The organism is Alteromonas sp. 4NS20-0143 (assembly GCF_057542855.1).
The window spans coordinates 749,728-807,398 of sequence record NZ_BAAJLR010000002.1; the positions used below are offsets into that span (position 1 = coordinate 749,728).

51 protein-coding genes and 1 riboswitch (1 of these 52 running past the window's edge) are annotated in these 57,671 nt (G+C 45.4%); of the genes, 20 read left to right on the forward strand and 31 right to left on the reverse strand.

What is annotated here, in order from left to right; all coding sequences use genetic code 11:
- A protein-coding gene (gene rpoD / locus AC27HD_RS06985; protein ID WP_163107472.1) for an RNA polymerase sigma factor RpoD crosses the window boundary here: on the forward strand, positions 1 to 182 show its 3' portion. It extends 1,651 nt beyond the left edge of the window; the window shows 182 of its 1,833 coding nt (coding positions 1,652-1,833); its start codon lies beyond the left edge, outside the window; the stop codon is at positions 180 to 182.
- A gap of 272 nt (positions 183 to 454) precedes the next feature.
- Here rpoD and AC27HD_RS06990 read toward each other — a convergent pair whose 3' ends face one another.
- From AC27HD_RS06990 to AC27HD_RS07010, 5 genes are all read right to left on the reverse strand, one after another.
- A complete protein-coding gene (locus AC27HD_RS06990; protein ID WP_032095717.1) occupies positions 455 to 2,074 on the reverse strand; it encodes a methyl-accepting chemotaxis protein in 1,620 nt (539 codons plus the stop codon).
- Positions 2,075 to 2,238: 164 nt separating this feature from the next.
- Positions 2,239 to 3,420: a hypothetical protein gene (locus AC27HD_RS06995; RefSeq protein WP_032095716.1), complete on the reverse strand. Its 1,182-nt coding sequence runs from the start codon at positions 3,418 to 3,420 to the stop codon at positions 2,239 to 2,241.
- A 34-nt stretch (positions 3,421 to 3,454) separates the two neighbouring features.
- A complete protein-coding gene (locus AC27HD_RS07000; RefSeq protein ID WP_032095715.1) occupies positions 3,455 to 3,859 on the reverse strand; it encodes a type 2 periplasmic-binding domain-containing protein in 405 nt (134 codons plus the stop codon).
- 503 nt (positions 3,860 to 4,362) lie between these two features.
- Positions 4,363 to 7,470: an efflux RND transporter permease subunit gene (locus AC27HD_RS07005; RefSeq protein ID WP_487104620.1), complete on the reverse strand. Its 3,108-nt coding sequence runs from the start codon at positions 7,468 to 7,470 to the stop codon at positions 4,363 to 4,365.
- Between the two features lie 14 nt (positions 7,471 to 7,484).
- Positions 7,485 to 8,534 carry an efflux RND transporter periplasmic adaptor subunit gene (locus AC27HD_RS07010; RefSeq protein ID WP_032095713.1) on the reverse strand — a complete coding sequence of 350 codons (1,050 nt, stop codon included), beginning with the start codon at positions 8,532 to 8,534 and terminating at the stop codon, positions 7,485 to 7,487.
- A 174-nt stretch (positions 8,535 to 8,708) separates the two neighbouring features.
- Between AC27HD_RS07010 and AC27HD_RS07015 the strand changes: the two genes are divergently transcribed.
- The 3 genes from AC27HD_RS07015 to AC27HD_RS07025 all read left to right on the forward strand — a co-directional run bounded on the left by AC27HD_RS07015 (position 8,709) and on the right by AC27HD_RS07025 (position 11,445).
- Positions 8,709 to 9,245 carry an NUDIX hydrolase gene (locus AC27HD_RS07015; protein ID WP_032095712.1) on the forward strand — a complete coding sequence of 179 codons (537 nt, stop codon included), beginning with the start codon at positions 8,709 to 8,711 and terminating at the stop codon, positions 9,243 to 9,245.
- A 157-nt stretch (positions 9,246 to 9,402) separates the two neighbouring features.
- Entirely contained in the window at positions 9,403 to 10,170 is a 768-nt protein-coding gene (locus tag AC27HD_RS07020) for a class II aldolase/adducin family protein (RefSeq protein ID WP_487104622.1), read from the forward strand.
- A 90-nt stretch (positions 10,171 to 10,260) separates the two neighbouring features.
- Positions 10,261 to 11,445, forward strand: coding sequence for a mandelate racemase/muconate lactonizing enzyme family protein (locus AC27HD_RS07025; RefSeq protein ID WP_032095710.1), 1,185 nt, complete (start codon positions 10,261 to 10,263; stop codon positions 11,443 to 11,445).
- A 109-nt stretch (positions 11,446 to 11,554) separates the two neighbouring features.
- Here the strand turns inward: AC27HD_RS07025 and AC27HD_RS07030 are convergent, their stop codons facing one another.
- Positions 11,555 to 12,607, reverse strand: a complete 1,053-nt coding sequence (locus AC27HD_RS07030) for an amidohydrolase family protein (protein WP_487104624.1) — start codon at positions 12,605 to 12,607, stop codon at positions 11,555 to 11,557.
- An 18-nt stretch (positions 12,608 to 12,625) separates the two neighbouring features.
- Entirely contained in the window at positions 12,626 to 13,435 is an 810-nt protein-coding gene (locus AC27HD_RS07035; RefSeq protein ID WP_487104626.1) for an SDR family NAD(P)-dependent oxidoreductase, read from the reverse strand.
- Positions 13,436 to 13,697: 262 nt separating this feature from the next.
- Here AC27HD_RS07035 and AC27HD_RS07040 point away from each other — a divergent pair, with 262 nt between their 5' ends.
- Positions 13,698 to 15,458, forward strand: coding sequence for an acyl-CoA dehydrogenase family protein (locus AC27HD_RS07040; RefSeq protein ID WP_487104628.1), 1,761 nt, complete (start codon positions 13,698 to 13,700; stop codon positions 15,456 to 15,458).
- Between the two features lie 262 nt (positions 15,459 to 15,720).
- On the opposite strand, the gene AC27HD_RS07045 is transcribed toward AC27HD_RS07040, so the two are convergent.
- Together AC27HD_RS07045 and AC27HD_RS07050 are read right to left on the reverse strand one after the other, a co-directional pair.
- Positions 15,721 to 16,269 (reverse strand): DUF3016 domain-containing protein, encoded by a 549-nt coding sequence (locus tag AC27HD_RS07045; RefSeq protein ID WP_032095708.1) that lies wholly within the window; start codon positions 16,267 to 16,269, stop codon positions 15,721 to 15,723.
- Positions 16,270 to 16,322: 53 nt separating this feature from the next.
- Complete coding sequence (locus AC27HD_RS07050; RefSeq protein WP_032095707.1) at positions 16,323 to 16,688, reverse strand: hypothetical protein; 366 nt, start codon at positions 16,686 to 16,688, stop codon at positions 16,323 to 16,325.
- Positions 16,689 to 17,119: 431 nt separating this feature from the next.
- Between AC27HD_RS07050 and ccoG the strand changes: the two genes are divergently transcribed.
- The 5 genes from ccoG to AC27HD_RS07075 all read left to right on the forward strand — a co-directional run bounded on the left by ccoG (position 17,120) and on the right by AC27HD_RS07075 (position 23,987).
- Complete coding sequence (gene ccoG, locus AC27HD_RS07055) at positions 17,120 to 18,550, forward strand: cytochrome c oxidase accessory protein CcoG (RefSeq protein WP_032095706.1); 1,431 nt, start codon at positions 17,120 to 17,122, stop codon at positions 18,548 to 18,550.
- A complete protein-coding gene (locus tag AC27HD_RS07060; RefSeq protein ID WP_032095705.1) occupies positions 18,547 to 19,533 on the forward strand; it encodes a serine/threonine protein kinase in 987 nt (328 codons plus the stop codon). Before ccoG ends, AC27HD_RS07060 begins: the two co-directional genes overlap by 4 nt.
- Positions 19,534 to 19,694: 161 nt before the next feature.
- Positions 19,695 to 19,972: riboswitch (cobalamin riboswitch) on the forward strand.
- 75 nt (positions 19,973 to 20,047) lie between these two features.
- Positions 20,048 to 21,997 carry a TonB-dependent receptor plug domain-containing protein gene (locus tag AC27HD_RS07065; RefSeq protein WP_487104631.1) on the forward strand — a complete coding sequence of 650 codons (1,950 nt, stop codon included), beginning with the start codon at positions 20,048 to 20,050 and terminating at the stop codon, positions 21,995 to 21,997.
- A gap of 596 nt (positions 21,998 to 22,593) precedes the next feature.
- On the forward strand, positions 22,594 to 23,226 hold the full coding sequence (locus tag AC27HD_RS07070) for a thiol:disulfide interchange protein DsbA/DsbL (RefSeq protein ID WP_032095703.1): 633 nt from the start codon (positions 22,594 to 22,596) through the stop codon (positions 23,224 to 23,226).
- Between the two features lie 170 nt (positions 23,227 to 23,396).
- The gene (locus AC27HD_RS07075) at positions 23,397 to 23,987 is read left to right on the forward strand and encodes an HD domain-containing protein (RefSeq protein ID WP_032095702.1); all 591 of its coding nucleotides are present in this window, start codon (positions 23,397 to 23,399) and stop codon (positions 23,985 to 23,987) included.
- Positions 23,988 to 23,993: 6 nt separating this feature from the next.
- On the opposite strand, the gene AC27HD_RS07080 is transcribed toward AC27HD_RS07075, so the two are convergent.
- Positions 23,994 to 24,986, reverse strand: a complete 993-nt coding sequence (locus tag AC27HD_RS07080; RefSeq protein WP_032095701.1) for a glycosyl transferase family protein — start codon at positions 24,984 to 24,986, stop codon at positions 23,994 to 23,996.
- A 357-nt stretch (positions 24,987 to 25,343) separates the two neighbouring features.
- Between AC27HD_RS07080 and AC27HD_RS07085 the strand changes: the two genes are divergently transcribed.
- Positions 25,344 to 25,766, forward strand: a complete 423-nt coding sequence (locus AC27HD_RS07085) for a VOC family protein (RefSeq protein WP_032095700.1) — start codon at positions 25,344 to 25,346, stop codon at positions 25,764 to 25,766.
- Between the two features lie 92 nt (positions 25,767 to 25,858).
- On the opposite strand, the gene AC27HD_RS07090 is transcribed toward AC27HD_RS07085, so the two are convergent.
- Both AC27HD_RS07090 and AC27HD_RS07095 read right to left on the reverse strand, forming a co-directional pair.
- On the reverse strand, positions 25,859 to 26,230 hold the full coding sequence (locus AC27HD_RS07090) for a VOC family protein (RefSeq protein ID WP_487104634.1): 372 nt from the start codon (positions 26,228 to 26,230) through the stop codon (positions 25,859 to 25,861).
- A 236-nt stretch (positions 26,231 to 26,466) separates the two neighbouring features.
- Complete coding sequence (locus AC27HD_RS07095) at positions 26,467 to 28,032, reverse strand: SulP family inorganic anion transporter (RefSeq protein WP_032095698.1); 1,566 nt, start codon at positions 28,030 to 28,032, stop codon at positions 26,467 to 26,469.
- Between the two features lie 454 nt (positions 28,033 to 28,486).
- Here AC27HD_RS07095 and AC27HD_RS07100 point away from each other — a divergent pair, with 454 nt between their 5' ends.
- Entirely contained in the window at positions 28,487 to 28,774 is a 288-nt protein-coding gene (locus tag AC27HD_RS07100) for a hypothetical protein (protein WP_032095697.1), read from the forward strand.
- A gap of 9 nt (positions 28,775 to 28,783) precedes the next feature.
- Here AC27HD_RS07100 and AC27HD_RS07105 read toward each other — a convergent pair whose 3' ends face one another.
- The 4 genes from AC27HD_RS07105 to AC27HD_RS07120 all read right to left on the reverse strand — a co-directional run bounded on the left by AC27HD_RS07105 (position 28,784) and on the right by AC27HD_RS07120 (position 31,306).
- The gene (locus tag AC27HD_RS07105; protein ID WP_487104636.1) at positions 28,784 to 29,470 is read right to left on the reverse strand and encodes a nucleotidyltransferase family protein; all 687 of its coding nucleotides are present in this window, start codon (positions 29,468 to 29,470) and stop codon (positions 28,784 to 28,786) included.
- Positions 29,471 to 29,475: 5 nt separating this feature from the next.
- Complete coding sequence (locus AC27HD_RS07110) at positions 29,476 to 30,174, reverse strand: phosphatase PAP2 family protein (RefSeq protein ID WP_487104638.1); 699 nt, start codon at positions 30,172 to 30,174, stop codon at positions 29,476 to 29,478.
- Between the two features lie 65 nt (positions 30,175 to 30,239).
- On the reverse strand, positions 30,240 to 30,557 hold the full coding sequence (locus tag AC27HD_RS07115) for a BolA family protein (RefSeq protein WP_487104716.1): 318 nt from the start codon (positions 30,555 to 30,557) through the stop codon (positions 30,240 to 30,242).
- Positions 30,558 to 30,640: 83 nt separating this feature from the next.
- The gene (locus AC27HD_RS07120; RefSeq protein WP_487104640.1) at positions 30,641 to 31,306 is read right to left on the reverse strand and encodes an alpha-ketoglutarate-dependent dioxygenase AlkB family protein; all 666 of its coding nucleotides are present in this window, start codon (positions 31,304 to 31,306) and stop codon (positions 30,641 to 30,643) included.
- Positions 31,307 to 31,514: 208 nt separating this feature from the next.
- Here AC27HD_RS07120 and AC27HD_RS07125 point away from each other — a divergent pair, with 208 nt between their 5' ends.
- Complete coding sequence (locus tag AC27HD_RS07125) at positions 31,515 to 32,726, forward strand: methyltransferase (RefSeq protein WP_487104642.1); 1,212 nt, start codon at positions 31,515 to 31,517, stop codon at positions 32,724 to 32,726.
- Positions 32,727 to 32,785: 59 nt separating this feature from the next.
- A complete protein-coding gene (locus AC27HD_RS07130; RefSeq protein ID WP_487104718.1) occupies positions 32,786 to 33,367 on the forward strand; it encodes a peptidylprolyl isomerase in 582 nt (193 codons plus the stop codon).
- Positions 33,368 to 33,532: 165 nt separating this feature from the next.
- Here AC27HD_RS07130 and AC27HD_RS07135 read toward each other — a convergent pair whose 3' ends face one another.
- On the reverse strand, positions 33,533 to 33,670 hold the full coding sequence (locus tag AC27HD_RS07135) for a hypothetical protein (RefSeq protein ID WP_487104644.1): 138 nt from the start codon (positions 33,668 to 33,670) through the stop codon (positions 33,533 to 33,535).
- A 207-nt stretch (positions 33,671 to 33,877) separates the two neighbouring features.
- On the opposite strand from AC27HD_RS07135, the gene AC27HD_RS07140 reads away from it, so the two are divergent.
- Together AC27HD_RS07140 and AC27HD_RS07145 are read left to right on the forward strand one after the other, a co-directional pair.
- On the forward strand, positions 33,878 to 34,585 hold the full coding sequence (locus tag AC27HD_RS07140; protein ID WP_487104646.1) for a rhomboid family intramembrane serine protease: 708 nt from the start codon (positions 33,878 to 33,880) through the stop codon (positions 34,583 to 34,585).
- Complete coding sequence (locus AC27HD_RS07145; protein ID WP_487104648.1) at positions 34,572 to 35,030, forward strand: acyl-CoA thioesterase; 459 nt, start codon at positions 34,572 to 34,574, stop codon at positions 35,028 to 35,030. The genes AC27HD_RS07140 and AC27HD_RS07145 overlap by 14 nt, the downstream gene beginning before the upstream one ends.
- A 36-nt stretch (positions 35,031 to 35,066) precedes the next feature.
- Here AC27HD_RS07145 and AC27HD_RS07150 read toward each other — a convergent pair whose 3' ends face one another.
- From AC27HD_RS07150 to efp, 5 genes are all read right to left on the reverse strand, one after another.
- Positions 35,067 to 35,570, reverse strand: coding sequence for a GNAT family N-acetyltransferase (locus AC27HD_RS07150; protein ID WP_487104650.1), 504 nt, complete (start codon positions 35,568 to 35,570; stop codon positions 35,067 to 35,069).
- Between the two features lie 37 nt (positions 35,571 to 35,607).
- On the reverse strand, positions 35,608 to 36,267 hold the full coding sequence (locus tag AC27HD_RS07155; protein WP_487104652.1) for a gamma-glutamylcyclotransferase: 660 nt from the start codon (positions 36,265 to 36,267) through the stop codon (positions 35,608 to 35,610).
- A gap of 246 nt (positions 36,268 to 36,513) precedes the next feature.
- Positions 36,514 to 39,045 (reverse strand): TonB-dependent receptor, encoded by a 2,532-nt coding sequence (locus AC27HD_RS07160; RefSeq protein WP_487104654.1) that lies wholly within the window; start codon positions 39,043 to 39,045, stop codon positions 36,514 to 36,516.
- Between the two features lie 357 nt (positions 39,046 to 39,402).
- A complete protein-coding gene (epmA, locus tag AC27HD_RS07165) occupies positions 39,403 to 40,383 on the reverse strand; it encodes an elongation factor P--(R)-beta-lysine ligase (RefSeq protein ID WP_487104656.1) in 981 nt (326 codons plus the stop codon).
- A gap of 157 nt (positions 40,384 to 40,540) precedes the next feature.
- On the reverse strand, positions 40,541 to 41,110 hold the full coding sequence (gene efp / locus AC27HD_RS07170; RefSeq protein WP_032095685.1) for an elongation factor P: 570 nt from the start codon (positions 41,108 to 41,110) through the stop codon (positions 40,541 to 40,543).
- Between the two features lie 36 nt (positions 41,111 to 41,146).
- Between efp and epmB the strand changes: the two genes are divergently transcribed.
- Positions 41,147 to 42,172, forward strand: a complete 1,026-nt coding sequence (epmB, locus tag AC27HD_RS07175; RefSeq protein ID WP_487104658.1) for an EF-P beta-lysylation protein EpmB — start codon at positions 41,147 to 41,149, stop codon at positions 42,170 to 42,172.
- A 1-nt stretch (position 42,173) separates the two neighbouring features.
- Here epmB and AC27HD_RS07180 read toward each other — a convergent pair whose 3' ends face one another.
- Positions 42,174 to 42,365, reverse strand: a complete 192-nt coding sequence (locus AC27HD_RS07180; RefSeq protein ID WP_032095683.1) for a hypothetical protein — start codon at positions 42,363 to 42,365, stop codon at positions 42,174 to 42,176.
- A 156-nt stretch (positions 42,366 to 42,521) separates the two neighbouring features.
- Here AC27HD_RS07180 and AC27HD_RS07185 point away from each other — a divergent pair, with 156 nt between their 5' ends.
- The gene (locus AC27HD_RS07185) at positions 42,522 to 42,845 is read left to right on the forward strand and encodes a hypothetical protein (protein WP_032095751.1); all 324 of its coding nucleotides are present in this window, start codon (positions 42,522 to 42,524) and stop codon (positions 42,843 to 42,845) included.
- A gap of 96 nt (positions 42,846 to 42,941) precedes the next feature.
- Here AC27HD_RS07185 and AC27HD_RS07190 read toward each other — a convergent pair whose 3' ends face one another.
- From AC27HD_RS07190 to nudF, 7 genes are all read right to left on the reverse strand, one after another.
- Complete coding sequence (locus tag AC27HD_RS07190; protein ID WP_032095682.1) at positions 42,942 to 44,237, reverse strand: YfiM family lipoprotein; 1,296 nt, start codon at positions 44,235 to 44,237, stop codon at positions 42,942 to 42,944.
- Between the two features lie 544 nt (positions 44,238 to 44,781).
- On the reverse strand, positions 44,782 to 46,848 hold the full coding sequence (locus tag AC27HD_RS07195) for a YncE family protein (RefSeq protein ID WP_487104661.1): 2,067 nt from the start codon (positions 46,846 to 46,848) through the stop codon (positions 44,782 to 44,784).
- 229 nt (positions 46,849 to 47,077) lie between these two features.
- On the reverse strand, positions 47,078 to 48,973 hold the full coding sequence (gene parE, locus AC27HD_RS07200; protein WP_032095680.1) for a DNA topoisomerase IV subunit B: 1,896 nt from the start codon (positions 48,971 to 48,973) through the stop codon (positions 47,078 to 47,080).
- A 144-nt stretch (positions 48,974 to 49,117) separates the two neighbouring features.
- A complete protein-coding gene (locus tag AC27HD_RS07205; protein ID WP_487104663.1) occupies positions 49,118 to 49,699 on the reverse strand; it encodes a YqiA/YcfP family alpha/beta fold hydrolase in 582 nt (193 codons plus the stop codon).
- 106 nt (positions 49,700 to 49,805) lie between these two features.
- Positions 49,806 to 50,588 (reverse strand): metallophosphoesterase, encoded by a 783-nt coding sequence (locus AC27HD_RS07210; protein WP_487104665.1) that lies wholly within the window; start codon positions 50,586 to 50,588, stop codon positions 49,806 to 49,808.
- Positions 50,585 to 50,980 (reverse strand): DUF1249 domain-containing protein, encoded by a 396-nt coding sequence (locus AC27HD_RS07215; RefSeq protein WP_152561526.1) that lies wholly within the window; start codon positions 50,978 to 50,980, stop codon positions 50,585 to 50,587. Before AC27HD_RS07215 ends, AC27HD_RS07210 begins: the two co-directional genes overlap by 4 nt.
- Before the next feature lie 41 nt (positions 50,981 to 51,021).
- On the reverse strand, positions 51,022 to 51,648 hold the full coding sequence (nudF, locus tag AC27HD_RS07220) for an ADP-ribose diphosphatase (RefSeq protein WP_032095676.1): 627 nt from the start codon (positions 51,646 to 51,648) through the stop codon (positions 51,022 to 51,024).
- Between the two features lie 309 nt (positions 51,649 to 51,957).
- Here nudF and tolC point away from each other — a divergent pair, with 309 nt between their 5' ends.
- A complete protein-coding gene (tolC, locus tag AC27HD_RS07225; protein WP_032095675.1) occupies positions 51,958 to 53,331 on the forward strand; it encodes an outer membrane channel protein TolC in 1,374 nt (457 codons plus the stop codon).
- Between the two features lie 398 nt (positions 53,332 to 53,729).
- On the forward strand, positions 53,730 to 54,563 hold the full coding sequence (locus tag AC27HD_RS07230) for an ion transporter (RefSeq protein WP_487104668.1): 834 nt from the start codon (positions 53,730 to 53,732) through the stop codon (positions 54,561 to 54,563).
- Between the two features lie 130 nt (positions 54,564 to 54,693).
- Here the strand turns inward: AC27HD_RS07230 and prsT are convergent, their stop codons facing one another.
- Positions 54,694 to 57,480 carry an XrtA/PEP-CTERM system TPR-repeat protein PrsT gene (gene prsT, locus AC27HD_RS07235; protein ID WP_487104670.1) on the reverse strand — a complete coding sequence of 929 codons (2,787 nt, stop codon included), beginning with the start codon at positions 57,478 to 57,480 and terminating at the stop codon, positions 54,694 to 54,696.
- Positions 57,481 to 57,671: the final 191 nt, after the last annotated feature.

Sequence of the window (57,671 nt, forward strand, 5' to 3'; positions counted from 1 at the left end):
GCGAAGCTAAAGTTCTACGTATGCGTTTTGGTATTGATATGAATACTGACCATACACTAGAAGAAGTGGGCAAACAGTTTGACGTAACTCGTGAGCGTATTCGTCAGATTGAGGCTAAAGCGTTGCGTAAGCTTCGCCACCCTAGCCGCTCTGAGCAGCTTCGCAGCTTTTTAGACGAATAGCATCCTAGCGGTAGCTTCACAGGCGAAGCTACCGCTAGGCATTAGTTTGAGGTGAGTTTGAAATTAAAGACTACATCAATCTAATAAGTGCAAAACAAGCTAAATAAAAAACAAAATCCCTGGCGAGAGCCGGGGATTTTTTTCGCTATGATTTTTTGCTATGAACAGCTGGCCACTTTATCTAAATGGTTCTGGCTTATATAACTGAGCATTAAGAGTAAAAAAAGCCTCCGCAAGGAGGCTTTTTAGTATGGATGAATTTAACCGTGTCGCTATACGCGGAACTGTTTAGCTATAGACTCTAAGTGCTGCGCTAAGTTAGCCAGTTCATTACACATGCTTCCCAGCTCTCCAGAGCGTGTTGCCGTTTGTTCCGTGCGCTGATGAATTTCATCTACGTGGCGGACAATATCAATAGCAACAGTACGCTGATCTTCAGTGTTGTGGGCGATTTGCTCGTTCATGTTGTTTATACGGCCGATGGTGCTCGTAATTGTTTCGAGACTACTACCGGCTTTGTTTGCCGTTTCTACACTATTAGAAGCTTGTTCAGTGCCCTTAGCCATAACCTGTACCGCTGATTGAGCCGCACTTTGAAGCTGTTCAATGGTGTTTTGAATCTCTTCTGTTGATTGCTGAGTGCGCGACGCCAACGTTCTCACTTCATCGGCAACCACCGCAAAACCACGACCTTGCTCACCCGCACGGGCGGCCTCAATCGCTGCGTTAAGTGCCAGCAAGTTTGTTTGCTCCGCTATTCCTTTAATTACGTCTAATACAGAGCCCACTTTATTTGAATCAGACTCTAGACGACCTATGACATCAGCAGTTTCACGAACATTGTCCGCAAGTTGTTGAATACTCGTCACGGTTTGCTGAACAATTTGACGGCCTTCGCTTGCAGCGCTGGTGGCTTCGTTAGCATCACTTGCTGCTTGTGCAGCACTTTGCGCTACACCGTCAACCGAGCCGCTCATTGTATCAACTGCTTGTTTTGCATTAGTTGCTGAACGCTGTTGTACATCGATAGTGCGCTGCGTTTCTTCCGTTACGCCGCGCAAGTTTTGGGCTAAGTTTGACAGTGGGAGGCTTGCCTCAACAACGTCTTTCACCACGCCCTGAAGTTTGTCCATAAATTGATTGAACCAGTGAACAAGCTCACCAATTTCGTCTTCGCTGTTCGTTTCAATGCGAACCGTTAAATCGCCATTTTCCTGTGCAATATCTTTTAATGAGCGAACTACATCGTCGATACTTTGCTTTATACCGCGAACAATAGGGATAGCGGTTGCAAATAATAATATGGAAACCACTATCGCTAACACAACGCCGGTACTGATAAGTGACGTATTGGCCGAGTCAGTATTTTCAAACGCTTTTTCAAAGGCATCTTGCTGGTCGTCTCGAAAACGAGTCATTGCCACAATTACACCGTCATAAGACGAATTCATTTTGCTAGATAGCTCGCCTAATCGACTAAAGTCAGCTGTGCCGTCAACCATTGACTGAGACACATTAAAAGCGACTTTAAAATAGTCGTCAAAACCGGAGGAAATTTTAGCCATGTCAGAGCGAAAGTCAGGGCTAATACCCGCAATTTGATTCATTCCGCCTTTAGCTTCTTTTGCCAATTCTTGCGCAGCAACGAGGGTATCTTGATCGCCTGTAGTCACGGCGCTAGACAAGGTATCTCGTACCTTTTGCATTTCCACGAGTGTAGAGGCTGATAGTTGCAGTGCTGGAAACTGCACTGTTTGGACTTTTTCTAAAATAGCGCCATTGTTTAACGCAGTATAGACAGTGATTAGGAGGTAAATAACGAAACTTAAAACAGCAATTCCTGGGATCAGGAAGATTTTAGTCGCTATTGGCATTTTTTTAAGAAAACTCATCTGCTATCTCACTATTTTTATTATCGTCCAACTACTGCTCAGGAATACCTGACAAGACACTACTACTGTAATATATCTACAAGATTAACGAAAACTTTAATAAATAGTTGACGCTCGGCGCTCTAGGTACTTATCCAGTATTCGCGCCGAGCTTCATTAGCGTTTTAGAACGTGTAGTTCACGCCGACTTTTAGCAACGTTGCGTCGTTTAAGTCGTTAAGGTCATCGCTATACCAAGTGACATCAGCCTTTAGCGCCAAGCCAGGCTCAACATCATAACGAAGGCCAGCAGTTACCGCAGACACGTCAAGGTTCTGCTGTGCAGCAATACCGCTAGCTGCTTGATAAATGCCAGACCAAGTTGCATCTGTTACCGCATCGCCAGTCGCGATTGTTGGAGGAAGTGCTGCAACTAAACCAAGCTGCGCGCCATTGTCTGCCTCTTCAACTTCATAAGTAATATGCGGGGTAAATTTCCCAAAACGTAAACCGGCAGTCACATACCATGCTTTGTTGTCAGCAATAACAGAACCATCTACTTCTGTTTGAGTGTATTCTGCACCCACAAACCAATCGTACTTATCTACACCAACGGCTACTTCAAAGAAGGTTCCGGTGTCTTCTTCTACGCGCAAACCAGACGCTAATGCCGATGCACCAGGAACCACTGCACCAAACTGACCAGCGCCGTCTACAAACGCATCAAACTCTGGGTTTTCTGCACTCGTTTTACCGCGTGCTAGCAACGTACGTGCACTAAACCAATCTCTTGTTACTTCAAACGATACCGCTAAAACATTATCTAAGGTAAGTGCCGCAGGTGTTCCAGAAATGGTAGTGTCAGCTTGAGCACGGCCTGTAGTGAACTGTGCGCCATATTCCCAATCACCAGAGTAGTTAGAGTAATCAACTCTTACACCATCAATGTTGTTAAAGTCGATGCCGTATACCGAGTCAGGTGGCGTTAACCAGTGATAAGAATAACCAACATCTAACGATGCAGAGTATTTGAATAACGGCATCCGAATGCGGCCCGCACTAATGCTTGTAGTATTAGACACGTTATATGTCATATACGCCCATTCGAAGTCGGCGTCGTAATCGTCTCTACCACGACCTACAACCTGCGCGGTAGCAGACAACTTGTCACTGATTTCACCGCGAACTTGTAAACCAAATACACTGGCTGGGTCGAAGCTAAAATCGCTGTCGTAGTCGTAAACAGATTCGTTGTCGTCAAGTGTCATTCCGCCAATAAGGTTGGCGAAACCATTAATTTGAACTTCGGCGATAGCGGGTGCAGCCACAAGGCTAGCCATTGATAAGATAGCAAGTTTCTTTTTCATGCTTGTTCCTTTAATTCAGTCTAATACGGTAAAATTAAAACGTTGCTACTACGCGGACGCTATCGTTCACAGCACCTGCGTCTACAAAGCCTATGGCGCCGGGGTTTGATGCAACTTCAGCAATCACTTCTGCGTCAGAGCCTAATGATTTTGGCGGCTGACCTTTACCCGTAAAGACAAGCTTCGACCAGAAGGCCGTTAATTGAGACGCTGTTTTGTTAAGAACTTTACCGTTAAATTCGTCGGTTACAGCCTGACCTTCTTCAAGTGCTACAGGTTCGGCCTGAGTACCGCTAGGAAACGCCTTAGCTTTATTGAGAAACAGACGCGTGATGGTTGCTTTATCAAGCGAATCACTATTACTTGGGTGCACAACAACCGCTACATCAGCAAATGCCATGTTGCAACATAATGCTGCTGCAAGAATCCATTTTTTCATAAGATATCCTCTTAACTAATTCACGGTGTCGTTCACCGTATTTGTCGAAATCAGCCTGTGTTTAGTTTGTCACTCACCTCAAACGTAGTGTGGAAAACTGGTTCATCCAGTCACAATTCGACAACCGCTTAAGTATTGGTCACAAATGCCATTAACGCCAATTAAGTCGTTAAGTTTTAATAACTAAAAATTAGTAACTTAGGCACAACAAGCTGTGATGGCGCGCAGTGTATAGGGAAGGGATTATTTGACAACTAGACTAAGGACTAAGAAGCGACGATGGTGGTACGATCAGTATTAACAAATTGAACACATACTAAGAAAGTTTAAAAAATTAAAAATAAAAACAATAACTTAACGAATTACGGACAAAAGCTAAGCGCATCAAAACCAATATCAACGTATTAAATAACATACTTAACAAAGTGAACCTAGAAGTCTTGATTCGGTGGGCATAGGGCGAGCAGCCCTAGTTGGACCAACTCGCACTAACATTAACTCAGTTAAACGTCGCCTTTTTTATAAGGAATATCGCTATCGAGCTTTTCAATTTCCTGCGTTCGTTTAAGGGGTGAGTCTGTATTTCTTGCTAACCAGCTGTACGCCGTCGGCACGACATACAGCGTCATAAAGGCCGATACCAACACGCCTGAGAATATCACCATGCCAATCACCATACGACTTTCGGCGCCAGGACCTGTCGCTAGCACCAAGGGCAATGCACTGAATACGGTTGTAAAACCAGTCATCACAATGGGGCGTAATCTTTGTGTGGCTGCACGCTTTAACGCCTCTTCAAACTCCATACCACTGTCTCGAAGCTGATTGGCGAACTCCACAATGAGAATACCGTTTTTCGCCGCGAGACCTATTAGCATGACCAGTCCAATTTGGCTGTAGATGTTTATCGTCATCCCTGAGAAAAATAGACCAATATAGGCACCAACAAGTGCTAAAGGTACCGTTAGCATGATAACGAGCGGATGTACCCAGCTTTCAAACTGTGCCGCTAGAATAAGATAGGTAATTGCCAGCGCAAGCATAAACACATAGATAAACGAGCTGCCAGCCTCTTGGTACAGCTGTGACTCACCTTTGTAGTCTATAGATACGTTGTCAGGCAGCTCAGTACGAACAATCTCTTCGAGATATGTCAGCGCTTGGCCAAGGGTATAGCCCTCGGCTAGGTTTGCTGAAATTGTCACTGCCCGCATTCTATTGTAGCGATTTAGTCGTGAAGACGTAGCTTGCTCTTCAAAGGTAAGCAGATTATCCATGGGAATGAGCTCACCGGTTCTCGCTGAGCGAACATACAGGTTTTCAATATTATTTGGGCTTCTAAAGTCATCTTCGATACCCTCTAAAATAACATCGTACTCCTCTCCCCTATCAAGGAAAGTCGATACTCTGCGCTGTCCAAGCATTACCTCTAGCGTTCCACCAATATCACTTATGGACACACCTAAATCGGCCGCCCTGTCGCGGTTAATATTCACTAAAAGCTGAGGTGAGGTTTCTTTATAATCTGAATCTAATCGGATAAGCCCCGAGTTTTCAGCGGCTTTTTCAAGCACGGTATCCCGCCAGGCAACCAGGTTTTCATAGGTGTCGCCTTTTAACACAAACTGTACAGGACGCCCAAACCCGCCACCAGACACACCGCTTCGCATAATGGAAAACGCTCTTACATCAGGCACTGCGGTGAGCTTTTCGCTTAGCTCATCCATAAGCTCAAAAGTACTGAAATCTCTTACATCCCAATCAGCCGAACCCACAATCGCAATTCCTGCGTTGCCACCAAACCCAGGCGTTCTCACCAATAGCCGATTGATCTTCCCATTCTCGCGGTAGGGCATAAGAATGTCTTCAATCTGTTTGAGGTTGTCTGCGTTACTTTCAAAGCTCGCGCCTTCCTGCGCATTCATCAGAATAAAGAAATTACCCCTGTCTTCTTTGGGCACAAACTCGCTGGGCACTTTTTCTGAAAATTGAATAATAGCGATAACGGCAAATACCAGCAGCAACACCATGAGAATGGGCTGATGCAGGGTTTTGCCTAAACTCGAAAAATAACGATTTTCAAGCGCGGAAAAGCGCGAGTCCATCCAGCTTCCAAAGCCAGAGGCGCGCTCTCGCTTTTTCAGGATTTTAGAGGCCATCATTGGCGTTAGCGTAAGAGCGGTAAAGCTAGAGAACGCTACGGCAGCGGCGATAGCCAATGCAAACTCAGTAAACAAGCGGCCAATATTCCCTTCTAAGAATACCAGCGGAACAAATACTGAAATAAGCACGAGTGTGGTCGCAATGACTGCAAACCCAACTTCTTTTGCGCCTCGATAAGAGGCCAAAATGGGCGGTTCACCCATTTCAATTCTGCGATAAATATTCTCAAGTACAACAATGGCATCATCAACCACTAAACCTATCGCTAACACCATTGCTAACAAGGTAAGTAGGTTGATTGAAAACCCGAGTGCGTACATCACCACAAAAGCGGCTATAAGCGAGACTGGTACGGTAACCGCGGGAATTAAGGTTGCGCGAATATTACCAAGGAAAAGATAAATCACGATAACAACCATAAGCATAGCAATGCCAAGGGTTTCGTACACTTCATCAATAGAGGCTTCAATGAACACGGAAGAATCGTAGCTAGGCACGATAAAAATGTTATCTGGCAGTGAGGCCTCTATTTTCGCTATTTGTGCTTTTGCGGCTCTCGCCACTTCTAGCGTGTTAGACTTGGACTGCTTGATAATACCAAGCCCAATCATATTAACCCCGTCGCCACGAAACTCAGTTTCATCGTCTTCTGCGGTTAATTCTACGTTGGCAATTTCGCCTAACCGCACTAAATACCCGTTTTCGCCCACTGCTACGGTTAATGCCGCAAAGTCTTCGGGTGTCAGGAATGTGCGCGCGACTCGTACTTCGAAGTCTCTATCTACAGATTCTACTTCACCCGCCGGTAACTCAACATTTTCTGCTCGAATGACTTGTTCTACATCGGCTACGGTAATGCCTCTTGCAGACATTGCCGTTCTGTCTAAGAATACCTTCATGGCGTAGCGACGTCCGCCGCCTATCTGAACTCTTGCAACACCATCGACAATAGAAAGTCGGTCGACGAGGAAGCGCTCTGCATAGTCGGTGAGCTCCATCGTATTAAGGTTAGTGCTTCGTAAGTTGTACCACACCACTGCACTTTCATCGGAGTTGGCTTTCGATACTTCAGGAGGATCGGCTTGATCTGGCAAATTATTTAATGCTCGACTGACCCGCTCTCGCACATCGTTGGCAGCGGCATCAATGTCCCGAGTGAGTTTAAACTCAATAGTAATGTCAGACCTGCCGTTTCGAGACGTTGACGTCACGTTCTTAATGCCTTCGATGCCGGAAATTCTGTCTTCTAACAGTTGGGTTATACGGGTTTCAACAATGTTGGCCGAGGCACCAGCATAAGTGGTATTCACCGATACAATAGGCGGGTCGATATCAGGGTATTCACGTAGCGACAGCATGGAAATAGCAACCACACCGAAAATAACCAGTAGCAGGTTGATAACGGTAGCAAATACCGGGCGTTTAACAGAAACGTCAGACAATAACATAGCGCTGCGCTCCCTTATCGATTCAGAACATTAACGGGAGATTCATCACGCACCCGCAATGTACCTTCAGTAATCACTTCGTCGCCCTCACTAATACCTTCTATGATTTGCACTACACCAGGTCTTCTCTCCCCAATGCTTACTTCGGTTTGGTGTGCTACATCATCTCTTACTACGTAAACGAATTGCTTGTCTTGTACTGGCACAAGGGCTTTTTCAGGAAGGACAAGTGTATTGAGTACACGCTTTTCAACCGTAACGGTAAGCAGCATGCCGGGACGCAAGCGATTGTCTTTGTTTTTTATGGTTGCGCGAACGTTGATAGCGCGAATAACAGGGTCAAGGCGAGTATCCACATTGCTAATCACTCCCTCAAACTCTACCCCAGGGTAGGCAATGGAAGAGGCGGTAAGTCGCTGTCCTGTAGCAACGCTGGCAAGGTGAGTCTCCGCCACACTAAAATCGACTTTCACCACGCTAATATCATCAAGTGTGGTAATAGTATTTCCAGGCTGAACAAGCGAACCTTTACTGATCATTCTATTGCCCAACAAACCAGTAAACGGCGCGCGAACCTGTAGGTCGTTAAGCTGCGCTTTGGCAATATCTAACTGCGCTTCTAACGCTTTCACCCGAGCGTTTTGCTCGTCGAGTAATTGCTCTGATGTGGCGTTTGTTTGGCGCAAGTCTGAAATACGGGTGAATTGACGTTTAGCTTCGTCAATATTTGCTTTTAATTCTTCAACGCGAGCACGCTCTTCAGAGTTATTTAACTGAACTAACAGCTCACCTTCTTTTACCTTATCGCCGTCTTCAAAATTGATGCTCGCAATGGTTTCTGTCACTTGCGCCGTAATATTTACCGATTCATTGGCCACCGCGGTTCCAAGGGACTCTATTGTGATAGGCAGCGCTTCAATACTGGCAAAGGCGGTTTTGACGGGAGTAGCACGCTGACCACCTTGCTGCTCGACATTATCCTCTGGCAAATTCAAATACACGACAATACCTGCCAACAATGCAACGCCAATTAACAATGGTGATAAAGAAAAACGTGAAGACATAACCTTTCCTATAGGTAAAATAACAACCCGTGATAGAGTAGTCATCAGGCAACTATTTATAAAAGCGGTGCACAAAGAGCAAAGACATCTACGGGTATTCCGTTTACTACGTTTATTGTGTACAGCACTATTATTTATTGATTTTATTTTGTTAAGAGTATTCTACCTTTTTCAATGACTTTCTTTTTTCGCTTATCACCTATTTTGGCAGTTTTAACGCTTTTGGGCTGTTCTCAACACTCACCAAGTGACCCCCTGTGCCGACAATCTGCGTTACTTGAATCGCAAGCTGTCGATCAACGCCAAAACAATAACGACACCCAAGCTGCTGCGTGCCTTATCAAAACCCAAGATAAAGCGGTGCTTATTCGCCATCGATTAAGCGGAAAACTCGATTTTCCCGGCGGAGGCGTGAATGAGGGTGAATCACTATCTTGCGCTGCACATCGAGAAACATGGGAAGAAACCGGCTTTAATGTACTGGTTCGAAAGCAATTAGGTAAAACATCCAATGGACTAGCCCTATTTGCCTGCGACTTAGACGCAGGTATCGACTTACTGCCTGAACATTTTAGTCCGCCTTCATGGGCAGCGCTTGAAGTGATTGCAATTGAAAAGGTGGACCCGTTTTTACTTAATCATAAGTCGCTGCGCTATGCCGATGACCTTATTTCGCTTCGCGATGGGTTTATAGCGTTTGACACTAACTAATAGCCATACCAGAGTGAGATTTAAATCTCACTTTTGATACATTGTAATAAGCGGTCAAAGTGGCGAGCCGTGTCTCATCGCGCTATATAAAACAATAGAATAGAAAGAACAAAAGAGACAGACCGCCCCGATTTTTTTTAATATTAAGGAGTAAAGCGTGTTTTCATTGCCGACACAGAGCCTTAAAGGCACCGTATCAGAACAAGAATGGCAAGCCCGTGTCGACTTGGCAGCGTGCTACCGCCTTGTCGCGGATATGCGCTGGGGCGACTTAATTTACACGCATATATCAGCCAAGGTACCGGGAACGGAGCATTACCTTGTTAATGCCTTCGGGTTAACGTTTGACGAAGTGACCGCGTCGAATTTAGTGAAAGTAGACCTAAACGGCAATATTCTTGATGATACGCCCTACGGCATAAACCCAGCTGGCTTTACTATTCACAGTGCAATTCACGAAGTACGTCATGATGCAGAATGCGTCATTCACCTTCACACGCTGGCCACTATCTCAGTGGCATCGGTAAAAGGCGGTTTAAAACCATGGAGCCAGTACTCAATGTTTTCACTGCCCTCTTTGTCATACCACAAGTATGAAGGACTTGCCGTTGACGACGCTGAGCGAAAACGACTCCAGGACGATTTGGGTGATACTAATCACATGCTGTTGCCCAACCATGGCGGCCTTACATTAGGCCCTACGGTGGGTGATGCGTTTATGCGCTTTTACGACCTTCAGCGAGCATGTGAGATACAACTTGCATTAATGCAGTCTAATGAAGAGGTCATTGAGATCCCCCAACCTATCATTGACGGTATCTATGAGCAGGCCAAGGTTGTGCATAGCGGTGCAACCGGCGGGCAAAAAGCATGGCCTGCTATGTTGCGCAAGGCGTACAAATTAGACCCAGGATTTTGTGAATAACATGACTACGTACTTGTGATCACAGCCACCTGCTGATGTTTACAATGAAACGGTAAAGATTGAAATAAATAACGGAACTGAACCTATATTATGAAAGTGACCAAAGTAGAAATATTCGACATCGAATGCCCGAAGCGCCCTCAGTGGAACCCTGTGTTTGTCAGAGTGTATACCGATGAAGGTATTACCGGCGTGGGCGAGGCGGGTCTTGCCTACGACTGGGGCCATAGCGCCGCCGCTAATATGGTAAAAGAGATTGCCGAAGCCTTACTGATTGGCTTTAACCCCTTTAATACCGAACTTTTATGGTCTCGCATGCTGCGCGAAGGCTTCTGGGGACTAGGTGGAGGCCCGGTTTTCTATTCTGCAATGAGTGCTATCGACACCGCGCTTTGGGATATTAAAGGCAAAGCCCTCGGCTTGCCGGTTTACGAACTTCTTGGTGGTAAAACTAACGGTAAACTTCGCAGTTACGCCAGCCAGCTTCAGTTTGACTGGGATACGGAAATCACCAAACTCAACGACCCTGCCGACTACGCTCGCGCTACTGAAAAAGCGTTAAAAGATGGCTACGACGCGGTTAAAGTTGACCCAATCGTTTACGACAAAGACGGCAACACCCATTTTGACAGAACCAAATTGTTTACTAAGCCGGAGCTCAAACTGTTTCGCGCACGTTTACAAGCAATGCGTGACGTTATGGGTGAAGACGGTGATATCATTTTCGAATGCCACAGCTTGCTAGGTGCCTCTACCGCTATTCAGTTAGGCAGCATTGTAGAAGACATTGGTTGTTTATATTACGAAGAACCAGTGAACTACTTGAACTCTAAGCTACATGACAAAGTAGCGAAAAACGTGAAGGTGCCTATTGCAGGTGGCGAACGTTTATACCATCGCTGGGACGTACGGCCTTATCTTGAAGATCAATCCATCGACGTACTACAGCCTGATGTGGGTCTTTGCGGTGGCTTTACCGAAGCGAAAAAGGTGTGCGATTACGCGGATATTTACGATGTGCGTATTCAGGCACATGTATGTGGTGGCCCTGTGGCAACGGCAGCAAGCCTGCACCTTGAAACAGCCATACCAAACTTCCTGATCCACGAGCATCATACCTATGCCACTAAAGCGTGGAATAGAGAATTGTGTATTCAAGACCCTCAGCCAGTGAATGGCTTTATTGAGGCACCGGACACGCCGGGAATTGGTATCGACTTAAATGACGACATTGTGTATCGCTCTCCCCACATGACGGTAACTGAACTGAAATAGCGAGTGATATAAGACTAGGGCACCGCAAACAAGTAAACGATTCTACTTTTTTGCGGTGCTTTTTTATTAGGGTTTTCCCCATCAGCTTGTACTCCAATAACTTGTACCTCTAAAACTGATACCACTTGTATGCATTTTTATAACGCAGCTTCTCTGCATCATCCTTGCTGAGACAAAAAGCCGTAGAGGCTGTTTGAGACTGCATACGATTGAGCATGTCGTCATACCCTTTTAGTAGTTGAGCGTAAGGCATTCGCCAGGTACACAAGGGAAAATTGCTCGCCAGCATAATGTTATCTATAGGAAGTATATCAAGAGCGGTATTAAGCAATCGCTCAACAGAGGGCCACGTCCATTGTCTGTCCTGCATCTCCATACCTGAAAATTTAAATGCCATATTGCCGCATTGCGCCAGTGCACGTAAATTACGCTGCCATTTTGTGTAAGCAAGGCTGGAATAAAAGTGCCTGCTTGAATTAATGTGATTGCTAGAGCCTTCAGCGGGTAAGGAGCCTTCAGCGGGTAAGGAGCCTTCAGCGGGTAAATAGCCTTTAGCGCATAAGGAGCCTTCAGCGGATAAGGAGCCCTCAGCAGTCAGAGTCTCTGCTGGTAAAACATCAGCTAAAAAAGGCGCAGCGGCGACATGATTAACTATTACCACCAGTTCTGGAATACGCTCAACCACATTTAATAACGCCCTGACGCTTGCCGTATCGGTAATATCGAATTGCGCATCAAAAGATAGGTTATTGACCGCCATGTGTTTCAGACTATGCAGCACCTTAGGGCTTCGCAAAAGGGTTGCTGCATTATCATCGAGAATATGACGAAGCCCAACTACAGAGCGAAACCGTTTTAATCTATCAATGTCTGATAAGGAGGTAGACGACTGCAAGTCGATATTAGCAACACTGCGAAACGGTTTTGTGCAGTGCTGCTCTAAAAACGCTACCTCTCGCCACGGTTGCCCGTTATCAAAACCTGCCTCAATATGCACAAACCCGCTCAACGCTGCGTGATTTCCTTTAAACAAATCCCTTTCATCTACGCTGTGTGCGATGACAGACTTGTCCCGCCAATAGGGCGGATTATTAGGCTTTAGCCAGTCGTAATGACCGTGCTGAAGGGCAAAAAAGTGTATATGAGGGTCAATCCAGTTCATGTTTTTTGGTCCACATCGTTATTGCGCCGTGTACCCACCATCCACAGCATGAAGACTTCCAGTGATAAAAGACGCTTTATCGCTACAAAGGAAATAGGTGAGTTCGGCGACGTCTTGAGGTTGACCTAGCCTGCCAATGGGCTGGGCTGCCGCTTCTTCTGCTATAACGTCATTTTTATTTGCCCCAGAACGCGCGACATAGTTGTCAATGGCATTGTGAAACAATGGGGTTTCAATAGTGCCAGGGCACACTGCATTCGCCCTTATATTAAAAGAGGCATAATCAAGGGCGGTACTTTTAGCTATGGAGGCCAATGCAGATTTTGTTAGTCCATAGGCGAATGAGTTTTGTTTACCCACATAGGATTGATCAGAGCCCATCACCACTATCGCACCTGATTGTTGTGCTTTCATAATGGGTAACGTATTTTTTATTGCGGCGTAAGCCCCTTTAATATTTAGGCTTATCATACTGTCGAGTAACGCTTCGTCAGTATCTTCGATAGTGGCTGATACGTGTTTGCCCGCATTGCACACCAACGCATCAATACGCTTATAGTCTTGTGCCACAGACACCAGTGCTTTTTCCACCTCGCTCACGTTGCTGACATCACATTTTATCCACTCACAATGTAGGGGAGCGACGTCAAAGTGCCTAATGTCCAGATTCACCACGCGATAGCCGTTTTCAGCGAAGGTTTTGCATACGGCAAGGCCAATTCCTAAACTGCCACCCGTTACCACGCATACTGGTCTATCATTAAGCTTAACGTCAGTATTAACACTTACGTCAGTATCAATTTCGGTATTCGTTGTGGTATTGGTCATCGCTCACGTTACCCCTAGTCTATTTCTGTTTTCTCTGTGCTTTCTTTATGATTGCGCTAGCTTCTGTGGCGTAAGCATGCCAGCGAGCAGGATAAATGCAAGGAAAAGCCAAAAGGCCATAAGTAATATTTAACCCGAGTCTTGTTTAAGAAACGGGATACAGGTAATTAATTATTAACTTTGAGTTAACGGACTACTCTGACCACTTGTTTTATGGCTATAATAGAGAAATTAAAACACTTGTTTGAAAAAGGAGTCATCCATGCCTCTACACCATGCCCCTACCGCTGATTTTCAGTTTCTTTTAAAAGAATGGCTTGGACTTGATGCCCATTATGAAAAGCTCGGTATCAGTGATTTTGACAGCGACCTAGCGAATGAAATTATTTCGCAAGGTGCTAAATTTGCACTAGATGTTGTTGCTCCATTAAACCGAGAGGGCGACGAAGAAGGCTGTAAGCTTGAAAATGGTCAGGTTACTACACCAAAAGGTTTTGCCGACGCCTATCAAGAATATGTGGCCAACGGCTGGAATGCCATGCTTGGCTCTGCTGAGTACGACGGTCAAGATTTGCCTTACACCATGGCGGTACCGGTTCACGAAATGTTGAATGCCGCTAATTTAAGCTGGCGCTTAACGACTATGCTCACCGAAAGTGCGACGCTTGCGGTCACTAAGCATGCAAGTAAAGCGCTTAAAGATACGTATCTTGCAAAGCTTATCAGCGGCGAGTGGACAGGTACGATGAACCTTACCGAGCCTCACGCTGGAACAGACTTAAGCTTACTAAGCACTAAAGCGCAGCCTCAAGACGACGGCAGCTTTAAAGTAACAGGTAACAAGATATTTATTACTGGCGGCGATCACGACTGGAGTTCTAACGTTATCCATCTAGTGCTGGCTCGCCTACCTGATGCGCCCAAAGGCGTTAAAGGTATTAGCTTGTTCTTAGTACCCAAATTTCTACCTGACGCGAGCAATGAACCGGGCGAAGCAAACAGCCTGTCAGTAGGCAGTATTGAACACAAGATGGGTATCAAAGCCAGCCCTACCTGTGTAATGAACTTCGACGGTGCCACCGGCTGGTTAGTGGGTGAGGAAAACCAAGGGTTAGCTTGCATGTTCACCATGATGAACGATGCTCGCTTCCAAGTAGGTTTGCAGGGCTTAGGTGCTGCTGAAGCGTCTTATCAAGGTGCCCTTACTTATGCACGCGACCGAGTTCAATCTCGCGCACCCCAGGGCATTCAAAACCCTGAAGGTAAAGCCGACCCAATCGTATTTCAGCCCGACGTAGCAAGAATGCTGCTAACGCAAAAATCGTTAATCGAAGGTTGTCGCGCTCTTTCGCTTTTCTACGCCAAATTTATGGATATCGAAAAGCACACAGAAGGCGAAGCAAAACAAAACGCAGAGAATGTGCTTCAGTACTTAACACCTATCTGCAAAGCCTTTATGACTGACATGGGTCTTGAAACCACTAACATTGGTGTACAGGTATACGGTGGTCACGGCTTCATCCGCGAATGGGGAATGGAGCAGCTGGTGCGCGATGTGCGAATTGCCATGCTGTATGAAGGAACCAACGGTATTCAAGCCCTCGACTTAATTGGCCGCAAGCTCACCCGAGATGGCGGAAAAATGATGGAGTCGACCTATACTGCATTTAGTGAACTGGTTAACGACATTGAAGATGGTGAGAACAAAGCACTAGCACAAGGTCTATTAGATGACTGGCGCGCTTCTTCTGCCGACTGTTTAGGCATGGACCCAACCACAGCTGCATCAGCGGCATGCGACTTCCTAAATTACAGCGCATACTCGCTAATTGGCGTATTGTGGTACAGCATGGCTGATAAGGCGCAGCGCTCAGATAATGCGGTATTAGCAGCTTCTAAAGTGAAAACCCGAGACTTTTACATGCAGCGTATTTTACCTCGCCGCGACGCACACAAAGTAGCGTATAAAGCAGGGCCAGATAGTACACTAGCGATTAGCGGCGACGAGTTCGACTACTTGTAATGCTACTGGCTATTGCCTGTTAAGTGGTAGGTGAAAGGTGGTAGGTGAAATGTACCTACCACAGGCCATTGGCTTCGAAAAAGCTGTGACAAGGTGCTCGCTAAAAATATACGCGAAAAGGACTTGTTAAAAGGTACTTTCTAAAAGTACTTGTTCAAAGGTACTGGCAACAAAAACAAAAAGGTCGGCTAGAATTGCATAGTTAACGCTATGCACTCAAGCCGACCTTTTTTTGCAGTTTTCCATGTACTTTTAAATCTTATTAGCCTTCGTTCTTTAGGCTTTCAGTGTCTGAGAACGTATCGTCAAACCAATCATCTAACATGGCCTTTTCATAAAAGAGGTTTTCATTTCTCATGTTTCGGATATTGGTATCCATAAAGCCCATGTCTTTAAGCTTGAAGTCATCTTCACTTTTCAGTACTTCGCCACTGCTATCGGTTAACGAATAACTGAACGTCATTCTTGGTATATCAACACGCTGTATTACACGCACGTCTGCGCCCATGTTGTTGCCAAAACCAATAAATTGACTGGGCCACACTTGGCCGGCTAAATCGATATTGGTAACAACCATCGATAGCGTGTGAGATTTCGGCAAAGATGCGGCTAACTCAACTAAATGGGCTTCTAACGCCTTAAGGGTGCGTTCACGAAAACGAGCTCGAGACTCATTTGAAGGGCGCACATCGGTAAAAGACTTTGGCTCTTTCCACGTTACTTTTAGTTCGCCAGCATGAGATGGCAATACGACGGCAGTGCTTAACAACACCGTACATAAAGAGGCTGCTATGGTAGACAACTTTTTCACGTTTACTCTCCTCGGTTCGGTCTTCTCGCAAACGTTTTCGGCGTTTCTAGATATTAATCTGGCTTTCGCATTAGAGAAGACTGCGTAATAGTATGGCAAAGTTGAGCGCGTTTGGTTCCCGAAAAGTTGGGGTTTATATCGTCCTTTTCACAATAATTCGCATAAAACCGCTTAACACTATCTGTAGATACGGTGATTTTTTCAACATAGTTTTGTTGGTAGGGCTTTAATGGTTTTAGCTGTGTCGTGATATCACTACGTAAACTTTCTAGCGCGCGCTGCTCTGGCAGCGTAGAAAGTGAGATGAACCAATCGGATACAGAGTTTTGAATGCCTTCAAACAAGTATTGAACAAAGGGAGAGCGCAAGATTAACACAAGCACAATAATTTCAGCAGTAATGATAAAAAACCGTAGCATAACGTATTACATAACCTATCTTAATGGCGGCTTTTAATAGCTTTGATTAACGCTGACATGTGAATGACACCTCTTGTAAATGCGTTCAAACTAACGCTACTTTGCGCGCTATGGTGTTTAACGTGTTACTAAAATCAATTCTAGATACTTGAGTCGTAGTAAAGCATATACGCTGATATTACACTATTGTGATTACTTTCTAGTACACAATTAATAATACGTCAGTATGCGAATGCGCTTTTTATTATTGGATATGGTTTACACTTTGTAGATTATTCACCTATATGAAAACTTACTTTCTGAACTTTCAGTATTGACTGAAAGTTTAAAAAGTACGATCATAATGAACATTCTTGATCTACATTAATCATGACAATCCTGTTGCTGGTATACTCCACGCGCCATTTAAGGATGTTAGCTAAGGTTTATTTATGAACGAACAAATACCGGTCAAAAATGTCACACCGGTAAAAGTGCACAAACCAAAGGGAGACGGTCAAGGTAAACGCCACGACTCCCGCAGTCGCATTTATGTACGAGCCGTAAAAGGGCCGCTGGAATCGTTCCGCCGATTTTTTGGGCTTATTTTTCTTGGCTTGTTCGCCATCATTCCTTGGCTTCAATTTAACGGCCAGCAGGCCGTCTTACTCGATATTGGTGAGCAGCGCTTTACGATATTTTCGCTAACACTTTGGCCTCAAGACCTTACGCTATTAGCCTACATATTTATTGTGTCGGCTTTCGCCCTCTTCTTTGTTACCACTTTTGCAGGTCGAGTGTGGTGCGGTTTTATGTGCCCACAAACCACCTGGGTATATATTTACACGTGGTTTGAAGAGAAATGTGAAGGGCCCCGCAATAAGCGAATTAAGTTAGACGAGCGTCCAATGGATGCCGATAAATTTATGCGTAAAACGGCTAAACACACCGCATGGGTGGGTGTTGCTCTGTTAACGGCGCTTACTTTTGTTGGGTATTTCACGCCCATTGGCGCGTTATTTGTCGACTTTTTTACTTTCAACGTAAGCTTCTGGGCTGGCTTTTTTGTTATTTTCTTTGCCGTGTGTACCTACGGCAACGCAGGTTACATGAGAGAAATTATGTGTACTCACATATGCCCTTACGCTCGCTTTCAATCTGCAATGTTCGATAAAGATACCTTTACCGTATCTTATGACGCCAACCGCGGCGAAAAACGAGGCCCGCGCCCACGCAAGCTTAGTCACGAAGAGGTGAAAGAAAAAGGGTTAGGCGATTGTATCGACTGTAACTTGTGTGTACAGGTCTGTCCTACCGGCATCGATATTCGAAATGGATTGCAGTACGAATGCATCAACTGTGGTGCGTGCGTTGACGCGTGTAACGGTGTCATGGACAAAATGAATTACCCCAAAGGACTCATTAGCTTTACTTCTGAAGAAGAGTTGGCTGGCGGTAAAACCCATATTATACGACCTAAGCTCATCGGCTACTTTGTGGTACTTGTGATCATGATTGGCCTGTTGTTCGCCAATATCTACACTCGCAGCCCTACAGAAGTCGATATTATTCGCGATAGGAACTCTCTGTATCGCGAGACTAACGAAGGACTGATTGAAAATGTGTATACCATCAAGGTATTGAACAAGACACAGAAGCGTCAATCCTACACCATAGAAATAAAAGGCCTTCCTGATTATGAATATATTGGAAAGCAGGAATTTTTCGTTGAAGGTGGCGCGGTGTATTCAACGCCGATATCGGTTGCAACCGACGCCTATAATCTGGAAGATACGGTCACTGACATATTCATTAGTGTTACCACCACCGTAGACGGTGATATTGTAACCATTGATGAGCCAACTAAGTTTCTTTATCGATGACAGATTTTTCTTTCTCGGGCTTAAGCCCAGATACGATACTAGATGCCCTGGAAACCCAGGGCATTTTTCTTCAAAGCGGTCTATTAGCGCTTAATAGCTACGAAAACAGGGTTTATCAATTTATTGCCGAAGACGGCAAACGTTATGTAGTTAAATTCTATCGACCCGGCCGTTGGTCTGACGAACAAATCCAAGAAGAGCACAACTTTGCTAAGGAATTAGCCGACAACGAAATTCCCATCGTCGCTCCCATGGCCGTTAATACAAAGACGCTGCACCATCATAGCGTTGGAAGTACGGACTACCGTTTTGCACTGTTCCCCTCGGTGGGAGGTCGTCAATTTGAAAACGACAATTTAGACCAGTTAGAATGGATGGGACGGTTTATCGGGCGCATTCATCTTACGGCTCAAGCCTCTGCATTTTCTTCTCGCCCTGCAATTGATGTTGAAAGCTACTTATTAGAACCTCAACGGGTTTTAGAGCAAAGTGAGCTATTGCCTGAAGGCCTTAAAACGGCATTTTTCGCTATTCTCAACCCAGTGATTGAAGCTACACAAAAAGCGTACAAAAACGTGTCTTCCCCTATTCGGCTGCATGGCGACTGCCACCCTGGCAATATCTTATGGCGCGATGGGCCTACCTTTGTTGACTTAGACGATTGCAGAATGGGGCCCGCCATTCAAGACTTGTGGATGATGTTAAGCGGAGACAGGCAGCAGCAATTACTTCAGCTAGACACATTAGTAGAAGCCTACGAGGAGTTTCAGCCATTTAATAAAGCGGAGCTTTCGTTAATAGAACCCTTAAGAGCCATGCGAATGGTACATTATATGGCGTGGCTTTCTCGTCGTTGGTCAGACCCTGCGTTCCCTCGTGCATTTCCTTGGTTTGCAGAGGATAAATACTGGGAAGGACAAATTTTAGCGCTCAAAGAACAAATGTCTGCATTGCAAGAGCCGGCGCTAAAATTAGGCATGTAGTTTCGCCACATTATTCCACTAGCTACATGCATCAATACTACTGCGGCTGTCGTAAGTCGCCGTTAAAGCCTATATACTCGCCCCCGCGTAGGTGCACATGAATCGGCCTTGCTAGCTCATAATAGCCCACTTTAGCCAATAAAAAGGCGAGACCAAGCTAAAAAATAGAGGGCAATAAAGGGCAATGCCGATAATTGTGTTAAACGGGAAATCAGTTAAATGCTGATGCTGCCCCCGCAACGGTAATCTCAGTACTACATAAGTGCTATATCAGTGCTACATCAGTACTTCTTTTTTACACGCCACTGTCGCTAAGCCAATGTGATCGTTGACTTTTTCGATGGGAAGGCAAAAGAGTGTCAGTCTCATAGCTATACGCTTAAAAACAATGAGCAGATGACGAGAAAGCCCGGATACCGGCCTGTGCTTCACGGCCCGTGCACTATCAATGAGTGTACGGTGCTTTCGCTTAATCATGTGCTCGGGCGGAGCGCATAAGAGACTATTATTGATTATGGAATTATCTTTACTACAGGCTGCTTTTACTAAGACTGCAACGGCCGCTGCAATCCTAACGTATATCACTTCAACTTCTGTTTTTTCTCAAGAACGTTCTACAGACACCAACGACGTAGAAACCCTCACCGTAACAGGCACTCGCCTACCGATAACGCTTACAAAGCTACCGGGTGCGGTATCGGTATTAACCGAGAGCGACATAAAAGCCTCAGGCGCGTTGCAACTTACCGAACTTATACGCGGGCTTCCTGGCGTCAGCTTATCTCAATCAGGAAGCCCAGGTGGTCTCACCGAGGTAAGAGTGCGAGGCAGTGAAACTAATCATCTTTTGGTACTTATTGATGGCGTTATTGCTAATGATATCGGCCAGGGTAGCTTGATTGATTTAGCCCATTTAACCGCTGCAAATATAACACGCATCGAGTTATTGAAAGGCCCACAAAGCGCACGTTGGGGCAGCGGCGCTATTGGTGGTGTATTAAGTATTACCACTAAAGCCGGTGCTGAGGGTAACGTCACGCCTCAGCTAAGCATGTCGGCAGGAGTGGGTACGCAAAACACCTACAGAGGAAGCGTAAACACATCATCACAACACGACAACCTCGGCGTGTCGGCGTACGCAAGCTACATGCAAACCGATGGCGATAATATTGCAAGAACGGGGAGTGAAGACGATGGTTATGACAACCTTACCGCTGGACTGAACCTTCGATTTGACGCCAATGATGAGCATACGTTTTCTGCCTACCTGCGTACCGTAGACTACGAAAATGAGTATGACGCTACAGACTTTGCTACCACGGGATTGCCCGCAGATGCAGACAACGTTACAAAAGGGGTTCAAGTTAGCTCGAAACTGAAGTGGGATTACCAAGCTAAAAACAGTGACTATCGCTCAGCGCTTACTGCACAATACAGAAAAGATGAAAATGACAACACGACGTCCGGCGCTGACGCAGGCGGCACTACCGGTGAACGTATTGAGCTAAATTGGACCAATTTCTACAGTGTAAATGATTGGCAGTTAGCCGCAGGAACTGAATACCTTCAACGTTTGTTTTCACAGCGTGGGCCTGTGGTTTTCGGCGATCCTAACCAAGACCAACGGGATGATACCTACAGCGTTTTTACCGAGGCTACTGGAGAGTTAAGTGATAAGGTTTTCACCTCGCTTAGCGCACGCTTCGATAATAACAGTGAATTCGACAATGCATCTAGCTATCGCGCCGGACTTACCTGGCAGCTTGACCGTCATATCGCTTTATTCACCAGCTACGGAAAGGCAGTTAAAACCCCCACCTTCACCGAACGCTTCGGATATACCCCAGCCAGCTTTATCGGCAATCCTGATCTTATTCCAGAAAAAAGTGAAGAGGTTGAGGTAGGCGTTAAAGGTCGTTGGCAAACCGTGACGGCACAAGTCAGTGTTTACAATACTCAGCTACAAGATGAAATAAATGGCTTTGTATTCGATGCGCAAAGCGGCGCATTTACCGCGGGCAATGTAGACGGTGAAAGCCAGCGAGACGGTGTAGACGCAGAATTTAGCTGGCGTGGCGACTTTGCTGATATTACTGGCTCTTACAGCTATCTTGATGCCCAGCAAACCAGTAATGCACAAAGCGCCATTGAGCTTAGACGTGCTCGGCATCAAGGTGCTATTACGGTAACGTCAGATTTTGGTCTTGAGAAATTCAGCTTTTACACAAAGCTTGCCTATACCGGCACACGCTTTGATACGTTTTTCCCTCCATTTCCTGCGCCTTCAGAAACCCTTGCGCTATCTGCTTACACACTGACAAGCGTTAATGTGAGCTACCAGCTTAGCAATCAATGGCAATTGTCACTAAAAGTGAATAACCTGTTTGATAAAGAGTACGAAGATATCATTGGGTATGTGGGGCAAGAGCAACGCGCCCTGCTTTCAATCAGTTACACGCGCTAGATCACAGGCATGGTATTACACAACAAGACACACGTTTAACTGAATGTGTGTCTGGACAAGCTCATTGAATAGCGCAAATAAGAAGTAGTGCCTATCTGCACCAGCATGGTTAACCATGTTGGTGCTACTTTGTTTACCTTGCGTGTTATTCAACTTACTTGGTGTGCAATTTCTGTGATGCGCAATTTCTGTGATGTTCAGCGGGGATTAAGCTTTCTACTGTATCATTTCGTTGTGTTTTTTAGCTTGCTGGTCGTTGAAGTTAGGGCGTGTTGAGCTTTGCTGTGCATTTTTGCAGCGGTCTGTGAGCTATTTGAACAAGGCGAATGGTTGAAGGTCTAGCGGGCTAAATCGAAACCATTCAACGCAGAGTAAATAGCTCACAGGCGCTGCCCGAAGGGGGCGTTATGGAAGCATTTTACTCTTTGGCACAGCCCTTTGACTTAGCCCACTAGGCCTACAGGACTGTTTCGCGATTAAAATGCTTCCATTTAGCCCAAAACTTGCACAGCAAAGCTCAACACGCCCTAGTTAACGCTCAAAGCCTGTGATAATCTTTTGCCGATAAAAATCTTAAATATAAAGGAACTTATTCCATGAAAAAGTTTGCAGTAATGTTTGTCATGGCAATGCTTTTGCCATTAGCCGCTTGTGCTCAAGAGTCAGGCGCAAAATGGAAAGAAGGTACGCATTATAAAGTGGTTAATGAAGAAGCTACTGATAAGCCAGTAATTACTGAATACTTCTCGTTCTGGTGCCCACACTGCTTTCAGTTTGAGCCAATTGTTGAACAAATAAAACAGAAGAAAAGTGACGGTACTGCGTTTAACAAAGTACACGTAAACTTTATGCGCTTTACCGGCCCAGACGTGCAGGATGCAGCGACAAAAGCGATGCTTATTGGCCGTGCAATGAAACAAGAAAATGCGATGAATGGCGCAATCTTCAATTACATTCATAAGCAAAAAGCTTCTATTACTAATTTGAAAGACTTGCGTAACATCTTCGTCGTAAACGGCGCTGACGGTGAAGAATTCGACAAGCTTGCCAAAAGCTTCGGTGTTAACAGCATGCTGCGTAAAAACCAGCAGCAAATCGACGCTAACCGCGAGTTATTAACCGGCGTACCAAGCTTCATTATTAATGGAAAGTATCAGCCTACTTTCACATCTGACATGTCTTATGATGATATTGCAGATTTAATTGTATGGCTGTCTGAACAAAAATAGGTCTGAGCAAAATAAGCTTGTAATGGGCCTGCCCAGTCGCTATTGCTGAGCAAGGCACGAGGCAAAATACGACCAACGAAAATGGGCGCTTTCAAAGCGCCCATTTTTATTAAGCCCGGCTTTTTATTGAACCAGCTTTCTAGGGCAAGACCTAGTGAACAAGGAACCTTATGACACCAGTAGATTCGTTTGCAGACTTTATATGTGAACTTGATAAGCTAAAGGCTGTTAAGCGAAAAATTACGCTTCCGGCCGATAATGATCGGGAAGAAAACTCTGCCGAGCATAGCTGGCATGTAGCGCTTATGGCCTCAATGCTAAGCCAATATGCTGCAAAACCTATCGACATCCAGCGCGTGATACACATGATCCTCATTCACGATGTGGTAGAAATTGACGCGGGCGATATGTTTGCCTTTAATACGCAGCAAGACCACGCGGCTCAGGCTGAAAAAGAAATAACAGCGGCCAAACGAATTTTTGGCCTTCTTCCGTCACCGCTTAATAAAACGATGCTGAAGCTGTGGCTTGAATTTGAGGACGCAGCAACACCTGATGCCGAATTTGCTAAGGCGATGGATAGGGTACTTCCCGTATTTCAAAACATGAAAAATCAGGGCGGAAGCTGGGCGACCCATAAAATTACTCGCCAGCAGATAGAAAAGCGCAATGCACACCTTAAAACCTGTGCGCCGGCCCTCTGGGATTACGTGAGTAGACAGCTAGACATTGCCGTGGCCAATGAATGGTTGATAGGCTAACCCAAGCTACCTACCAAACGGAAGGCTAGCTTTTTCACGCTGCTGCCAAAGTAGTTTGGCTTCTTCTATGGCGTCGTTTACCTCAATACTGCGTAGCAAAACGAGGTAACTTGCCAACGAGCTAATAATAGCTTGCTCACCGTAATCGCTTTCTGCTTTGCCATGCCACACCTCTAGCATATCGCCCACGGCCATGGCCTTATCTTTTAGCGCCCAGCGCTTGGCAATAACAGGGAGAACATATTCATCGGTCTTGCCACCACGGGTAACAAATAACTCTGTTTCCCGCTCGCCATTTACTTCAGGATCGCCGCCGTCACCGCGAAAACACAGTGCATCTATATTGTCGTAGTTTTCGTTCACTCGGCAATGTTTATGATCAAGGTGCATGTGATACACCCCTTGCACACAATACTTGGCGCCAGTGGGGTTTAGCAACCGAGCCAGCGTATTGGCACAAGAGCGCAATCCAAACACCTCTCGCAGTTTAATAATATGGTCTAGCGCAGGCAGCAGACACGAAAGGTCGAGGTAAGTCACCAAATGTTCATCCATCTGGGATTTAGCTTGTGTCACTGTATTCATTGCTGGCAAACCTAGCGTTGGCAACACCGTGCTTGCATATAATCGCCCCGAACCAGGCTCATGGGCGCCGTGCAACATAACTCGCGTACCTTTTTTTACCAGCACCGCCACGGCGAGTAAGTACCACGGAAGTTGTCGTCGCTTTCCTGCATAGCAACCAATATCTAGCACAGGGGCTAGTGTTTGCACCTCGGGCTCAATAAGCTCTCGACAAGCATCCACAAAGCCGATTACTTCTTCGGGCGTTTCTTCTCGGGTACGTAGCAACATTAAAAAGGCACCACGTTGATCGCCGGTAACCTTATTGGCAAGCACCATTTTCATGGCGTGGTACGCCTCTTCGCGCGTTAGGCTTCGACCGCCCCGCTGGCCTTTTCCAATAATTTTTATGTAGTCACTAAATGGAAGCTGCATGGTGTGTTAGGAACGCTTTTTATTAAGTCATTAATGCTATTCACTCTATCATTTTTAAGAAAATAAGGGGAAATAAACCTGCGTTCAGTAACTCATTAATTTCGCCCTCTCGCTTAGTAAGTAAAAGCCTCCTAAGCGCACCTTAGAGTTTAATCTCGCTCATGTTCGCGCTTATGTAGACGTTGAAATTCATACTTATATTCACACCTGCAAAAGTGCGTTTGCATAGATACGTTTACATTGCTAACTATAAGAAGCTTGCCACGCTCTTGCCTTTTACCCCCATTGTTGGATGATTCAGCGGTATAGAATTTTCCTAATCATTACTGGTATAAAAACAAAAATAAGGAATTTGCGATGTCTAATTGCTTACATCTTGCTATCCCTGCAGGCGACTTAGAAAAAGCCAAGGTATTTTATTGTGACGTATTGGGCTGTAAAACGGGTAACAGTGAGGACGGGCACTGGATTGACATTGATTTTTGGGGCAATGAACTCACGTTGCATGAAAGTACCGAACGGTTACCTTCAGTACGTCATGAAGTAGACATGGGTACGGTTTCAGTACCGCATTTTGGTGTTCATATGAGTGAAGATGAGTTTCAAGCGTTGAAGAAGCGTATTGAATCGGCTGGTTTACAGTATTTAGATAAACCCTACCGCCGCTTTAAAGATACAGAGTTCGAACAAGAAACGTTTTTCATCGAAGATCCTAACGGCAATGTACTAGAAATGAAAACGATGACTAACCCTGAAGTTTTGTTTCGCACTACCAAATAAAGCGCTCACACGTAACGTGCCAGCGTATTGCTCGCTGGCACGTTTATTTTAGTACTTAGGTTGTTGTTAACCGCAATGTATAAGAAGAAAACCTAGCCGAAGAAGTTGAAGCATATCTTGTTACCGTCAAAGTCTCTCACGTAAGCCGCATAAAACTTTCCCGGTACTCGTTGTCCTGGCGCGCCATCGCATGTTGCCCCAAGAGACAGTGCTTTTTCATGCATTTTATCTACTTTCTGCTTATTGCCTGGTGCAATTGCAAACATATTGCCGTTGCCCGGTGAAGGCTCTTTCTCATCCCACGGAATACACACGGCAACCATTGGCTCTTTCATCGATTTACCAATGTATTTAATCCGGTCCATATTCACTAACCGCTTAACGCCAAAATCTTCCAGTAGTGACTCGTAGAATGAGGCTGATTTTTCTATATCGCTCACGCCCAAGGTTACGTAATTAATCATCAAGCATTCCCCAAAAATTAGGTTAGAAGTAGGTTAGAAGTAGGTTAAAAGTAATTTGAAATTTACTGTGTGATAAAACCTACGGCAGGCGATACGAAATAGCTCAGTGAGGAATATTTAATAAAAAACCGCACTAGTATGCACTAGTGCGGTTTTGTGTTTTTCATGTCGCTCTTAGGTCCCTGCTTGCAAACACCTTGCGCTAAGACACTAGACGACCATTTTAATAGAAAGCCTTAGGCAAGCTTATCGGTAGCAACGCGATAACGAGGGTCTTCGTTAACGTTAATTTCTACAAACTTATCGGCTTTACGCAGCAAGCTGCGACACTCGTCGCTGATATGACGTATATGCAGCTTCTTGCCCTGCTCAAGGTATTTATCTGCAAGCGTATCTAGGGCATCGATACCCGACGAATCCCAAATACGAGACTCTCTAAAGTCGATAACCACATCTTCTGGATCGTTGGCAATATCAAACAAATCTCTAAAATGAGTTACCGAGCCAAAGAACAGCGGCCCTTCTAACTCATATACCTTCCAGTTGTCATCGTCGATATGCGATTTCACGGCAATATGGCGTGCGTGCTTCCAGGCGAATACAAGGGCAGATACGATAACACCAACAACGACGGCAATGGCTAGGTCGGCAATAACAGTAACGCCAGTTACCAAGAAGAGTACAAACGCATCTTCTTTGTTAACACCACGCACAATGCGGAACGATGCCCATTCAAACGTCGCAATAACCACCACGAACATAACGCCAACCAGTGCGGCTAATGGAATCATTTCAATAAGTGGTGCTGCAAAAAGAATGAAGCCAAGCAGTACAAGTGCAGCGCTTATTCCTGATAACCGACCACGGCCGCCAGAATTGATATTGATCATACTCTGACCAATCATGGCGCAACCACCCATACCACCAAAGAAACCGTTAACAGTGTTAGCAACGCCTTGCCCAACACACTCTTTATTGCCGCGACCACGGGTATCGGTCATTTCATCAATAAGCGATAGGGTAAGCAGCGATTCAATAAGACCAACCAAGCATAAAATAATAGATGTTGGCAGCACAATCATTACCGTTTCCCAAGTGAAAGGCACCATTGGAATCGCAAAGGTTGGCAACTCACCCGCCAAGGTGGCGCTGTCTTTTTGATCAGCCGGTAGTAAATCTCTTACAAAGTCGATAACCGTGCGCGCTTCTAAATCTAATCCGTGTACTAAAGCGGTAACCGTTACAATTGCTACCAACGACGCAGGTACCGCCTTGGTAAGCTTTGGCAGTAAATAGATAATTGCCATGGTAAGGCCCACAAGACCTAGCATCCAGTACAGCATTGAACCCTGCATCCACTGCAGTTCGCCAAGTGAATTGACTATTTTAAATTGTCCTAGCTGCGCTAAGAATATAACGATAGCAAGCCCGTTAACAAAACCTAGCATAACCGGGTATGGCACCAAACGGATAAACTTACCGAGCTTAAACACGCCGCAGAGTATTTGCAGCAGTCCCGCTAAGATGACGGCCGCAAACAGGTATTGCACCCCATGCTGCGCCACAAGTGCCACCATCACAACGGCCATGGCCCCTGTTGCACCTGAAATCATGCCTGGGCGACCGCCAATGGCAGAAGTAATCAAGCCCATCATAAATGCAGCGTATAGACCAATCATAGGTTCTACACCTGCAACAAATGCAAAGGCTACGGCTTCAGGAACTAGCGCTAAGGCGACAGTAATTCCCGAAAGCACGTCATTTTTTACGTTGCTATCTTTACTGGTTATTAAATCGAACATGTTTTCTCAGAATATAAAGCGTGTTAAACAAAAAGCCCCATTGGCTAAAAGGGCTTACTGGAGAATTGTTGTCGATTCTATCACCATTGCAGCTTAAAATCTTTTAATAGAATGTTAACCATGCAGGCGTGTTGACACGTATTGAAAGCTTATCTGCTAATCATACAGCTAGACCAAACTTTGGACATACTGGCGATATTATTTGTTTAGGCAGCCGAAAGAATCGACCAAACCACTAATATAAGAGCTGGCATAAAATCTGACAATCTGACATAAAAGCTGACACAGGCGCTATGACATGGCATCGTATCGGGCAAAATTAGCTGCTTATCCTTAATTAATTTCTTATCGCTCAAATCCTTTGTAGTCTGTCGGCTAGTAAACTGCGCAAGAGAAATACACAGCAGTGTTTGTTTAATATCAATATCAACAAGAATATCAATTAGGAGTTATTGTGGTCCCGTACATCCTTACTATTTTATGTGTGCTCGTAGCAGGCGCAATCCATTGGGTTTCGCCAAAGGCGTATTGGAAAGCGACTTTTATGTCTACCGCCGTTATTTTACTTTTCTCTGTAGCAGCACTATTTATATTTAAAGCGTCGGGAATGCTTGTGAGTGAAAAAACAGGCGCTAACGCCGACTTTTCCGGGCAGCTTTTAACAATCAACATACTAGTGGCTTTTTTCGGATTTCTGATTTCGTTGTTTGTCGGATGGTTTCTACGCGTAGTGAGAAATTAAAGAGATAAATTAAGACTTCACTGTAAGCGTTGGCCAAATCTCACACCAGCGCTTGTTTTGAATCCGCTTATTAAATACGTCTGGCCGCGGGTACTTCGGGTTTATACTTATGGTGCCTGCAAAATTAGCCTGTAAACCAAAGGGCGCGAGTATCTCAAACGGCCCTGCGGTTTCAAACGACGAGCGTAAGCGAGCACTGGCACTGGCACTAGCACTAGCACTGGCACTGGCACTGGCACTGGCACTGGCACTGGCAGGTAAAGCTACGCTGTCTGCGGTTGATAACGCTATAGCCACACAGGTTTCTTTCTCAATCCAGTATGAAATAGCCTCTTCGCAGTTTTTATAAGGCGCATGTCCGTGCAGTACATGCATACGCGACTGATTTTTTACCTGCCACTTAACCTGCGGTAATACCTCATTTAACTGCATTTCATAGAAGGTGTCTTTGGCGCGATGTGTGTTGTTTGCATCAAAATAGATAACGTCAACGTCGTTTAACGGCGTGGGTGTGCTCTTGTTGTGTAAAAAATCCCAAATAGCGTTACGAAGAAAACCTGCACCTAGGTAACCTTGTGGCAACGCGAGTTGTTGAAGCGCATGTAAGCACGACATGCGCTGAGAGTCTGCCTGTATAATTTCGCAAACGCGCTGATAAAGTTTAAGGCGTTCGACATTGCGCAAAGGGTCTTGCATTGACCTTACTGGCGTTTTGATTGCTGTGGCTCACTATTGTGAATATGCAGCTTTTGCTTCCATTTAATAGTGTAAAGGCATAGCGCCACAACACTGCCACCAGCAAACCAACCTCCAATCACGTCGCTCGGCCAATGAACCCCTAGCATCACTCGAGATAACCCTATGCAAAACACCAATAATGCTGCAGTTGAGTATATCCATGTGCTGACCGCCTTTTGGCCAGAGAAATGGCAAATAAGGTAAGCAAGGTAGAAGTACACCAAGGTAGACAGGGTTGCATGAGCAGACGGGAAACTGTGGGTATACACATCCACATCGTGCTGACTAACCGGTGGACGAGGTCTCGCGATCCCCGCTTTAAGGGCAAAGGCAACAAATAGCCCCAACGCTACTGCCAACACAAAGGTATACGCCTTATTGCGCTGGTTGTGCATGGCGAGGCCAACCGTAACGGTAATAGCCACAAAAAGCAGCACAATATTACTGCCAAGCGCGGTAACATCTCTTAATGCATCTGATACCCATTTAGGCGTTGAAGCATCCAGTCTAAGGGCTTGAAATAATGCTTCGTCCATCGGCTGCGCAACACCTAAATGTACAAATAGCATAACCAATACAAAGCAGGTTCCAAGAAGCAGAACCTGAACTGAAGGGGTTTTAAGCATATTGATATAGTGACCAACTTCACTGTTTTGTTTCATGACTAACATCCATTTGTTGCATTTTATTTCACTATCTGTGTTTTATATCACAAGGAAGTGCCGACCTAGTCGTGCTTACTTCCGCCAAGGCACTTAGGTGATGACAAAGGCTCCCCTCCCCTTTTTACCCACTCTTCAGGGGTATAAGTGTGAAGCGCCAACGCGTGAACAGGCCCCTCTAAGGCCGGTGCTGCCAATGCGTTTATTTGTCTATGTCTGCCAATTAAACGCTGGCCTTCAAAGGCTTCACTCACTACCGTTACTTTGAAATGACTTTGCGCTCCCTCGGGCACATTATGCATAAAGCTTTCATCAACGACCTCTAAGTAGCTTGGCGCAATAGCATCCGTGATGACTGTTTCTAGGAAATCTTTTACTTGCATACCGCTTACTTGCATATCGTCTACCTGCATATCTTTTACCTCAATCTCTTTTATTCGCGTGGCTGGCGAACCCATTGAAATTTTTAAGGTGAATTCGCGACTATTAATCGTCTGAAAGTGAGGTTTATTCTACCACCTATCGGTTTAACCGTCTTCGAAATGCCGTGTAAATAATGGCTTTGTGTAGCCCCAGCCATAACCAAAAGACTGCCGTGTTCGAGCAAGTGCGTATAGCGCGCCTTCGTTTCTTTATGCTTAAACACAAAAGGACGCGCCTCTCCCAACGTTACAGAACCAATAACGGGGTTTGGCCCAAGCTCGGGTTCATCATCAGCGTGCAGGCTCATGCTGTCTTGACCGTGTCGGTACCAATTGGCAAGGACACTATTAAAGCGGCTGCCGCATGCTGCGCTACAACAATCCCGTATATCAGCTAAGGTTGATGTCCACGGGTTAGGCACCATGGTCAGCCCTGAATAGGTATAGGTGCACTGTGGGTCGCCATGCCAGCTCTGTAACCGGGGGATGGGAATAGATTTACCAAACATGCGCAATGAGTCTTGTCTCCACGGCAGTTCGCTTTGCAGGTTATCGAAATACGTATCGGCAGTAGATTGACTGAAAAAGCGAGGATAATACACAACATCCCCCTCAGGCAGTGGCAGGCGTTGAGGCGCCTGCTTTTGTTGCTCGGGCGCTCCCTGTTCAGGTTTTAGCTTATCAGGTTGATTAAAAAGTGAATATTGCATGTCTTCGCCTAAGTCGCTCTCTTATCCGATTTTATTGGGTATAGCTTTGTTGAGCATAATTTTTTCTTTGCCAAGGTTATTTACGCGCATTGCACCAATCTGATCATGCTCTTTTTGCTCGCGAAATGTTACCCTACGCCCATTGCTAACTCCAAAGCACGCCAAGGCATGACACACGTCATCGCTGTTGCCGTCAGAATTTTCTCTAATGAATACAGAATTTATCTTTGCAGACCGAAACTTGTCTCTAATTCGCTATCCTGAAAAGCATCAACATGTGAGCTTACAGGCATGGGACAGCGCCGATGAGTTGCTCATCGACCATGTAGAATCACTGCTCAACGACAATGTGGTCTCTACAGACACTGCCCAGTCTCAGCTTATGATTTTTAATGATGACTTTGGTGCATTGGGGTGCTGGTTTGAGCATTTGAATCCGCTTTGGGTATCAGACTCTTACATATCTCGACGCTCTTTGCTGGAAAACTTAGGGCGTAATGCAATAAGCGCAGAGACATCGGTAACAGAAACGGCCCCCGTCAATACAATGACCAGTGTGGACAGCTTAACGTTTTCTCCGCAAGCAGCACCGGCTATTGTGGTACTGAAGGTACCAAGAGCACTTGCGCTTTTAGAGCAGCAGCTTATTGATTTGAAGCGTTATATATCTGCTGACACACAAGTGATTGCCGGCGGCAAAGCAAAAGCTATTACCAAATCGGTACTGGGATTGTTTGAAAAGTACATCGGCCCCACCACCACCTCTCTGGCAAAGAAAAAGTCGCGACTGGTGTTTTCTCGTCCCGACCTTACCCTTCCATCGTACCCGTCGCCCTACCCAACTCGATGGGAATGCAAGGGAACCACAGGCGCCAAAATGACGTTAGACAACGAAGCAAACGTGTTTTCACGTCAGTCATTAGATATTGGTGCCCGTATTATGATGAAACACATGACGGTGAGCAGCAATGATACGGTTGTCGATGTGGGATGTGGTAACGGCGTTTTGGGTATTAACGCGCTGACACTTGCCCCAGACTGCAAGGTCATTTTTACCGATGAATCTTACATGGCATTGGAAAGTGCACGTTTAAATGTGTTGACTAACCACCCAGATAAAATAGACCAATGCACCTTTATTGCTACCAACTGCTTGGAAGGCCTTCTTAACGAGCCGAACACGCCGGCGGTCACGAAGGTGTTGTGTAATCCTCCTTTTCATCAACAAAATGTGATCACCGACCACATTGCATGGCAAATGTTTACCGACTCTCGCGATTTATTAGTACGAGGCGGACATCTTGTTGTGGTAGGAAATCGTCACTTGGATTACCACATAAAATTGAAAAAACTGTTTGGTGGTGTTGATATACTGTCAAACGATAAAAAGTTCGTTATTTTTAGCGTCGCTAAACAGTAAGATTATTTGAAGGATTTACTATGCTAAAGAAGATAAACAACATTCTTTCTAGCCTATTAATGGTGTGTGTTTTTTTGAGTGTTAGCCCCCTTGTTGCTGCGAAAAAAGACGATGGCTCTCAAATACAGCCTGACAACTATTATCCTCGCGTAAAAATTGAAACCACCATGGGTGATATTGTGGTGGAGTTAGATAGAAGACGCGCTCCTATTACCGCGAATAACTTTTTGCGCTATGTAGACAAGCAGGCTTACAACGACACTATTTTTCACCGCATTGTACCGGGATTTGTGGTGCAAGGTGGCGGCTACACCTCTGATTTCAACGGTAAGTCGAACTTTCCCGATATATTTAACGAATCGGGCAATGGGCTTACTAACGACTTACATACCATTGCACTGGCACGTCAAAACGGCCCTCACACCGCTAACCGTCAATTCTTCTTTAACGTCAATGACAATGAAAGTCTGAACCCTGGACGGGACTGGGGCTATGCGGTGTTTGGCTTAATCGTAGAAGGGTCAGATGTCGTTGATGCAATGTCTGAAGTGGAAACCGAGTATTCAATTCGCTTAAACGCGAACAACGTTCCCATTGAGCCCATCGTGATCAAAAAAGTCACTGTGCTTCCACCGCTGTAGTCACACTTTTGCATTAAACGCGCTGCATTAAACACGCTGCTTTAACCGTGTCTGTAGCCGGTTTGCAGTAGTCTTTAAAATACATATGCCACCGCTTTGGTTATGCAACTTTCCAAGGCTGGTGGCGTGTGAAGCGTTAATTATCAAAGTGCCATCAAAGCCCCGTCAAATTCCCGTAAAGACGTTATTCATTAGATACACGCCAATTGATAGACACACCAAGCCTAACGTGACCATCGGTATCATCATTGTCGCAACAACTTTTGCCGTTTCTTTACTCGTATCGTTTTTCTGTTTAGTCATGTCTTAGCCCTCACGAAGTAGGCCTTAATTATACGTGATCACGACCTGTAGCCTTAAGCGCTAAACCGCTGATTTTGAGACAATAATTTTTAACTTTTGTTTATGAAATGTTAAAGGTAATCGGCTAGTTTTTCTGACAAGTGCTCATTACTGCCATAAAGCCTACGGAAAAGTTGTTATTTTATTAATTGCCCATAAATCTGACAGATGAAAACGACGTCACTCAAAAACAGCATATTAATCACCGCATTCGCCGTGGGGTTTATTTGGTGCTTTAAAGCTTTTGAACTCAACTTCAACGTCGACCTAAGTTGGCTCGGAGTTTATCCTTTAGCGCTGCATGGTTTGGTTGGAATTATAACAGCGCCCCTCATACACGGCTCATTAGAGCACATTTTCAACAATACATTGCCCACGTTAGTCCTTGGCTCATTTCTCATCTATGGTTACCCAAAAACACGTTGGCGTGTGTTAATAACAGTGTGGTTACTATCTGGTATTGGTGTGTGGTTGTTTGGACGCGAAAGCTATCATATTGGCGCTAGCGGTTTAACTCATGGTGTATTTTTTTATTTATTCGTGGTGAGTATATTCCGCAGAGATAAACGTTCAGTCGTGCTTATGATGGTTGCTTTTTTCATGTACGGTGGAATGACGATGAGCATATTTCCCCGCCAAGAAGGGATTTCTTTCGAATACCATTTATTCGGTGCTTTAGCTGGTGTTCTTTGTGCCTGTTTATGGCATTCGCTAGATCCAAAACCGACAGTTAAGGCATATTCTTGGGAAGTAGAAACTAAATCGGAAGACCCTATTATCGGTGATCAGTGGCGTCTTGATGGACAAGCTGAAGACAATGAGGGGAATATAAAAACTGTGCCGAATGAAAAGGAAAACATGAATGACCAACGTTAAGCCTAATGCATTTGAATTACTGCTAAGAGTTCGATATGCCGAATGCGACCCTCAAAATGTTGTTTTTAACGCACGATATGCTGACTACGCGGATTTAGCCGCCACTGAGTTTATGCGAGCGCTAATAGGTGGGTATCAAGCATTAACAAACCAAGGCTTAGATAATCAAGTCGTCAATCTCAATATATCATGGCAAAACTCAGCAAAATTCGACGACATTTTGTGCTTGTCGGTGCATGTAAGCAAAGTTGGCAATACATCTTTTACGATACAAATTGACATGCTGAATTGGCAAACTAACCACGCTGTAGCATCAGCTGAAATTGTCTATGTGATGGTCGATTCACTGACATTTGAAAAGAAACCCGTGCCCCATGAATTTAAAGCAACGTTATTGAAAGGGGCCCCAGGAAAAACGATCAACCTGGCAGGCATTGAGCTTTAGTTTTGACGCTTCAACATTAGCTTATCTCCCAGCGCCCTAAAGCGACAGCCAGTAAAGCGCCTGAACAGGGAATGACTTATCAAAATACCATCCTTGTTTTTCATACCCTAATTTCGTCAGCAGAGCCTGGGAGCGCGTGTTATCTGGGTGAGTCATTCCCGTGAGAAAGCGATAACCTTGATTTCTTGCCCAGTGAATCACGAGTTCACAGGCTTCTTGGCAAATGCCTCGTCCTCGCGCTTCTGGCAGCAGGGCAAAACCTAAATCCGGGCAGGTGAATGCAAAGCGATTAAACAGCCCGCAGACTCCTAAAGGAAGCCCAGTCTCGCTGTCCTCGATAGCCAGCAGTCCGTAGCCCCATTCTTTGCATTGGGCATTAGTACGGGCAATATAGTCGCAGGCATCTTCAAGTGAATCGACTCCGCGACTTCCAATGAACTTTACCCACTGAGGATCTTGCTGCAGTGCTAACACCCACTCTTTATCGTCAAAGCTGAGCGCCCGCAACCGAACCCGTGTTCCCTGAAACCCTGTATTCATCTTAATGACGCCCTAACCGTTTATTACAGGAAAGAAGTTAAGATAGTAGATTATTCGATAAGATGGTGTCTATTTTGTCTTGTATGGTCTTATCTACGTTGGCAGCCCGTGGATATTTAGGCAACGCTCTGTCGTTAACACGAGGGTGATCCCACAGTGAGGTATGCGTCACAAAATCCGTGGCGGCCTTTTCGCCTGCGTGCTCTAAGCATCCGGCTAAACAAGTATCAACATAAGTTTGGCTTACCGGGAACTGATCATTCGCAGGGCTACAGTGCAATGTCTCACATACCCATAATGTCCGACCGCTGAGGGCTTCATAAAGGGCTGTTTCGCTATTTATGTCCATTGTAGCGTCGAAGGCAATTTGCTGTGGCGACACTTGCGTAAATCGATAATCTTTTTCTCGCTCTTGCAGCGCTGGATTGAGCTGAGCGGGGATCAGTTGCGCATTCAGCTTTTTAGCGGCGTTTTTGATTGCCCCAACGTAGGTTTGCTGCTCTTGAATACTTCTTGTTACCCAGGCACGCTCGAACCCATCTACCATTACAGGAATGCCGTAGGTTTTTATACCCGAAAAGCGCTCTCTGCTGTCGCGGCTTAACAAACTTCCATAGCCAAGAACGATATGAGACTCATCGAGCCCGTTTAAATAATTAACAATGTCATGTGCAGAGGGTGCATCAGCGTTGTTCACACTATCTCCTGTATGATTTTATGATGTGGCTATTAATAACAGAATTTACTCGTTCGCAATTTAAGTTTACAGCCTCATAGCCCAACATGCATGCTCTGATTCATTAAGACGAGGTCATAAAAAAAGGCGGTACCCTTTGAGTTTATCTTAATGCGATAACCTCAAAAAGTACCGCCTTCACAGCGCCTACCTTATGGCATGTTGCTGTTATTTAGCGATAAACTAAAAACAGCCCATCATTAATGATTAGAACAAGGCTCTTACACCCACACTGATATTTCTACCTGGTAGCGTCGCTTGGTCTTTAAGGAAAGACGTGTGCACTCGCGCTTCTTCATCAGTCAAGTTATCACCTCGAGCAAACACAACCCAATCGATGCCTTGACTCGCAAATTCATACTGAACGCTGGCGTTTAACAGGGTGTATCCGTCTGTAGCCGTTTCAAAAGACGCGGTATCAGTTTGGTCGTCAACCCAAGTAAAACCAGCATCTGCGCTAAGCCCGCCGTTAACGTAACTTAGCTCACCACCAATTCGCATTGGCGGAGTACGTGGCAAATTGTCGTCTTCTATTTCTGCGCGAATATAATCGGTAAATACGGTCAAACGGAACGCATCATTAAGGTCGAAGTACGCTTGCGCTTCAAGTCCCCAAATGTCGGCGTCGGCTTGCTGGAAGTAGTACACAGGCAAGCCTTCATCGCTGTGCGACTCATGACCTTCTTCATGTTCACCTTCAAGTTCTCCCTCGTGCTCTTCGTCGTGTTCATCACCATGTTCTTCATGCTCAGATAACGCGATTAGGCCCGTGTTAGTTTGGAAAACATAGTTGTCGGCTTGGTTGTAAAACAAAGAAACGCTATAGCCCCAATCGCCAGTAAACTTACGGAAGGTAACGTCTAAATTAGTGCTAACTTCTTCAGTCACCCCTTTTAAGTTTTCTTCAATATGGCCTTCTTCGACTAGGTCGAATACAAGTCCAACTTCATAACTTTCTGTTGCCAAATGCTGACCGGCAGAAAATAGCTCCTGCTGACTCGGAGCACGTTCGCTTCTAGAAAGCGTAATCGCTACTGACTGGCCGTCGGTGTACTCCCAGTTCGCACCTGCAGAAAGGGATACTGCTGTGAAGTCATATTCTGGGAACGTAAACTCTGTGCCGTGAGCTTCATGCTCTTCGCCTTCATGTTCCTCACCTTCGTGTTCTTCGCCTTCGTGCTCTTCACCCTCGTGATCTTCGTCATGATACACATCAAGCTCTACTTCACTGTCTGCAACATCAATAGAGGTTGATTCTAAACGACCACCAATTTCAAACGTTATGTCGCCCACTTTCTTTTGCTCAATGAGGTACAGCGAGAAGCTGTCTGTCACGTTAGCTGGCGTAAACGCCTCTTCACCCACAGCGGTGTAATCGCTTGATGTAAACTGTAGACCAAACACACCGTGCCAGCCTGCCACTTCTTCATGATAAGCCGATAGGCGAATATCAGTAGATTCGTTGGTAAACACAGTTCCCGGCATGCCGTCTTCTATTTCAGCGTGCTCGTAATCGGTGTAGGCAGCGGCGAATTTCAGGTTAGTTAGCCCTTTAATTGGCGAGTGCCACTCACCTGCGGCTTGGTAACGAGTCATATCGACATCGAGCAGCACACCTTCTTCTTCGTGCATGTGCTCTTCATCGTGCTCTTCATCGTGAGAATCGTCTAAGCCTTCATCATGGTCCTCGTCATGATCTTCATCGTGTTCGTCGCCATGACCGTGACTGTGGCCTGGAACACCATATTCGTTATCGAGCTTTTCAACGGCGAAACCGAAATAGCCTTCCTCGGCAACGTAAGAAAGCCCAGCAACAATGTTAGTTGTCTCCATGGCACTACTTTCTAATTCGCCGCTTTCCTCGTCATCATCTGGCTCTAGAGATGCAAAACCCGGAATGTTTGCGTTTTCTGTATCACGGATAAAACCGTCAACGTGCCAAACAAAGTTACCTTGTCCGCCAGTTACGTCACCACGGGTATATTTACCTTCGTTTACGGTGCTGTAGCTTGCTTCGACTTCCCCCTCAACACCGTCTACTTGGTATTGCGGTATGCGCTTATCAACAACGTTAACTACACCGCCAATTGCACCACTTCCATACTGAAGTGTTGCCGGGCCGCGAAGCACTTCAACCTGAGTCGCACTTGCTAACGTGGTGGCCACGTTGTGATCTGGACCAACGCGAGATACGTCAGATACATCTAAGCCGTTTTGAACAATTTTTACTCGCGGGCCATCGTTGCCGCGAATGATAGGGCTGCTTGAAACAGGGCCAAAATAGGTACTGTGTACCCCTGGAGTATTCTTAAGCGTTTCACCCAGAGTAGGCGCTTCAATTTTGCGAAGTTTTTCAGCACCAATAACAGTAACAGGCGTTACTGACTCAAGAACAGATGACTGCAGCGCTGTTGCCGTCACTACAATGTTTTCTACCGACGCAGGCTGTAACACAAAGTCAGCTTTTTGATCGCTACTTACATCACCAAGGTCGTTATCGCCATGAATGTAGTCGCTTGAATAAACATGTAAATGGATATGAGGTTGCTTTACATCGTTAAAACGATAGATGCCGTTTTCATCGGTAATTGCTATGCGGCGCGTGCCTTCAATTTTAACTTCCGCGCCTTCTACTGGCTTACCTGAAGTATCTGTAACAGTTCCCGTCACTGTGGTTGCTAAAACCGGAGCGCTGAGTAATCCCGCTATCGTAATGCTTAGTAACGAACGCATTTTCATTATTTTCCTCTACTGAGTGTCTTTAGCTGTGATTTTACCGTTTCTACGGCATTGCCAATGTGTGTGCTTGAGCAATATGTGATGTTATAACATTTTTCAGCATACGGGTTATAAAGTCAACAGCAAATAATCGCAGCGAAGCAGCCATTAACCGATGAAGCGTGTTGAAGTGTTTACGCATAGGTGAGGTTTCTTAGTAGTGATTTCGAAAGAAGCAGCACTAGAGACGTCATTAGCGGAGGCAATGGACGCAATAAGGAGAGCACCTCAACAAGACCAACTTATGCTTGAGTGGGAGAATGAATGACCAAGGATTAGGAGACTGTAGTGTGTAAGCCTGTGCTTTACTTTATTTTGCTAGGCGCGGCTAACGGGAAAGTTAATGACTTCTTGAATGTGTGAGGCGCCGATTTTCAGCATCAACAGTCTGTCTATGCCAAGGGCAACGCCTGCGCACTTTGGCAGACCCGACTCTAGCGCCTGCAAAAAGTGCTCATCGATAGGTTTTTCTGGCAACCCTGACAACGCGCGCTTTTTATTATCTTGCTTAAACCTCTCTCGCTGCTCAGCGGGTTCACTCAGTTCATTGAACCCGTTAGCTAGTTCAATACCTTTAAAATACACTTCAAAGCGCTCGGCAACGCGACTGTCATAAGGACTTATTTTCGCCAGTGCTGCTTGGGAGGCAGGAAAGTTATAGACAAAACACGGCGCTTTCAGGCCTATTTTAGGCTCAATGCAATAGGAAAACAGAAGCTGCAGCTGGCTATCTCTTGATAGACTCTCTATGCCATCGATATCAATACCGCATTCGAGCATTTTTTGATGAATTGAGCTCGTTGGGCTGGTGAGCGGGTCTATGTCAAGATGAGCGATAAACGCGTTTTGGTAAGTGATCATTTCACTATCAGTTGTTGCGCCTAACACCTCATGTAAAAGGGCATCCACTTCTTTCATAAGCATGAAGTGGTCAAAACCTGGTCGATACCATTCCAGCATGGTGAACTCAGGGTTGTGCCACCGCCCTTCCCCTTCGTGACGAAATGCTTTGCCAATTTGGTAAATGGCACCGCTTTGTGCACACAACAGTCGCTTCATTGCATATTCAGGCGATGTTTGAAGAAACAAAGAAACGAGCTTTCCAGTACTAGCGTACAAAAATTCAGTACTAAACCCGTCAATGTGCTCATCGGTAACGGTTCCGGCAGATAGCACTGGGGTTTCTACTTCAAGTACGTCACGGCAATGGAAAAACGCCCTTACTTGACGAAGTAATTCAGCTCTCGCCACTCTGGTTTTGTGAGTGGTGGTAGGTTGCCAAGATTGCTCATGTTTCATAGTCGCGCCAACGCTTTTAAGAAGAAGATGAAAGCCATAAATTAAAAAACCGGTACGTGAACATACCGGTTTTTGAACCTTGCTAGTAACACGCTTTTTGGCAATGTTACTGATTATTAAGCGATGCTTTTTTAAGCATGACTTATTTAAACGCTACTTATTTTTGAACTCGTGACACGTATTCGCCAGAGCGTGTATCTACACGGATAACTTCGCCTGTTTGAACGAACAAAGGTACACGTACAACGGCACCTGTAGTCAAGGTTGCAGGCTTACCACCGGTTCCAGCAGTATCACCCTTAAGACCTGGGTCAGTTTCGGTAATTTCTAACTCGACAAAGTTAGGTGGCGCTACCGTAATTGGGGCACCGTTCCACAACGTAATAGTACAAACGTCATTTTCTACCAACCACTTAATATTCTCACCCACTGCTTTTTCATCAGCCGCAATTTGTTCGAATGTATCATTGTTCATAAAGTGGTAGAATTCGCCGTCGGTGTATAGATAGGCCAGCTCAGTATCCATAACGTCTGCGCCTTCTACGGATTCACCAGAGCGGAACGTTTTTTCTAAAACTTTACCTGAAATAAGCTTGCGAATTTTTACGCGGTTAAACGCTTGGCCCTTACCAGGCTTTACGTATTCGTTTTCTAAAATGTTGCAAGGTTCGCCATCCAGCATGATTTTCAGGCCGCCTTTGAACTCGTTAGTGCTGTAATTAGCCATAATTCCTCTGTCTAAACATAAGGTGCAAAAAGTTTCGTGGAACAAATAATACCTAAAAAAGCGATTTCTGTAGAGCATAACTGGCAAAAAGAATTATCAAGAAGCTTTACGGACCCCTCGAAGCTGCTCAGTCATTTGCATTTAGATGAGAAAAAATACGTACAGCACATAAAAGCACGGCGCTTATTTCCTATGCGTGTTCCCCGTCATTTTGTGGAATTAATGGAAAAAGGGAATCCAAGCGATCCACTGCTCCTGCAAGTTATGCCGCTGAGCGATGAGTTTTTAACGTCGCCTCACTACAATGAAGATCCACTTGAAGAACATGACACAGCAGGCAAAGGGCTGTTGCACAAGTACGACTCTCGCGTGCTGCTAATGGTTCGCACCGGGTGCGCAGTAAACTGTCGATATTGCTTTAGGCGTCATTTCCCTTACGCAGAAAATGCCGTTAGCAAAGCGCAGTGGACAGACACATTATCGTACATTGCCGATAACCCAGACATTAACGAAGTCATTTTTTCTGGTGGCGATCCATTAATGGCAAAAGACGAGCACCTAGCGTGGTTGGCGTCAGAAATTGCAGCAATCGACCACGTAAAACGCCTTCGAATCCACACGCGATTGCCTGTGGTATTACCCGAGCGAATTTGCAGTGCCTTTGAAGATTGGTTTACCGAGCTACCCATTCAAAAGGTATTAGTGCTTCACGCGAATCATGAAAACGAAGTCTCCGATGAGTTAGTCGATGCACTGGCACCGCTTAAAAGCAAAGGAGTAACCCTGTTGAATCAGTCTGTATTGTTGAAAGGGATTAATGACAGTGCTGATGCCATTTGCGCGCTGAATGAGCGGCTTTTTGAAGCAGGCGTATTGCCTTATTACTTGCATGTACTCGACAAAGTGCAGGGGGCGAGTCATTTCTATGTGAGTGATGACGATGGAAGGGCTATTATGGAGCAAGCGATAAAGCGCCTGCCGGGATTCTTAGTGCCCAAACTCGTGAGAGAAATTGGGGGACAACCCGGCAAAACGCCTATCGACTTACATTTGCATCCCTGACCTACGCGAAAGTATCAATATTAGCGCCTAACGCGGGGTTTGAAGAGGATGCTTTTGGTACGTCAGCGGCTGATTCCAGCAACTGAAGCGACGCTTTTCCCTCTTGTTCTTGTTGGCCTTTTGCCAACTTAAGAGAAGCCAATTCAAGCGAAGCACCGGACGCTGCAGAGGCGTTTGCACCTTGTAGTTCCATACCGTTTTCCTTTGTTGCTTGTAGCAAAGTGAAAAAATGGGCAAAATTGCCCACCTCAAGGTGTATCGGCAAAAACCGTCGAAACTTTAATCAGTTTTTGAATCAATTTCAAAATCAAATTTACATCAAGCAATTAAAGGCGTTTTCATGCAAGAAATGCAAACCGTAAACCAACAACTTCAAGAGACCATGCAAACTCTTTACCGAAAAGCCGTGGATGCCGACCAAGCATTAGACGTGTTGCAGCAGGATAAGAAAGGTAAATTTTCAGCCGTATTTGCCTCTGACAGTGGATTTACAACGTCGTCGAAGCGCTTTGTTCCCTATGTAGAAGAAATAGCGTTAGATTGGCAAGCCATGAAAGACATGAACGAAGAGCAAACAAAGGCAGCACTTGCTCCGCTAGTGAAGAAAATAGAGTTAGCGCTTATCACCGTTACCCAGTTTCAACAAAGCCTAGCCAGTAAGCCTCAGAACTAACGCTTAGCCGAGTCAGCTCGGCCTAAAGCTTATTCCACGCCTATCTTACGCTAGCCTTGTGGTTCTCTTATACTTCTCTAGTGTAAGAAGTGAGCGCTAATTAGCATAAAGCGGGATACGCTTTATGCGCTGCTTTAGCCTTTGTACTTCACGTAAATACGCGTCGCTGTCCACACGACCATATTGCTCGGTAAAAGCTTGTTTACTGAGCCCCTCTGGCACATCGTCAATCGCGGGGATAATGTCACTCTCACTGCGAATACGGGCAAGGGCATTTTGAACCTTTTCAGCGTGCGCTGGCGATGCGGCGGTTTGGGCAAAGGCCGTGCCGGACATATCAGCAACTAAATCAACAAAGCTGTATCCAGAACCGCCAGCCCCGCGGTCCATCAACTCTTTAAACTCCCCGATAGCAAAGGACATACTTTGCTCTGATAGCAGCTCTAATGCTGCAGAAATAATAAAGTGTCGCGCCAAATCATTGCGATTATGCAAAACTGCGCCAGAACGAGGACGAAGGGCTTTGTCTTTATCCGGCTGAATGTCACCCACAAGATGCCCAACTCGGTGGTGCCCCACATAGGCGGCCAGTGCGAGTATTACAGCCTTATTGTGCAATACCGCTTGTGCTGATGATGTACTTTGTTCACGGGCTCTGGCCATGCCTTCACGCAAGTATTCAGTCAGGGATACAGGACTTGCAGATAAGGCGATTTCCCTACCCGAAATATACCTGAGGTAGTAGGCGGTAAGTGTTTGCAGCTCGGTTTCTTCGTCTACGGATAAGTTAGATGCTACTGTGTTTAGCTCTACGAGCAGCGTGTCTAAACGCCCTACCTCTAACGTGAGTTCACCCTGCTGCATAGATACTTTTTCTACGCGGCTAAGGGCTATAGAGGCAATTTCTGTATCGGTGTAGCTATTGACAGCATATTCAATCACGTCGAGTAAGAATCTTCCGGGAATACTCAAACTCCCCACCTGCACATGTTCTATGCGCAGGCTATCGCCGGGCAACACTAAGGCAGAGGCGTTAAAAAAGTAGCCAGTATCTTTTAGTGCGTAGGTGACGCTTACCGTTCCGCCCATTGAGGTTATATTAACTTGCCCTTTAAACTCTGGCAGCGCGCGCTGCAACACGCCTACCAGGCTCTCTACCTGTGTTTCGCTTAAGGTCAATTGATGGCCTTCTTCTCGGCGGGAAAAAGCGCGTTGTAGCTGGCTGAGCAATGCATTCACACTGTCGGCACCATCAAGTTGGCTTGATGCACTACTTGAAACCAGCGGTGTAGTTTGAACGGCCATTACAGTGAGCGTTGTCGCGCCTACAAGCGCAAGAAAAACAACTACAGCTAAACCAATAAAAAACCATTTTAAAAATCGCAAGATCATATTCGTGGTAGTAAACCTTTACTAATCGTGACACGGGGAGCTGACATGTAATGCATCTGAATCAATGGAGTAGAGCTTGCTTCATTGCAGGCAGCAGTTGATTGCTATACGTTACCATACAAGCGTTTTTTACACGCGGTGATAAATTCCTTTTTTCTGATAATATCAAAAATTATCGCATCATTTTATTTGCGCGCCTCTTTATTTGCGAGCTGCTCTATTTACGCACTAGTGTATTCGCGCACTACTTTGCCCATTATTAAAACCTATTTTGAGCGCTGTGTATCAACAAATAACGAGCTAATTCGTAACGCAATGTTACCAGTTTGCTGTAATAGTGGTATGGCCCTGTAAATCGCTCCCGCTAATAGTTTTGTTAGTAACCCACCTTGATAGAAGAGGCAGCTCGGTGAGCGATAAAAAACCTTCGCCGAAGCGCAAACTGAGTAGCAATGCCTTTGGCAGCGTGGCGTCGCAATTAACAAAAAGGCCCAACGCGTTAGCGTCAGGCCTTTTACTCAGTATATCTATGTGAGTTTTAGTCTTAGTAAATAGGCAGTACCGAAACCGATTCAGGTGCAGTGAAAGACGCACTGTAACTAGGCGCGATATCGCCTGAGTCTGCGTTCAAGATATTATCGAATCGCAAGATAGCGCCGTTCGATTTTTCTGCCACATACACATGTCCGTTGCTTAGCATTAAATCAACGGGGTTCCCAAGCATTGACGATGGGCCAGCGATATTTACCGAAACGTCAGTAATGCCGTCTGCCGATTGCGCACCTGAAATAACATAAAGCTTGCCATCGGTAGCGTCGGCCGCACTGCCAACATCGGAGATGACCAAGCTATCGCTTTGGCTGTCATAGTCGATGCCATGAATGTTAGTAGGCGCTGAAAACGCAGTACCACTACTTGCCGGTACAATGAGTCTGTCTTCACCTGTTAGTACAGATTCACCACTGTTCAAGCGTCGTACTACTTCTTCAAACACAGCAACCGTACCGTTTGTTAGCGCTAGGTAAGCGCTGTCAGTTGCTGGGTCATAATCTACATCCCATGGGCGAGCGCCATTTGATGCTTCAAGGGTTAACAGTGGCGCTACATCACCGGATGCGCAAGGTGAAAACACGCGTACAGCAGGTGTTGTCTCATTCACATCGGCAACAAATACAAGGCCCTCTGTTGATGCAATATCAAGTCCTTTAGGGGCAATAAGCCCGGTATTCGCGCCTGCGATCATATGATCGTAGCTATCGCTGTACATCATGCCATCACGACTTGAGGCAAGTCGATTTACCACTAACAGCCCGCCTGTTGATGTATCTGGGTTGTCGAAGGTAATAACGCCATCGCCTTGCGAAGTATATGACGCACTTTCTATGCTCATGCCGCTATCAAAGCTGCGTAATTCGCTGCCTAAAAGTGCACTAAGTTGTGCAACCTGCCCAGTGGTATCGCCTTCTGCAGATGGATTACTTGATACAGAAAGCCCTGAGATTGGCATGGTGGTTATACCGTCATCCGATGCATCCCACTTCACTATTGCGTCAGTAAACTCAACAAGAGACTCTGGCTTAACAGATGGTGTAGAAAGCGTTGGCGCAACATCGCCACTCGCACCGGTGAAGATATTTGAAAATACTAAAATTGCGTCATTCGATTTTTCGGCAACACGAAGGTCAGAGCCCGATAAAATGATATCAACAGGGTTACCTAATTGCGTGCTAGCGCCGCCCACTACTCGTGTGGGTACTACCATGCCATCAGCAGATGCTGCACTTTCAATGACAAACAATTGCCCATCGTCAGCCACACTTGCATCACCCACATCTGACACCACGAGTCGATTAGACATTGCTTCATACACAATACCGTGAAGATTGATTGAGATTTGGTTGCCGTCGGCGTCTGATGGAACAATCGTTCTGGTTACCGTTGGCGCAAAACCAGAAGAAGTGACATCGTCATACACGGCAACTGTGCCGTCAGTTAACGCCACAAACAAGCGATCAGCGTCTTCGTCAAACGCTAAATCCCAAGGTCGAGCAGAGGTCATAATTTCGGCAATAGGCTCTACGTTTCCTGCAGCTTGACCACCGAAAACACTAATTCGTTGACCATTAAAGTCGGCAGCCATGACAAGGCCGGCTTCTTCAGCAAATACGATACCTTTTGGGTTTACTAGGCCAGTTTCTGCCCCAGTGATGTCATGACCAAAGTTTGCATCAAAGTCGCTGTTTCCTGTAAATGAACAGAATGAGCGAATAAGAGGAAGGTCGCTATCTCCTGCTTGGAACAGCGTATTACTTTGGGATAACGCAACGCCTTCATTGGCGCCGGTTGATACTGTGTTAATAACACTGGCGTTTTGATCTACCGTTGATACGGTATTGCGATTGCTATCGCCATTATTAGCCACTAAAAAAGTCGCAGCTGCAAAACCTGGGCTTCCGTCTTGTCCTGGCGCGCCGTCTTGACCATCGGCGCCATTTACGCCGTCAACGCCATCTGCACCATCATCACCGTTACAGGCTGATAGAGAAAACACAACTGCCGCTGCAAGAAGTGAAAGTTTGATATTGCGCTGTGAAGTATTTGATAAATCCATAACCGTCTCCGTTGTCTTTTTGATGTAGTGACGTTGTACAACTCACGTCCTGTTCAAAAAGCCAAACGACCGAAGATAACGATTGGATGCAACAGATATTAAAAAAAAATAAAAAAGATAAAAAAAGAAAGCACATCACTGTACTTTCTTTTTTTAATGCACGGAAACAAGGGCGTGTTGATCTTTGCTGTACAAGTTTTGGGCAGCAAAAATCAACACGCCCTAGAATCTACAACACTACTTCAGCCATATTCCCCTTGCTTTCAAGCCATGTTTTTCTATCGCCTGAGCGCTTTTTCGCTAACAGCATATCCATCAATTCCATCATGTCTTCAGCGTCATCAATAGTGAGCTGAACAAGGCGACGGGTATTAGGGTCCATGGTGGTTTCGCGAAGCTGGAGCGGATTCATCTCCCCTAGCCCTTTAAAACGCTGTACGTTTACTTTGCCGCGCTTTTTCTCTGCTTCAATACGATCTAATATGCCTTGCTTTTCACTTTCATCCAGCGCATAAAACACCTCTTTGCCCACATCTATTCGAAACAAAGGAGGCATAGCAACGTAAACGTGACCTTGGTTTACTAGCGTTCTAAAGTGCATTACAAAAAGCGCACATAGCAAGGTAGCAATGTGCAGTCCATCTGAGTCGGCATCTGCCAGGATACAAATTTTACCATAACGCAACCCAGACAAATCTGTTGAGTCTGGGTCGATACCCAAAGCCACCGATATGTCGTGAATTTCTTGGGACGCCAACACCTGAGAAGAGTCGACTTCCCAACTGTTAAGAATTTTACCTCGAAGGGGCATAATTGCCTGGAATTCACGATCACGAGCTTGCTTGGCAGAGCCACCCGCAGAATCCCCTTCCACCAGAAACAATTCTGAATGGTTAATATCTTGTGATGAACAGTCGGTAAGTTTTCCGGGTAATGCGGGGCCCTGAGTCACTTTTTTGCGCGCGACTTTTTTAGTTTGACGCAACCGACGCTGAGCATTATTAATACACATTTCAGCAAGGGCTTCGGCAACGTCCGTATGCTGGTTTAGCCATAAGCTAAACGAGTCTTTCACTACGCCAGAAACAAAAGCACTAGACTGGCGAGAAGACAACCGCTCTTTCGTTTGTCCTGCAAATTGAGGGTCCTGCATTTTTGTGGATAAAATATAGGCACAGCGGTCCCAAATATCATCAGGGGATAGCTTTACGCCACGTGGCATCAGGTTTCTGAATTCACAAAATTCGCGCATCGACTCCAGCAGACCTTGGCGCATTCCGTTGACGTGAGTACCACCTTGAGCTGTAGGAATAAGATTCACATAGCTTTCTGTAATAAGGTCACCGCCTTCTGGCAGCCACATCACAGCCCAGTCAGCCCCTTCAGTGTTGCCTTTAAAGCTACCGACAAACGGGGTATCAGAGGGTAGCGTTTCGAATGCTTCAACCGCTTGATAAAGATAATCTTTTAAGCCATCCTCGTAGTACCACTCTTGGCTTTCTTTTGAAATTTTGTTGTCAAAACGAATGCGAAGACCTGGGCTTAATACGGCTTTAGCCCGCAGGTTGTGCAGCAATCGACTGACAGAAAACTTGGCAGAATCAAAGTATTGGGAATCTGGCCAGAAGTGTACCCGAGTACCTGTATTGCGCTTACCGCAGGTATCGATAATCTGAAGATCTTCTACCTTGTCGCCATTTTCAAAGGCAATTTGATACACGTTGCTATCACGGCGAATAGTGACCTCTACACGATGGGACAGTGCATTGACTACCGAGATACCAACACCGTGTAACCCGCCCGAAAAGGCATAGTTTTTATTTGAAAACTTACCACCTGCATGCAGCTTACACAGAATCAGCTCTACCCCAGACACACCTTCTTCAGGGTGAATGTCTACAGGCATGCCGCGACCGTCATCAATCACTTCTAAAGACTGATCTTCATGCAAGATAACTTTGATATTAGACGCATGACCAGCAAGCGCTTCATCCACACTGTTATCGATAACCTCTTGCCCTAAATGGTTAGGACGTGAAGTATCGGTGTACATACCAGGGCGGCGTTTAACCGGGTCGAGGCCATTTAAGACTTCAATAGCATCTGAATTATATTGATTTGACATAGTTATGGTTATTATTTAAGCCAGAAACATGAGTAAACGTACGCAGAGTTCATCTGCAACGCAAGGTAAAAAGATGGTAGCAGGGCGATTTAATCCTGGCAACGACGTTGACCTGTTGCCGCCCCTACCCTCTATTCATATATCTTAATCGAGAAGGAAATCTGCAATGCCAGGTAAATGATTTTCATAACCCACAAAGCTGTGTTCTCCCCCTTCCTCTATGACTAATTCGCTTAGGGCGTACTTTGCGGCGGCCAATCTATAATCGAGGGTTTCATCATTGGTTTGCAGCAACACCTTATACGCTTTTTGCTCGTTCAGTATGTTGGCATCTAGTGCTCTAATCACATCAATATCGGATGCTTCAATAGTAAACTTTTCACCGCTGTAAGGATTAACATGAGGGCCGATAAATTGCTGAAGCAGTTCGTAAGGTCGCACTGCTGGGTTAATCAACACAGCTTTTCCTGAATATTTTTCAATTAGAAACGTGGACAAATAGCCGCCCATTGAACTGCCAATGACTTTAAGGCCATTGGTTAAAAGCGCTGGCGTTTGCTCAATTAACGCGGTGAGCTGTGCTTCTACCTTACTCGGAAAATTAGACAGAGCAGGAATATGAACCTGAACGTCTGGATGATGGGCAGCAAAATAATCTTTGGTTGCCTGCGCCTTAACCGATGATGGAGAACTTAGAAATCCATGAAGATACAATATGTGCTGCATGTTGCGTCCCTGTTTGTACAATAAAGTGGTGTTTTTGAATGTTATTTTTAAAATATGCTTTGGTAAAAGGCCGTCTTATGTAAAAGACATACTCTTTTGTATTCGATTAACTCAGTCTTTTAATACTCACCGAGGCCTCGCCATCGTCATAAAGACAAATGTGATGATACCCAGGCTGTTCGTTACTTACACCGAAATCAGCTTGCATTGCCCATTGCCAGCAGCTTGAGGGGCACCCGAAACTATTAATGTTGTCTCTGCCTACTTGCTGCCTAAGTGGAGAGTGCACGTGCCCGTGAATAATATGGTTTATCACCTTCACACTATCTAGCCACTCAATTAAACGTTCTGCATTCACTAAGTTATGCTTATCCATCCAGCTATTTGACGGCAAAATATGATGATGAAGGGCAAGCAAATGATGTTGATGCGTGTGAGCGCTAAGCGCGCGTTCAATACATGTGAGCTCAAGAGTGTCTATTTCTCCCTGCGCTCCTTTGGCCATTTGCTTTGGCCGAGTATCTAGGCCGTGAATACACCAGTTTCCAATGTGAAGTGGAGAATCAGCTAACAGCATGTGTGGGGCTAAATATTCGTCATAATGGGGGTTTGCGTCGTGGTTACCAGCAATGACATACCAAGGTACATCCACAAAGCGTTCCATTAAATCGAGAAAATGGGTATAGCTTGCAGGGGAATCATCGCCACTAATATCACCGGTAATTAACACCACATCAGCCACATCAGGTGACACTTTTTCCGTATTGCCGCTTTGGGCTAACTGCCTAAGAAGGCGTTCTAGCGAATGATAGGGAGAAATACCGCAATAGCCCTTTCTTGAAGTGTCTTGCATTAAATGGCAGTCGCTAAACTGTATTACTGTTTTCACGCTTCAGAGGTTACCTTTGGAGTGTGTTTTAAACAAAAATCTAACCACTCAGCCAAAAATATGTTCACCATCTGCTTCTCGTTTCGCTGGCGCATCTTCAAATTAGGATACTCATAAGAAGGCTCCAGCGCGCCCGTATTTTGGCTATTAATCACTTCAGCCAGTCTGGCGTCGTGGTACAAACGCACTGTCATCGACGGAGTTAAGTAATCCGGCATGTCTTTTGTGGTTTGCTTGATACTTAACGAGCTGGTGTAGCGAGATGACTCAACTATTTTAATTTCGTACGCCAAATGCTTACCAATCGAGAAACGATAGCTCAAATCTTCCGTGTCGCAATCGGGCAAAATACGCAGAATGTGCGCATAGTTCACCTCGCATACTGCCTGCATGGTAGGAAGATGAGGAATGTATTTTCGTTGTGTACGATAAGTCACGGTGTTTTCCACTGCTCTAGAAGTTGAGTTTTATGCATGAAGAACCATTGTAGCGCAATTAACGCCGCAGCGTTGTCTATACGACCAGTTTCCAGCCATTCAAGTGCGGTATTTTCTTTGACTCGATGCACCTTGATATCTTCAGACTCAGTCTCTAAGCCGTGTATACCCTGTGCCTTAGTGGCATCGGTCTTCGCTATAAAAATATGTAACCTTTCTGTTGTGCCGCCCGGGCTCGATAAATAACTTAATGCTTTAGTGAGGTTATCGAGCTCTATTCCCGCTTCTTCCATCGATTCCCGATGGCAAACATTTTCTTCAGTTTCCCCTTCGTCAATCATGCCGGCAATAATTTCTATTAACCAAGGGCTTGAAGACGTTGGCAATGCCCCAATCCTCACTTGTTCAATGAGTACAAACTCTTGGGTTATTGGATCATAAGGCAATACACCCACGGCATGACCACGCTCAAAAATTTCGCGGCTGACCAAATCGCTCCATTCGCCGTTGAAGCATTTGTGCCTAAAAATGTATCGATTCATGGTGAAAAAACCGCGGTAAACAGGGCTAACTTCGGTAATTTCAACGTCATTTGAGGTAAACGAAAGGATTTCCTTGCTCATTTGCTGACACTTATGGTTCAAATAGATTTATCATGTAGTCTACATTTGCACACCACACATGTATACGCGTGAAAAACGCGACAATTTAAATGTTTAAATAACAGAAAACTCAAGTTACAAGTCGTTTATATAAAAATAATGAGCGTGGGTAGATCACATATTCTGTTACAGTTAAAGCAATACTGTTACGAGTTTGGACTTTTGGTTTGTGGTTGAATTTTCATACACTTGGTTTTAACTAGTCGGCACTATCGGGTACAGTAGGTAGGGTGAGCCGACACAACTCGAACACTACAGGAAAACGTAAGCATGAAACGAACACTTCTATCGCTGGTAATCGGCATGTCGATAACCACGGGCGCGATCGCTGATGACCTAATGCAGGTTTATCAACAAGCACTCGCCAACGACCCGCTGGTAAACCAAGCGAAAGCGCAACGCAATGCAGCGTTCGAAGGGATAAGCATTAGCAGAGCTAATCTTCTTCCTCAAATTTCAGGCTCAGTAGCCTACAACACCTCAACGTCTGAGCGCGCTCAAACCTTAGGTTCGAACGCTGATAATTTACAAATTGTTGTGTTTGAAACCGACGTTGATAGCTACAGCTATGGGTTACAAATGTCGATGTCGCTGTATGATCATGCGAATTGGCTTGGTTTAAACCGCGCTGAGAAAGTTGCGGAACAAAGCGATGCACAGCTTGCATCCAGCATTCAAGACGTTATTGTTCGTACCGTTACCTCTTATTTTGGCGTGCTGCGCGCCAGAGACAACGTTGAATTTGTTGGTGCAGAAAAGCGCGCTATTGAGCGTCAGTTAGAGCAAACTCGCCAGCGCTTTGAAGTTGGATTAACGGCAATTACCGATGTTCACGAAGCACAGGCAAACTTTGATCGCACAGTAGCGCAGGAAATTCAGGCTAAAAACGAACTTGAATTTGCATTAGAAGCTCTTCGCGTCATCACCGGTAAATACCACGATAAGCTGTTTGGCCTAAACACAGAGAATTTCTCTGCGACTATGCCAACGCCAGCTAATGTGACGAACTGGCTAGAAACTGCTGAAGAGAAAAACCTTGCGTTGCTTGTAAATCGCTTTGCAATGGATATCGCAAAAGAAGATATTTCCATTGCTCGCTCAGGACACCTTCCAACGCTTTCGTTATCTGCGAATGCCACAAGAAGCAAAGATGAGATTGAAAACCCGGTATTGCAGTTTGAAACGCCATACCTAGACAGCCAGTCAATCAATGTGTCGCTTAACGTACCTATTTACCAGGGCTCAAGAGTAACCTCTCAGACAGACCAGGCTAAATTCAACTACGTTGCAGCTAGTCAGGCAACAGAGCAGACTTATCGTCAGACCGTACAATCAGTTCGTAGCTCGTTTAACAACGTAAAAGCGTCTATTTCGACCATACGCGCGCTAGAACAATCTGTTGTGTCTGCAGACAGTGCCTTGAAAGCTACCGAAGCAGGATTCGATGTGGGTACACGTACTGTTGTTGACGTACTCGATAGTACTCGTAACTTATTTGATGCACAGCGTAACTTGGCTGGCGCTCGCTACGACTTTGTACAGTCAGTGATTACGCTTAAGCAGGCAGCGGGAACGTTAACAGCAGAAGATGTTGAAATGATTAACCGCGGCCTTAAGCCTATGGACATGTCATCAGACAGCTAAAGTACTTGTGCTTGTCGGGTTTGAAATAGTCAATCGTGGTAACAAGAGCCCCCGGTCAGCAATAGGACTGGGCGGTTAGCAAGACAATCGAGGGTAGCGATATGCTACCCTTTTTAATGCCTTAAAAAGCACTGTGTCATTTCAAACCTAATATCGGTGCTACTAAGACGACCTAGCAATGTTAAGCCATCCTAGCAATTTTTCTTGCAACACAGGTCTCACATCATCCATGATACTGCCCGCCTTATTTTCGATGGATAGATAAAGCGACTTATATAGTGCTCCCGTTATTGGCTCGCCCAAGTTGGCGCATTGCGTAACATTAAGCGGCGAATATAAGCACTAAAACTAGCCACTAATTAACTTTAACTTTGTTTTACTTCGAGTGATTTTTAAAGATGCAAGCCTCTGTACTACAGAATAAATTTGAACGCATAAGAGCCAATAAGTGGTTCGAAATATTTGTTGTTAGCGTCATTGTGGTTTCAGCCCTTTTGGTAGGCGCTAAAACCTATGAACTGCCCAACGGCATGGCCTCAGTCACGGTTTTTCTCGACTGGTTTATTAGTGCGTTTTTTCTTACTGAAATTACCATTCGCTTTCTTGCAGAAAAGCGAAAAATGCATTTTTTTAAAAGCTTTTGGAATTGGTTCGACACCCTAATTGTCATCATTAGCTTAATACCTGCCGATGACGCAGAGCTTGCGCTTATCGCACGTTTAGTCAGAGTATTTAGGGTGCTTAGGATGATATCCATCATTCCAGAGCTGCGTATTCTTCTTGTGTCGTTAGTTAAAGCGCTACCCCAGCTTGGTTACGTTATGCTGCTGATGTTTATTATCTTTTATATCTATGCAGCCATCGGCAGTACCTTGTTCGAAAACATTAACCCCGTGTTGTGGGGCGATATCACCATATCCATGCTCACCTTATTTCGGATAATGACCTTCGAGGATTGGACCGATGTAATGTACGAAACTCAAGAAGTGTATCCACTAAGCTGGATATTTTACCTCACGTTTATCTTCTTCACGGCCTTCGCTTTTCTCAACATGGTCATTGGTATTGTGGTGAACGTCATGGAGCGAGAAAACGAAAAGGCGCGAGCAGAAAAACAAGCCGAGCTACTCGCCGAGCTAGAAGCACAAGGTAATGTTGAGCCAACCCTAAAAGACGTCATGGCCGAACTTAACGAGATTAAGGCACAGCTCAAACAGGGTGACAAATTGTAAAGGTTGGTTGTAAGCGGGTTATTACTTGTGATTTTCACCGTTAGCCTTACTTATTAGTAAGAGACAAAAAAGCCACGTTTATTACGTGGCTTTGTTAACTAGCGTGTTTAATTAGCAATAATTCATTTAATTATTCGTCAAGGTTAATACCAAGCTGGGCTCTTAGTGCCTTTGCGCGTTGCTTTGACGCTTCACCCTTAAACTCTCTTGCTAGCAAACGACGCTTCGCCAGTGTCGTTTTATCAAGTTCTGTAAGAAGTTCGACGTGGTTCAAGTACACCTCTTCATTGGCAATCGGTCGCGTTGCTATTTCCTCATACAAAGAAAGCGCAGCGTCATTGTCGCCTTTAGCGATGTAAATCTGGGCAAGCGTGTCTACGGCATCAGCGTTGTCACTGCGTAAGGCCACGGCTCTTTTCGCTAAGGTTTCTGCTCGAGACAAATCATTATCTTCAAACGCTAGGTAGGCAAGGTTATTCAATACCACAAAATTATCGGGGGTTTGCGCTAAAATGGCTTCATAGGTTGCAAGCGCACTTTTTCTGTCTTGCCTAATTTGGCGTTCTGCCAACAGCATACTGCTTGAAATATCATTCGCATTTTCTGCTACATGCTTTTCTAAAAGGCTAAGAGCTTGCTCGCCTTTACCTGACATTTCGTAAGACGCCACTAGCAACATGGCATTGTCAGAGTTTGGCGTGGCGTCGTAGGCAGCTTCAGCATGACTAACGGCTTGCTCTGGCGCTTTATCAATAAGGTGTAAGCGCGCAATAATTCCCCGTACAAACGGCAGCTCTTTCACACCGTCAGCGCTTGCATTGATAATATTCCACGCGGGCTTACTTTGGCCTATGCGACTGTGAAAATAGGCTTTTAACAAACTAATCTGTGCATCAGGTCGCTTTTCTAACACTCGACTTGATAACGCCAATCCTTCGGTAAACTGTCGTTGCGAGTCTAAGATTAACAACTTGCCTAATACAGCACTTTTATCCTGCGGATAGAATGACAACCATCGGTCGAAAAAGGTGTCTGCGGTTTTCACATCGTTAGCAGCAATGAGCGCCTGCCCTTTTATATTCCAAAACGCCATAGGCGTTTCTTTATTTCCTTCAACGTTAGCAAGCAGCGCTACCGTTTTTTCTATGGCGTTATTGAACGCATAAAGCCGTGCAAGTAGTAAACGCATTTCAATAAAGTTTGGCGCCTTATCAAGCTCACTCTTTACATGATTAATGACCGGCTGCACTGCTTTTTGCTCGGCGGCCAATGCGTACCACATCGTTAACGCCCTTAAATCTGCCGGATTGTCATCTATAAAAGCGCGAATAAACGCCGTTGCAGATTCATTGTCGCCTTGTGCAATAAGTAGTTGAGTGCGCGCGTAAACGAGCTGTTCTTTAGCCCCTTCCCGAGTGCTTGCATCATCAAAATAAGACGCTGCTTTAGTGAAGTCGCCTTCTACCGTTGCTATTCCACCTAAGTAAACTAGCGGAAGCGCTTCATCTGGGGATTGCTCTACCCATTTTGTTGCCGCTTCTTTTGCTTTATCTAACTGCTGGGTAGCAATGTAAGCCCGCACTAGCGTGCTTTGTGTAGTGGCCGACTCTGGCGCTTGATTTACCGCTTCTTCCAAATTAACTAGCCCAGCCACGTCATTCAGCGATAGTTGTAAAACGCCTAAACGAGCGAGGTCTTCAGCTGAGGTACTAATTTCTTGTGAGCGCTCAACCATTTGTTTCGCGCCCACCATGTTGCCGTCGATAAGTAGCTGATAGCTTGCCTTAGAAAAAAGCGCTGCGTCTGAGTTTTGCTCACCCTCAACGCGCTCTAAAATTTCTAACGCATTATCGTTTTCACCTAATTGCAGCATGCTGTCTGCCAGCATACGAAGGCCAGGATGGTTATCAGGTAAGCTAGAGGCAATCATGGTGAGGTGGCGCTGAGCTGATTCAAAATCTTGTATTTGATATGCACTGAAACCTGCTATCAAGCGCACAACCTGATCGCTTCTGCCGTTTTGCACGGCAATTTCCAAGCGCTCTAACGCTTGTGCATAGTTCCCCTTAGCAGATTCAATAATACCTTTAAACGTATTTAGCAGCGGGTGACTATCGTTAAGCGCGAGCAATTCTTCTACTACGGGCTCTGCGGTATCAAGCGCTCGCAATTCAATCAACAGTGCTGCATAGGCAAATTTGCTTGCCGTATCGTCTGGATAGCTTTTGAGGTAGTCCCCATACACTACGGCAGCTTTCTCAGGCGCACCGCTTTGTAAATAAAGCTTCGCAAGTTGCTGCAACACGTCTTTATTGGTGGGAGCCTGTTCTCGTAATGCTTCTGTAGAAGCAATGGCAGCTTCTACATCATTGTTGAGTACAAATACGTAGCTATCGACAAGCCCTTTGTACACTGAGCTAGTATCGATAGTAGATAGGTCGGCAATTAACGCTTCTGCCTCTTCTCGTTTATTAAGCTGCAGCAACGCCTGTAGCTTATAAAAACCCACTTCGACAGACTCAACCGCCGTCATGCCCTCTGCGCGATAATCCACCTCTGAAAGGGCATTTTCTGCCCCCGACTGCTGATAGGCAACCGAAAGCAATGGAATGACTTCGCTGGCGGCATAACCAAGCTCCATGGCTTTGTTGAGTTCTTTTTCAGCTGCGACAAAATTATTGGTTTGTAGATACAGTTTACCGAGTTCGAAACGAGGAGCGGCCGCATTAGGAGATTTCTGAATTGCATTTTTATATTCGACTATGGCGGCATCAGGCTGCTGCTCGGATACATAGTTGCGGGCGTCAGCCAAATGGCTTTCCATGGATTTTTCACTGCACCCTGACAATAAAGCTGTTAGCAGGAGCACTGCTACAGAAGAGCGTTTAAATATTTTATTTGAATTGTTTTTACTCATGGTAATTCCTTGCCCTATTTCGAAAATTCTTCAAAAACTTTATTGTTTTTCTGCCGCCACCCACAAAACCTGGTCATTATTTCAGCATTATTGTGCAATTTCATGGCAACCTGACCATTATTCGAATATAATATGTTTTTTTGCAACACTGCAGGCACACTTCAACGTTTTTCAGGCGTTACTCTCGTATG

What these genes read in the sequence shown, in the direction of transcription:
- AC27HD_RS06990 (WP_032095717.1), bottom strand. Translation starts at nt 2,074, where the DNA reads ATGAGTTTTCTTAAAAAAATGCCAATAGCGACTAAAATCTTCCTGATC.
- AC27HD_RS06995 (WP_032095716.1), bottom strand. Translation starts at nt 3,420, where the DNA reads ATGAAAAAGAAACTTGCTATCTTATCAATGGCTAGCCTTGTGGCTGCA.
- AC27HD_RS07000 (WP_032095715.1), bottom strand. Translation starts at nt 3,859, where the DNA reads ATGAAAAAATGGATTCTTGCAGCAGCATTATGTTGCAACATGGCATTT.
- AC27HD_RS07005 (WP_487104620.1), bottom strand. Translation starts at nt 7,470, where the DNA reads ATGTTATTGTCTGACGTTTCTGTTAAACGCCCGGTATTTGCTACCGTT.
- AC27HD_RS07010 (WP_032095713.1), bottom strand. Translation starts at nt 8,534, where the DNA reads ATGTCTTCACGTTTTTCTTTATCACCATTGTTAATTGGCGTTGCATTG.
- AC27HD_RS07015 (WP_032095712.1), top strand. Translation starts at nt 8,709, where the DNA reads ATGACTTTCTTTTTTCGCTTATCACCTATTTTGGCAGTTTTAACGCTT.
- AC27HD_RS07025 (WP_032095710.1), top strand. Translation starts at nt 10,261, where the DNA reads ATGAAAGTGACCAAAGTAGAAATATTCGACATCGAATGCCCGAAGCGC.
- AC27HD_RS07030 (WP_487104624.1), bottom strand. Translation starts at nt 12,607, where the DNA reads ATGAACTGGATTGACCCTCATATACACTTTTTTGCCCTTCAGCACGGT.
- AC27HD_RS07035 (WP_487104626.1), bottom strand. Translation starts at nt 13,435, where the DNA reads ATGACCAATACCACAACGAATACCGAAATTGATACTGACGTAAGTGTT.
- AC27HD_RS07040 (WP_487104628.1), top strand. Translation starts at nt 13,698, where the DNA reads ATGCCTCTACACCATGCCCCTACCGCTGATTTTCAGTTTCTTTTAAAA.
- AC27HD_RS07050 (WP_032095707.1), bottom strand. Translation starts at nt 16,688, where the DNA reads ATGCTACGGTTTTTTATCATTACTGCTGAAATTATTGTGCTTGTGTTA.
- ccoG (WP_032095706.1), top strand. Translation starts at nt 17,120, where the DNA reads ATGAACGAACAAATACCGGTCAAAAATGTCACACCGGTAAAAGTGCAC.
- AC27HD_RS07060 (WP_032095705.1), top strand. Translation starts at nt 18,547, where the DNA reads ATGACAGATTTTTCTTTCTCGGGCTTAAGCCCAGATACGATACTAGAT.
- AC27HD_RS07065 (WP_487104631.1), top strand. Translation starts at nt 20,048, where the DNA reads ATGGAATTATCTTTACTACAGGCTGCTTTTACTAAGACTGCAACGGCC.
- AC27HD_RS07070 (WP_032095703.1), top strand. Translation starts at nt 22,594, where the DNA reads ATGAAAAAGTTTGCAGTAATGTTTGTCATGGCAATGCTTTTGCCATTA.
- AC27HD_RS07075 (WP_032095702.1), top strand. Translation starts at nt 23,397, where the DNA reads ATGACACCAGTAGATTCGTTTGCAGACTTTATATGTGAACTTGATAAG.
- AC27HD_RS07080 (WP_032095701.1), bottom strand. Translation starts at nt 24,986, where the DNA reads ATGCAGCTTCCATTTAGTGACTACATAAAAATTATTGGAAAAGGCCAG.
- AC27HD_RS07085 (WP_032095700.1), top strand. Translation starts at nt 25,344, where the DNA reads ATGTCTAATTGCTTACATCTTGCTATCCCTGCAGGCGACTTAGAAAAA.
- AC27HD_RS07090 (WP_487104634.1), bottom strand. Translation starts at nt 26,230, where the DNA reads ATGATTAATTACGTAACCTTGGGCGTGAGCGATATAGAAAAATCAGCC.
- AC27HD_RS07095 (WP_032095698.1), bottom strand. Translation starts at nt 28,032, where the DNA reads ATGTTCGATTTAATAACCAGTAAAGATAGCAACGTAAAAAATGACGTG.
- AC27HD_RS07105 (WP_487104636.1), bottom strand. Translation starts at nt 29,470, where the DNA reads ATGCAAGACCCTTTGCGCAATGTCGAACGCCTTAAACTTTATCAGCGC.
- AC27HD_RS07110 (WP_487104638.1), bottom strand. Translation starts at nt 30,174, where the DNA reads ATGAAACAAAACAGTGAAGTTGGTCACTATATCAATATGCTTAAAACC.
- AC27HD_RS07115 (WP_487104716.1), bottom strand. Translation starts at nt 30,557, where the DNA reads ATGCAAGTAAAAGATTTCCTAGAAACAGTCATCACGGATGCTATTGCG.
- AC27HD_RS07120 (WP_487104640.1), bottom strand. Translation starts at nt 31,306, where the DNA reads ATGCAATATTCACTTTTTAATCAACCTGATAAGCTAAAACCTGAACAG.
- AC27HD_RS07125 (WP_487104642.1), top strand. Translation starts at nt 31,515, where the DNA reads ATGAATACAGAATTTATCTTTGCAGACCGAAACTTGTCTCTAATTCGC.
- AC27HD_RS07130 (WP_487104718.1), top strand. Translation starts at nt 32,786, where the DNA reads ATGGTGTGTGTTTTTTTGAGTGTTAGCCCCCTTGTTGCTGCGAAAAAA.
- AC27HD_RS07135 (WP_487104644.1), bottom strand. Translation starts at nt 33,670, where the DNA reads ATGACTAAACAGAAAAACGATACGAGTAAAGAAACGGCAAAAGTTGTT.
- AC27HD_RS07140 (WP_487104646.1), top strand. Translation starts at nt 33,878, where the DNA reads ATGAAAACGACGTCACTCAAAAACAGCATATTAATCACCGCATTCGCC.
- AC27HD_RS07145 (WP_487104648.1), top strand. Translation starts at nt 34,572, where the DNA reads ATGACCAACGTTAAGCCTAATGCATTTGAATTACTGCTAAGAGTTCGA.
- AC27HD_RS07150 (WP_487104650.1), bottom strand. Translation starts at nt 35,570, where the DNA reads ATGAATACAGGGTTTCAGGGAACACGGGTTCGGTTGCGGGCGCTCAGC.
- AC27HD_RS07160 (WP_487104654.1), bottom strand. Translation starts at nt 39,045, where the DNA reads ATGAAAATGCGTTCGTTACTAAGCATTACGATAGCGGGATTACTCAGC.
- epmA (WP_487104656.1), bottom strand. Translation starts at nt 40,383, where the DNA reads ATGAAACATGAGCAATCTTGGCAACCTACCACCACTCACAAAACCAGA.
- efp (WP_032095685.1), bottom strand. Translation starts at nt 41,110, where the DNA reads ATGGCTAATTACAGCACTAACGAGTTCAAAGGCGGCCTGAAAATCATG.
- AC27HD_RS07180 (WP_032095683.1), bottom strand. Translation starts at nt 42,365, where the DNA reads ATGGAACTACAAGGTGCAAACGCCTCTGCAGCGTCCGGTGCTTCGCTT.
- AC27HD_RS07185 (WP_032095751.1), top strand. Translation starts at nt 42,522, where the DNA reads ATGCAAACCGTAAACCAACAACTTCAAGAGACCATGCAAACTCTTTAC.
- AC27HD_RS07190 (WP_032095682.1), bottom strand. Translation starts at nt 44,237, where the DNA reads ATGATCTTGCGATTTTTAAAATGGTTTTTTATTGGTTTAGCTGTAGTT.
- AC27HD_RS07195 (WP_487104661.1), bottom strand. Translation starts at nt 46,848, where the DNA reads ATGGATTTATCAAATACTTCACAGCGCAATATCAAACTTTCACTTCTT.
- parE (WP_032095680.1), bottom strand. Translation starts at nt 48,973, where the DNA reads ATGTCAAATCAATATAATTCAGATGCTATTGAAGTCTTAAATGGCCTC.
- AC27HD_RS07205 (WP_487104663.1), bottom strand. Translation starts at nt 49,699, where the DNA reads ATGCAGCACATATTGTATCTTCATGGATTTCTAAGTTCTCCATCATCG.
- AC27HD_RS07215 (WP_152561526.1), bottom strand. Translation starts at nt 50,980, where the DNA reads ATGCAGGCAGTATGCGAGGTGAACTATGCGCACATTCTGCGTATTTTG.
- nudF (WP_032095676.1), bottom strand. Translation starts at nt 51,648, where the DNA reads ATGAGCAAGGAAATCCTTTCGTTTACCTCAAATGACGTTGAAATTACC.
- tolC (WP_032095675.1), top strand. Translation starts at nt 51,958, where the DNA reads ATGAAACGAACACTTCTATCGCTGGTAATCGGCATGTCGATAACCACG.
- AC27HD_RS07230 (WP_487104668.1), top strand. Translation starts at nt 53,730, where the DNA reads ATGCAAGCCTCTGTACTACAGAATAAATTTGAACGCATAAGAGCCAAT.
- prsT (WP_487104670.1), bottom strand. Translation starts at nt 57,480, where the DNA reads ATGAGTAAAAACAATTCAAATAAAATATTTAAACGCTCTTCTGTAGCA.